The 57,671-nt window shown below is 67.4% G+C and carries 39 protein-coding genes and 9 pseudogenes (1 of these 48 running past the window's edge); 31 read left to right on the top strand and 17 right to left on the bottom strand.

From position 1 onward, the window contains the following. The 4 genes from ACH4SP_RS42330 to ACH4SP_RS42315 all read right to left on the bottom strand — a co-directional run. Nucleotides 1-1,043 carry the 5' portion of a GNAT family N-acetyltransferase gene (locus tag ACH4SP_RS42330; RefSeq protein WP_398423803.1) on the bottom strand. Its footprint begins 139 nt before the window's first position, so the window shows 1,043 of its 1,182 coding nt (coding positions 1-1,043); its start codon is at nucleotides 1,041-1,043; the stop codon falls past the left edge of the window. Then, the gene (locus ACH4SP_RS42325) at nucleotides 1,040-2,152 is read right to left on the bottom strand and encodes a hypothetical protein (protein ID WP_398423801.1); all 1,113 of its coding nucleotides are present in this window, start codon (nucleotides 2,150-2,152) and stop codon (nucleotides 1,040-1,042) included. The genes ACH4SP_RS42330 and ACH4SP_RS42325 overlap by 4 nt, the downstream gene beginning before the upstream one ends. Further along, nucleotides 2,153-3,535: a DUF6002 family protein gene (locus tag ACH4SP_RS42320; protein ID WP_398423799.1), complete on the bottom strand. Its 1,383-nt coding sequence runs from the start codon at nucleotides 3,533-3,535 to the stop codon at nucleotides 2,153-2,155. It abuts the gene before it with no gap. Nucleotides 3,536-3,665: 130 nt separating this feature from the next. Next, nucleotides 3,666-4,577 carry a 2-oxoglutarate and iron-dependent oxygenase domain-containing protein gene (locus tag ACH4SP_RS42315; protein WP_398423797.1) on the bottom strand — a complete coding sequence of 304 codons (912 nt, stop codon included), beginning with the start codon at nucleotides 4,575-4,577 and terminating at the stop codon, nucleotides 3,666-3,668. Nucleotides 4,578-5,151: 574 nt separating this feature from the next. Between ACH4SP_RS42315 and ACH4SP_RS42310 the strand changes: the two genes are divergently transcribed. The 10 genes and pseudogenes from ACH4SP_RS42310 (at nucleotide 5,152) to ACH4SP_RS42265 (ending at nucleotide 20,313) form a co-directional block, all read left to right on the top strand. Continuing rightward, nucleotides 5,152-6,342, top strand: coding sequence for a glycine amidinotransferase (locus ACH4SP_RS42310; RefSeq protein ID WP_398423795.1), 1,191 nt, complete (start codon nucleotides 5,152-5,154; stop codon nucleotides 6,340-6,342). 26 nt (nucleotides 6,343-6,368) lie between these two features. Then, entirely contained in the window at nucleotides 6,369-7,427 is a 1,059-nt protein-coding gene (dpgA, locus tag ACH4SP_RS42305; protein ID WP_398423833.1) for a 3,5-dihydroxyphenylacetyl-CoA synthase DpgA, read from the top strand. 23 nt (nucleotides 7,428-7,450) lie between these two features. Then, nucleotides 7,451-8,167, top strand: coding sequence for an enoyl-CoA-hydratase DpgB (gene dpgB, locus ACH4SP_RS42300; RefSeq protein WP_398423793.1), 717 nt, complete (start codon nucleotides 7,451-7,453; stop codon nucleotides 8,165-8,167). Beyond that, a complete protein-coding gene (locus tag ACH4SP_RS42295; protein WP_398423791.1) occupies nucleotides 8,164-9,504 on the top strand; it encodes an enoyl-CoA hydratase/isomerase family protein in 1,341 nt (446 codons plus the stop codon). Before dpgB ends, ACH4SP_RS42295 begins: the two co-directional genes overlap by 4 nt. 345 nt (nucleotides 9,505-9,849) lie before the next feature. Beyond that, on the top strand, nucleotides 9,850-10,821 hold the full coding sequence (locus ACH4SP_RS42290) for a PLP-dependent aminotransferase family protein (RefSeq protein WP_398423789.1): 972 nt from the start codon (nucleotides 9,850-9,852) through the stop codon (nucleotides 10,819-10,821). Next, nucleotides 10,818-12,020, top strand: a complete 1,203-nt coding sequence (locus ACH4SP_RS42285) for a cytochrome P450 (protein ID WP_398423787.1) — start codon at nucleotides 10,818-10,820, stop codon at nucleotides 12,018-12,020. Before ACH4SP_RS42290 ends, ACH4SP_RS42285 begins: the two co-directional genes overlap by 4 nt. Before the next feature lie 26 nt (nucleotides 12,021-12,046). Further along, entirely contained in the window at nucleotides 12,047-14,413 is a 2,367-nt protein-coding gene (locus ACH4SP_RS42280) for a lantibiotic dehydratase (protein ID WP_398423785.1), read from the top strand. Nucleotides 14,414-15,755: 1,342 nt separating this feature from the next. Next, a pseudogene (locus tag ACH4SP_RS42275) lies at nucleotides 15,756-17,037 on the top strand (IS701 family transposase). 139 nt (nucleotides 17,038-17,176) lie between these two features. Continuing rightward, nucleotides 17,177-17,461, top strand: a complete 285-nt coding sequence (locus ACH4SP_RS42270) for a hypothetical protein (RefSeq protein ID WP_398423783.1) — start codon at nucleotides 17,177-17,179, stop codon at nucleotides 17,459-17,461. 866 nt (nucleotides 17,462-18,327) lie between these two features. Then, on the top strand, nucleotides 18,328-20,313 hold the full coding sequence (locus tag ACH4SP_RS42265) for a potassium transporter TrkA (protein WP_398423781.1): 1,986 nt from the start codon (nucleotides 18,328-18,330) through the stop codon (nucleotides 20,311-20,313). Nucleotides 20,314-20,498: 185 nt separating this feature from the next. On the opposite strand, the pseudogene mobF reads toward ACH4SP_RS42265, so the two are convergent. Then, a pseudogene (mobF, locus tag ACH4SP_RS42260) lies at nucleotides 20,499-21,125 on the bottom strand (MobF family relaxase); the annotation flags it as partial. 64 nt (nucleotides 21,126-21,189) lie between these two features. Here mobF and ACH4SP_RS42255 point away from each other — a divergent pair. After that, a complete protein-coding gene (locus ACH4SP_RS42255) occupies nucleotides 21,190-21,675 on the top strand; it encodes a hypothetical protein (RefSeq protein ID WP_398423779.1) in 486 nt (161 codons plus the stop codon). A gap of 270 nt (nucleotides 21,676-21,945) precedes the next feature. Here ACH4SP_RS42255 and ACH4SP_RS42250 read toward each other — a convergent pair whose 3' ends face one another. The 3 genes from ACH4SP_RS42250 to ACH4SP_RS42240 all read right to left on the bottom strand — a co-directional run bounded on the left by ACH4SP_RS42250 (nucleotide 21,946) and on the right by ACH4SP_RS42240 (nucleotide 26,135). Next, nucleotides 21,946-23,073: a hypothetical protein gene (locus ACH4SP_RS42250; protein WP_398423777.1), complete on the bottom strand. Its 1,128-nt coding sequence runs from the start codon at nucleotides 23,071-23,073 to the stop codon at nucleotides 21,946-21,948. Nucleotides 23,074-24,066: 993 nt separating this feature from the next. After that, the gene (locus ACH4SP_RS42245) at nucleotides 24,067-25,335 is read right to left on the bottom strand and encodes a hypothetical protein (protein ID WP_398423775.1); all 1,269 of its coding nucleotides are present in this window, start codon (nucleotides 25,333-25,335) and stop codon (nucleotides 24,067-24,069) included. Nucleotides 25,336-25,559: 224 nt separating this feature from the next. Beyond that, complete coding sequence (locus tag ACH4SP_RS42240; RefSeq protein WP_398423773.1) at nucleotides 25,560-26,135, bottom strand: recombinase family protein; 576 nt, start codon at nucleotides 26,133-26,135, stop codon at nucleotides 25,560-25,562. A gap of 162 nt (nucleotides 26,136-26,297) precedes the next feature. Between ACH4SP_RS42240 and ACH4SP_RS42235 the strand changes: the two genes are divergently transcribed. The 3 genes from ACH4SP_RS42235 (at nucleotide 26,298) to ACH4SP_RS42225 (ending at nucleotide 28,400) form a co-directional block, all read left to right on the top strand. Next, nucleotides 26,298-26,621: a hypothetical protein gene (locus tag ACH4SP_RS42235; protein ID WP_398423771.1), complete on the top strand. Its 324-nt coding sequence runs from the start codon at nucleotides 26,298-26,300 to the stop codon at nucleotides 26,619-26,621. A gap of 243 nt (nucleotides 26,622-26,864) precedes the next feature. Continuing rightward, nucleotides 26,865-28,094, top strand: a complete 1,230-nt coding sequence (locus ACH4SP_RS42230; protein ID WP_398423769.1) for a helix-turn-helix domain-containing protein — start codon at nucleotides 26,865-26,867, stop codon at nucleotides 28,092-28,094. 108 nt (nucleotides 28,095-28,202) lie between these two features. Then, on the top strand, nucleotides 28,203-28,400 hold the full coding sequence (locus ACH4SP_RS42225) for a hypothetical protein (RefSeq protein ID WP_398423767.1): 198 nt from the start codon (nucleotides 28,203-28,205) through the stop codon (nucleotides 28,398-28,400). A gap of 20 nt (nucleotides 28,401-28,420) precedes the next feature. Here the strand turns inward: ACH4SP_RS42225 and ACH4SP_RS42220 are convergent, their stop codons facing one another. Both ACH4SP_RS42220 and ACH4SP_RS42215 read right to left on the bottom strand, forming a co-directional pair. Continuing rightward, nucleotides 28,421-29,458, bottom strand: a complete 1,038-nt coding sequence (locus ACH4SP_RS42220; RefSeq protein ID WP_398423765.1) for an XRE family transcriptional regulator — start codon at nucleotides 29,456-29,458, stop codon at nucleotides 28,421-28,423. Between the two features lie 132 nt (nucleotides 29,459-29,590). Next, a complete protein-coding gene (locus tag ACH4SP_RS42215; protein WP_398423764.1) occupies nucleotides 29,591-30,013 on the bottom strand; it encodes an NUDIX domain-containing protein in 423 nt (140 codons plus the stop codon). 80 nt (nucleotides 30,014-30,093) lie between these two features. Between ACH4SP_RS42215 and ACH4SP_RS42210 the strand changes: the two genes are divergently transcribed. The 3 genes from ACH4SP_RS42210 (at nucleotide 30,094) to ACH4SP_RS42200 (ending at nucleotide 32,258) form a co-directional block, all read left to right on the top strand. Beyond that, on the top strand, nucleotides 30,094-30,816 hold the full coding sequence (locus ACH4SP_RS42210; protein WP_398423831.1) for an NUDIX domain-containing protein: 723 nt from the start codon (nucleotides 30,094-30,096) through the stop codon (nucleotides 30,814-30,816). Then, nucleotides 30,719-31,111: a hypothetical protein gene (locus ACH4SP_RS42205; protein ID WP_398423762.1), complete on the top strand. Its 393-nt coding sequence runs from the start codon at nucleotides 30,719-30,721 to the stop codon at nucleotides 31,109-31,111. Before ACH4SP_RS42210 ends, ACH4SP_RS42205 begins: the two co-directional genes overlap by 98 nt. 196 nt (nucleotides 31,112-31,307) lie before the next feature. Continuing rightward, entirely contained in the window at nucleotides 31,308-32,258 is a 951-nt protein-coding gene (locus ACH4SP_RS42200; protein ID WP_398423760.1) for an IS481 family transposase, read from the top strand. Nucleotides 32,259-32,279: 21 nt separating this feature from the next. On the opposite strand, the pseudogene ACH4SP_RS42195 reads toward ACH4SP_RS42200, so the two are convergent. Beyond that, a pseudogene (locus ACH4SP_RS42195) lies at nucleotides 32,280-33,211 on the bottom strand (IS5 family transposase). A gap of 140 nt (nucleotides 33,212-33,351) precedes the next feature. Between ACH4SP_RS42195 and ACH4SP_RS42190 the strand changes: the two are divergent. Together ACH4SP_RS42190 and ACH4SP_RS42185 are read left to right on the top strand one after the other, a co-directional pair. Beyond that, nucleotides 33,352-33,729 (top strand): hypothetical protein, encoded by a 378-nt coding sequence (locus ACH4SP_RS42190; protein ID WP_030216423.1) that lies wholly within the window; start codon nucleotides 33,352-33,354, stop codon nucleotides 33,727-33,729. Then, a pseudogene (locus ACH4SP_RS42185) lies at nucleotides 33,698-33,982 on the top strand (hypothetical protein); the annotation flags it as partial. The gene ACH4SP_RS42190 and the pseudogene ACH4SP_RS42185, both read left to right, overlap by 32 nt. 127 nt (nucleotides 33,983-34,109) lie before the next feature. Here the strand turns inward: ACH4SP_RS42185 and ACH4SP_RS42180 are convergent. Both ACH4SP_RS42180 and ACH4SP_RS42175 read right to left on the bottom strand, forming a co-directional pair. Beyond that, complete coding sequence (locus ACH4SP_RS42180) at nucleotides 34,110-35,951, bottom strand: IS1182 family transposase (protein WP_398423759.1); 1,842 nt, start codon at nucleotides 35,949-35,951, stop codon at nucleotides 34,110-34,112. A gap of 657 nt (nucleotides 35,952-36,608) precedes the next feature. Next, entirely contained in the window at nucleotides 36,609-38,324 is a 1,716-nt protein-coding gene (locus tag ACH4SP_RS42175) for a hypothetical protein (RefSeq protein ID WP_398423757.1), read from the bottom strand. 153 nt (nucleotides 38,325-38,477) lie between these two features. Here ACH4SP_RS42175 and ACH4SP_RS42170 point away from each other — a divergent pair. Then, nucleotides 38,478-38,869: pseudogene (locus ACH4SP_RS42170) on the top strand (IS5/IS1182 family transposase); the annotation flags it as partial. A gap of 202 nt (nucleotides 38,870-39,071) precedes the next feature. On the opposite strand, the gene ACH4SP_RS42165 reads toward ACH4SP_RS42170, so the two are convergent. Both ACH4SP_RS42165 and ACH4SP_RS42160 read right to left on the bottom strand, forming a co-directional pair. After that, nucleotides 39,072-40,013: a pentapeptide repeat-containing protein gene (locus tag ACH4SP_RS42165; RefSeq protein ID WP_398423755.1), complete on the bottom strand. Its 942-nt coding sequence runs from the start codon at nucleotides 40,011-40,013 to the stop codon at nucleotides 39,072-39,074. A gap of 289 nt (nucleotides 40,014-40,302) precedes the next feature. Further along, nucleotides 40,303-40,671 carry a winged helix-turn-helix domain-containing protein gene (locus tag ACH4SP_RS42160; RefSeq protein WP_398423753.1) on the bottom strand — a complete coding sequence of 123 codons (369 nt, stop codon included), beginning with the start codon at nucleotides 40,669-40,671 and terminating at the stop codon, nucleotides 40,303-40,305. 267 nt (nucleotides 40,672-40,938) lie between these two features. Between ACH4SP_RS42160 and ACH4SP_RS42155 the strand changes: the two genes are divergently transcribed. Further along, the gene (locus ACH4SP_RS42155; RefSeq protein WP_398423751.1) at nucleotides 40,939-41,535 is read left to right on the top strand and encodes an RICIN domain-containing protein; all 597 of its coding nucleotides are present in this window, start codon (nucleotides 40,939-40,941) and stop codon (nucleotides 41,533-41,535) included. Between the two features lie 894 nt (nucleotides 41,536-42,429). On the opposite strand, the pseudogene ACH4SP_RS42150 reads toward ACH4SP_RS42155, so the two are convergent. Further along, nucleotides 42,430-42,588: pseudogene (locus tag ACH4SP_RS42150) on the bottom strand (transposase); the annotation flags it as partial. A gap of 360 nt (nucleotides 42,589-42,948) precedes the next feature. Between ACH4SP_RS42150 and ACH4SP_RS42145 the strand changes: the two are divergent. Beyond that, on the top strand, nucleotides 42,949-43,554 hold the full coding sequence (locus ACH4SP_RS42145) for a hypothetical protein (RefSeq protein WP_398423749.1): 606 nt from the start codon (nucleotides 42,949-42,951) through the stop codon (nucleotides 43,552-43,554). Between the two features lie 924 nt (nucleotides 43,555-44,478). Beyond that, on the top strand, nucleotides 44,479-47,265 hold the full coding sequence (locus ACH4SP_RS42140; protein ID WP_398423747.1) for a hypothetical protein: 2,787 nt from the start codon (nucleotides 44,479-44,481) through the stop codon (nucleotides 47,263-47,265). Nucleotides 47,266-47,403: 138 nt separating this feature from the next. On the opposite strand, the pseudogene ACH4SP_RS42135 reads toward ACH4SP_RS42140, so the two are convergent. Continuing rightward, nucleotides 47,404-47,661 (bottom strand): annotated as a pseudogene (locus ACH4SP_RS42135) (helix-turn-helix domain-containing protein); the annotation flags it as partial. A 95-nt stretch (nucleotides 47,662-47,756) separates the two neighbouring features. On the opposite strand from ACH4SP_RS42135, the gene ACH4SP_RS42130 reads away from it, so the two are divergent. From ACH4SP_RS42130 to ACH4SP_RS42095, 8 genes and pseudogenes are all read left to right on the top strand, one after another. Further along, the gene (locus ACH4SP_RS42130; RefSeq protein WP_398423746.1) at nucleotides 47,757-48,908 is read left to right on the top strand and encodes an SMI1/KNR4 family protein; all 1,152 of its coding nucleotides are present in this window, start codon (nucleotides 47,757-47,759) and stop codon (nucleotides 48,906-48,908) included. Between the two features lie 517 nt (nucleotides 48,909-49,425). Further along, the gene (locus tag ACH4SP_RS42125; protein WP_398423744.1) at nucleotides 49,426-50,550 is read left to right on the top strand and encodes a hypothetical protein; all 1,125 of its coding nucleotides are present in this window, start codon (nucleotides 49,426-49,428) and stop codon (nucleotides 50,548-50,550) included. Nucleotides 50,551-50,700: 150 nt separating this feature from the next. Next, nucleotides 50,701-52,257: a transposase gene (locus tag ACH4SP_RS42120; RefSeq protein WP_398423742.1), complete on the top strand. Its 1,557-nt coding sequence runs from the start codon at nucleotides 50,701-50,703 to the stop codon at nucleotides 52,255-52,257. A gap of 212 nt (nucleotides 52,258-52,469) precedes the next feature. Beyond that, nucleotides 52,470-52,694, top strand: coding sequence for a cold-shock protein (locus ACH4SP_RS42115; protein ID WP_398423741.1), 225 nt, complete (start codon nucleotides 52,470-52,472; stop codon nucleotides 52,692-52,694). Between the two features lie 102 nt (nucleotides 52,695-52,796). Next, nucleotides 52,797-53,427, top strand: a pseudogene (locus ACH4SP_RS42110) (transposase); the annotation flags it as partial. Between the two features lie 460 nt (nucleotides 53,428-53,887). Further along, nucleotides 53,888-54,976: a hypothetical protein gene (locus tag ACH4SP_RS42105; RefSeq protein ID WP_398423739.1), complete on the top strand. Its 1,089-nt coding sequence runs from the start codon at nucleotides 53,888-53,890 to the stop codon at nucleotides 54,974-54,976. Nucleotides 54,977-56,096: 1,120 nt separating this feature from the next. Then, entirely contained in the window at nucleotides 56,097-56,462 is a 366-nt protein-coding gene (locus tag ACH4SP_RS42100) for a hypothetical protein (RefSeq protein WP_398423737.1), read from the top strand. Nucleotides 56,463-57,002: 540 nt separating this feature from the next. Then, nucleotides 57,003-57,671 (top strand): annotated as a pseudogene (locus ACH4SP_RS42095) (IS5 family transposase); the annotation flags it as partial.

The following is a 57,671-nucleotide window of genomic DNA, read 5'->3' as shown; positions in this document are numbered from 1 at the left end:
CGGCCGGACCGTCGGCTGTCGTTGAAATAGACCGCTGTGAGCCGGTTCTGCGCGTCGAGAGCGATCACCGGGTTCTCGACGAGGAAGCGACGTACGGGCTCGGTATCGTTGACCACGGTGAAATGCAGACGCTTGTGGCGGAAGTGGTTGGCGGGCAGCACCACTTCGGGGTGGAGCTTGCGTTTGAACTGGAAAGTCCCCTTGCTGATGAAGGGTTCGCATCCGCCGAGGTCAACCCGTGCCATTCCATTTCGCGCGGCCCATTGTAGGACGTAGAGAAACAGAGCGGTATAGGTGCCCCCGTGATAGTGGGCGAGGTCGCCGTCCGCCACTCCGACCAGGCGCAGAACCAGAGTTCTTCCGGCGGGCTGCACGCGGCACAGAGCTCCCACCACGCGCTCGCCCGACTGCCGCAGGAAGAACAGCGCCCCCTTGCGGTAGATTTCCGCGTGTGCGGTGGCGCGGCCTTCGGAGCGGGCACTGTCGCCATGCCGGGCCCGCATGGTGGGCATGTGCATTCGGTCGTAGAAGTACGCGAAATCGGCGTCCGAATCGGCCACTTCGAGAGTCCATCGACTGCTGCGCTGCTGACGGGCGAACTGCTGGCGGTCCTTGCGTGAGACGCGTTGCAGCACATCTGTCCCGTCGCCCAGAGCCACCACCAGTGACACACGGAAGGGGAGGGTGAGCGAGCGGGCCTGCGGAAGCTGCCGAGCGCGGCGAGTGTCGTAACCGGTGACGACCAGATCGGTGTCCGACCCGGCCATCTCCGCAGACAGCCGGTCCCAGCGATGGCGGGACGAGATCCGTACGGTCTCCGCGGCGGCCCCGCGCCGTTGCTCGAGAAACGGAAGTGTCAGATGGATGCCTTCCGGCAGACCGGCATACGCCAGGCTCGGCGCGCCGTCGCCTCCACGTGACTTCACCCACACCGCACGACGTGAGGTCACGGCGTCGACGGAGCGGTGGGCGCTGCGGATCAGGGCGCCTTCGCCATTGCGCCACAGGTAACCACCGGTGGTCCAGAGCCGGTCCACCCTCATGCGCGGCCCCTGCCGAGTCCGGAGGCGACTGGCACGGTCGGCTCGCCGGCGGGCAAGGACCGCAGCCGCGTACGCAACGCGGTCAGGCGGGTTCGTGCAGAGTCCAGGTCCTGGACAGGGAATCCGTCCACCCATTCGTCAGCACCCGCCAGACGCAGGGCGTTCCGCACACGGTCGGTGAAGCGGACCATTCCGTCGATGACCTCGATGCCGTCTCGTGCTCCCGCGCGGCGGTTCCATGCCGTGGCGGCACTGCGGCTCAGGCCTGCAGGCAGGGCGAGCTCCAGGCGTCCCTCACGCACCCGCACCGGATAGCCGCCGGGCAGGCCCCACGGTCCTGGGACGCTGGTGTCCAGGTCCATGCCGTGCAGCAGCGCCGTGATCACGCGGGCGGCGGTCTGCCCGGTCACCAGGTTCAGCCGCTCGCGAGGTGTCTGCCGCATCCGGGCCAGATACCTGGCCGGGTCCGCCACCTCTGTGTCGTCCAGCCAGACGCGTGCCTCATCCTCGCCGGTGCCGGGCGGGGCGAGGTGAACATGGTGCGCCAGGACCCGTAGCCGTGCGGTGTCGTCCACTTCCAGGGCATGCGCGAGCGAGGCAGCTACGAGGCCCGCGTTGCCGACCCCGCACAGCACCCGCAGGCCCAAGGCGTCCAGCACCGGGTTGACCGCGTCGGGGAAACAGGCATTGACCACCTGGGCACTCGACCCGGTGGCGGCCACCGCGCGCACGGCGCGCACGGCAAGGTCCGCCTGGAAGGGCAGCGTGAGGCCGAAACCGGCAGCGGTGACCAGGTCCGTCCATGCGCTGGGGGTGCGCTCGCGCTCCCAGGGGGAATGCGACGAGGCACATACCAGCACCAGATCCGGTGCGGCCTGGGCAACCAGCTGCTGTGGATCCTGAAGCTGCTGTCCGGCCGGGGCGGCATCGAAGGTGACCGGGACCGCCGCGCTGTGCGCCCGTACGCCGGCGACATGAGCCAGCTCGGCGGCGGCCCGTGCGCTGCGGCCCGCCACGGTGACCTGCAGGTCACCGCCGGGGGCGTGCGCCAAGGCACAGCACACCGCGGTGGCCAGGGAACCTGTACCCAGCACAAGGAGACGCGGCATTCAGTGCACTCCGAGGGCAGCGGCGATATCGGCGTCGTTGTAAACCCAATGGAATTCGTCGTCCCGCAAGGTCTCGTAGTCTCCGTGGGCATACGTGCCCGAGGCGTGGACCACAAGAGTGCGGTCCGGCCCGATGAGTCCGCGCCGCACGCCCTCCCGGACCCCCGTCATGGCCATCACCAGCGACCACTCCGCGAGCCGCTGCGGATCGTCGGGGAGTGGGATTCCGGCTTCGGCCAGCTGGCTGGCAATCGTCGGGTAATGGTCCAGGCACTCGCGCCGGGACACCACGATGCCGCCGCCCCCGAACTTGCCGATGATCTCGTTCATACGCTCCGAGGTGGGGGGCCGGTGCGTATAGAAGGTGGGGTCGAGAATCTCGTTGGGGCTATGCGTCACGTAGGGAAAGCATGGCTCCTGATCCTGGCGGTACAGCTCCGCCTGCGCGTCCCACGCATAGGCGGGTGCATTGCGGTGGTCGAAGCTGCCGAACCGTTGGCTGAGCACCATGTCGGGGATGTGCAGGTGCTGCACCAGAAAGGACTCCGGGCGCTGACCGCCGGCCGCCTCGCCGGTGCTCTCGAGGATCTCCCGGCCGAGGTGGTAGCCGAGCAGGCCGAAGGCGCTGGATACGGCATGTGCGTGCAGGCGTGTCTCGCCCGGTGCGATCGGATCCACATCGTGCTCGAAGAAGGCCCGGGTGGTGTCGGCCACCATGTAGTTGGCCAGGTCCAGCGAGAACCACAGGCGGCCGCCGGTGCGCCGCGCCCAATTGGCGGCGTGTGCGTGCACGAAGGCACGAGTCAGCGGCTTGACGTCTTCGGCCTGCTGGCCCGTGTGTACGAGGACGGGGTTGAGCGCGCGCAGTTCGGGGTCGGTGGCCAGCCGGCTGCGCCGCAGTTTTTCCCGGCACACAGCCGGACAGACCGTCACCACCCGCAGCTGGTGGGGTTCGGCCAGGCCGAGTTCCAGGGCGCGCAGCACGGCATCGCGCAGTGCGGTGCCTTTGTTGGCGGAGGTGGGGGTGATGAGTACGACCGGCATCCCAGTGCGGCGGATGTGTGCCACAGCACGGGCGACGATCAGCAGCGAGGCCAGTGTCTTCGTCGTCCTCGTGTGCGGGTTGCCGGTGAGGTCCATCAGCCGCATCCGGCGCCCTGCCAGATCCGGGAGGGTGCGCAAGGAAACGGCTGCGGGTGAGAAGAACGCGCGGACGGTGTCGTCGAGGTCAGGAAACTCGAAGTCGGGCTGGAACCCCTCCGGATCCGGATGGCCCGCCTTCTCCTGGCCGCAGGCACGCACGATGCCGGACAGCCGGTGATAGTGGTCGAGGACCGGGTTTCGGGACATCGACCCGGTGCTGGGATGCGTCGTGGACGTCATATTCCGGGCACCTGCCCGAAGCGCGCTTCGAGAGCGTTCACTGTGGCCCTGCACTCTCTGTCGTCGAGGTGCCCTTGGCGCTCGTCCGTGGGCGGAATGGGTGCGCTGCACACACACCAGAAGGTCTTGATCACCTGCCGAGGATCGACCTCAGCACCGCCACATAGTCGGAACCGGTGTCCAGCGGCGCGTATTTGGGGGGACTGGCCGGGCCGGTGAGTGCCTCCAGGGGCGCGACCACGACGCCGTAGTCGGGGCGGTGCTTGTACTGGATCGACATCCGGTCACGGTCTACCGCGCTCACCCGGTGCGGGGCAGCCCTGTGGAGGCCGTTCGACCAGCGTTGTACGTAGTCGGCAAGGAACACGAACAACGCTCCGTCCACGCTCGGCACCTGCCGCCACTTGCCGTCGGTGTCCCGTACGTCCAGTCCCGGTTCATCCTGGTCAAGGATGGTCAGCAGCGATAGGTCGATATGCGGCGACATCGCGTAATTCACCTTCGAGGAAACCTTGGACAGGTGACTCGCGCCGTAGTAGTTGAGGCCGAGACGGTGCAGCGGTGTGCCGAGGTATCCGGTGAAGAAGTCCGCTGCCAGACCCAGGTCCAGTGCACACGCGGCGAGGATTCCGTCACCCAGCATGGTCAGATACTCGAAGAGCTCCATGGACTTCGGGAAGTGCTCGTGATAGAAGCCCACCGATTCCAGCAGTGCGAGATCAGGTGTTGTGTTCCCGACCCGGTACTGCTCGCATGCCTCGGTGCCGCTGTGAGTGCGGCTCCGCTCTCTTCCCAGGCCGCGATAACCCAGAAACTGGGACTTCTCGGTGGCGTCGTATTTGCTCTTCTGTTCCGGCGGCAACTGGTAGAACCGCTGCGTTTCTGCGTAGACGTCTTTGATGAGTTCATCGGGAATGCCATGGTTGTGGACGAACAAATAGCCTTCGCGCCGACAGATGCCGCCGATGTCGTTGGCGACCGTTTCCAGGTCCTTTGACGTCCATCCGGCCGCGGGCCCCGGCAGCTGTATCTGGGGTATCACTCTGCGTCCTCCTGAGTCGTCCCTGACTGAAGGTGTTGAGTCGCGCGCAGACCACCTGGATCAGGACCCGTGCGGGCCCCATCGCTGAGCGGAGGAGAAAGGCCGACCATGACGCACCGACGCGGTACATACATGTCATCGCCGCAGAGCACTCGACTGTCGGATGCGTCTGCGCGGACGGTCAGTTCGACGTCCGAGCGGTAGCAACGTCCCGGATGGATAGTCATCCTGCGAGCCGCAAGGAGCGCCGCACAACCCCTCGGGGATGAGTTACGGACAGCATCCGGAGGGGCTGAAGTGGAATAGTGAGGAGATGCTGATCCGGCCAGTTGATGGCCGCACCTTCCGCGTTTCTCGATTGTCGCCGCGGGACCGATCTGTGTCCGGAAGCGCACCCATTGTGCCGCAATGGGATGGCCGAAACCCATCAGGTCGCCGTCGACGCGTCCTTCTCTCGGTTCGGCATGTGTCCAACACTGATGGCGCCGACGGGAGCGGCATGTGAATCCTGCACATGAACGGCTGCCTCAGGGCGGTGTCCGCCAGAGCGCTACCTCCGCACGGCCGCGGCGGCGTGGCCCAGGACGAGATCGATGGAGCTCTCATGATGTTGCTCAATAGCTTCGACGATTGGTCACCGCTCAAGGAGGTGGTGGTGGGCTCGGCCACTTCCTACGCGTCACATCAACGGGAGCTGTCGTTCGACCTCTTCTTTCATGACAACATCGCCGGCGACAACTCGACCCGCTCTGAGTGGTATTACCCCCGGCTCACGGCCCGAGGCCGGGACAGGCCGCCGTCCAGGGGAACGGTCCCCATCAAGCAGAAGTATGTGGAGGAGCTGGCCGAGGACCTGGCCGGCATCGTGGACGCACTCACCACGCTCGGGGTGACGGTGCACCGTCCGATGGACCTGGATGCGAACACCGTCGAGGTCCGCACTCCCGCCTGGAGTGCGTCGGTCGTGCCCCCGCTCAACGTACGGGACAACACGCTCATCGTCGGCGACGAGATCATCGAGACGTCGCCCATGATCCGCTCCCGCTACTTCGAAACGCAGTTCCTCAAGCCCGTCTTTCAGCGCTACTTCGAACAAGGAGCGCGCTGGACGGTGATGCCGCGTCCCCTGATGACGGACGCCTCCTTCGACCTGTCGTACGCACGCGTTAGCACTGTGGGCGGCCCGACGGAGCCCATCAGCGACCCGCAGCCCTCCTGCTACGACGTCGGCACCGAGATGATGATCGACGCTGCACAGGTGCTCAGGCTCGGCCGGGACCTGGTGGTCAACGTCACCACCGCCAACCATGCCCTTGGCTGCGACTGGCTGGAACGCCATCTGCAAGGGCGATTCCGCATACACCGGGTGGAGCGGCTCAGCGACAGCCACATAGACAGCATGGTGCTCGCGCTGCGGCCCGGCACACTCCTCGTCCGCTCGGCCACCGTCCGCGACAAGCTGCCCGAGCCACTGCGTTCATGGGATCTGATCGTCCCGCCGGCCCCGGATGCCAACCACTTCCCGACGTACGACGGCAGCGACCTCGTCCTGGCCAGCCCTTTCATCGACTTGAACGTGCTGTCCGTATCCCCGGAGATCGTGCTGGTCAACGATGCCTGCCCGGAGCTGATGCGCACCCTGGAGAAGCACGCCTTTACGGTGGTGCCTGTCCGGCACCGGCACCGCCGCCTGTTCGGCGGCGGATTCCACTGCTTCACTCTCGATACGGTCCGCGAGGGATCAGCCGAGGACTATCTGTCGTGACCCCGCAGGGCCAGGGGCACGAGGAGATGAGCCGCCACGCCCGGCTCATCGGAGTCGGAACCGCGGTGCCATCCGTCTCCTACAGCCAAGCGGAGCTACTGGAACGACTCGAAGTCTCCGATCCGGCGATCCGGTCCATCTTCCTCAACAACGCCATTGAGCGGCGCGGCCTGACACTGCCGGCATCCTTGCCCGACCGTCCTGACACGGCCGAGACCCAGGGCGAACTACTGGCCAAACACACGGAAGAGGGCCTCCGGCTGGGCCGGGAAGCGGTGCTGTCCTGCCTGGCCGACGCCGGTCACGAGGTCACGGACGTACGCCTGCTGTGCTGTGTCACCTCGACCGGATTCCTCACCCCAGGGTTTTCCGCCCTGCTGCTGAAGGACATGAACCTCAGCACCACCTGCGCCCGCCTCGACATCGTCGGCATGGGCTGCAACGCCGGGCTGAATGCGATGACAGCAGTGGCCGCATGGTCTCAAAGCCACCCTGGAGAGCTCGCGGTCATGGTGTGCATCGAGGTGTGCTCCGCTGCCTACGTCTTCGACGGCACCTTACGCACCTCCGTGGTCAACAGCCTGTTCGGCGACGGCGCTGCTGCGGCGGCGGTGATGAGCGGCGGGCCCGGCTCCGCTCAGGCCGGGCCGGAGCTGCTTCGCTTCAGCAGCCGGACCATTCCCGAGGCCGTCGACGCCATGCGCTACGACTGGGACGACGAACAGCACAGGTTCAGCTTCGGCCTCGATCCCGAGGTGCCCTACGTGGTCGGTGCCCACGCGGAAGCCGCCCTCGGACAGCTGCTGGAGAGCACCGATGTGCCCCGGTCCGGTGTGGCCCACTGGGTGGTGCACGCCGGCGGCAAGAAGGTAGTGGACGCTGTGCGCGTCAACCTGGGACTCAGCCGCCACGATGTCCGGCACACCACCGGAGTGCTGCGTGACCACGGCAACCTGTCCAGCGGGTCATTTCTTTTCTCGTACCGACGGCTGGTGGACGAGGGAAAGGTGACGCCAGGAGATATCGGCATCCTGATGACCATGGGTCCGGGATCAACCATCGAAATGGCACTTGCACGGTGGTGAGGTGCCGTAAGGAGGTTGCCGCGGTGCGACCGAGCAGCGAACATGAGCACACCTCTGACGAGCTTTGTCTCCGGGTGGATATGGACGGCACGTGCCCCCTGCCCGAGCTGACGGCGCGGCTGAACGCGGCCTGCGATCAGGTGGAGGACCCGGGGGAGCACACCGTGCTGCGGCTGAGTCTGCTGCCGACGCCGGCCCGCCGTCGGCCGTGGCCGACACATGTTGGCGTGCGCGAAGTCAATCGCTGGGAGCGCGCTGTCCGCCGCCTCGAGCGGCTGCCAGCGATGATCGTCTGCACGGCGGAGGGGGTCTGCGGAGGTCCGGCGCTCGACCTGCTCCTAGCCAGCGACTTCCGGATCGGCGGCCCCGGTCTGCAGTTGTTGCTGCCGGTGAACGACGGACACTTCTGGCCCGGCATGGCCGTTTACCGACTCGCTCAGCAACTGGGCACCACCCGTGCTCGACAGATCGTTATGTGGGGAGACGACCTCGGTGCCCAACGCGCCCACGAGCTGGGCCTCCTCGACCAGCTCAGCGAAGACCTGGCCGGAGCCGCCCATACCGCCGTCGTACTGATGGGGCGTATCTCCGACCGGGAACTGGCCGTGCGCCGGCAACTCCTGTTGGAAGCACCGACGGCTGAATTCCAGGACGCACTCGGCGCGCACCTGGCTGCCTGCGACCGGGAACTGCGCCGACTCGCCAAGGTCGGCGACGGCGACGAGGACCAGCAGCCATGACCTCCGTATCGCCCGCCCTCCCCGCCGGCTCCCTGCCGGCCATGCCCGTCCTGACTGGCCGGATCGACGCGGACCGAGCAACGCTGCAGCGCTACAGCCGCAGCACCGACCGGCTCCTGAGCGCACTGCCGCCCCGCGCTGCTCGCAATCCGGAACACACAAAGAGGGCGACAGCTCTCCACGAGGCACGCCGCACTGCCCGCCACACATTCCTGACCCGCTATTCCACACAGGTCTACGACGCGCTCACCAACGGCCGCGCACTGCGGCCTCGGCTGCCGGATCTGGTGCAGCGGGCACAGACCCACTTCCCAGGAGTGCTGCCATCCCCCGCCCAGCTGGCCGAGGATCGCGGCCGCATCCAGGCACACAAGGAAGGACACGAGATCGATCTCGGCGTCTTCTTCGGCGCCTTGTTGCACTCCCCGGCGGCCGGCACCCACCTGATCGACACCATGCTGCAGCCGGCGCCGGGCTCCCTCGGCCATCTGGACTGGCTCCGCCGCCACGACCTGCTGGAACTGGACACCGTAAGGGTGGAGCGCCTCGGCCGCGCCATGCATATCACCTTCCAGAACCGTCACTGCCTCAACGCCGAGGACAACAAGCTGATTGCTGACATGGAGACCGCGGTCGACCTGACCCTCCTCGACGAGCGGGTCAGCGTGGGAGTCATGCGTGGCGGCGTAGTCGACCATCCTCGCTACGAAGGGCGCCGCGTGTTCAGCGCCGGAATCAACCTCAAGGCCCTGCGCAATGGCGAGATCTCCTATCTGGACTTCCTGCTCGGCCGCGAGCTCGGGTACGTCAACAAGCTGATGCACGGGCTCATGCCCACGGAATCCGGATGGCGCGCACCGTCCGCGGTGCACAAGCCCTGGGTCGCCGCAGTCGACTCCTTCGCCATCGGCGGCGGCATGCAGCTGCTGCTGGCGGCCGACCGGGTGCTCGCGGAAGAAGGGGCGCTCTTCAGCCTGCCCGCGGCGAACGAAGGCATCGTCCCCGGCCTCGGCAACCTGCGTCTCCCCCGGCTCACCGGCGGCCGGATCGCACGGCAGATCCTGCTGTCAGGACGTGCACTGAGGGCCGGCGAGCCCGACGCCGAGCTGCTGTGTGACAAAGTGGTGCACGCTGATCGGCTCACGGACGCCGTGGACCAGGCGGTGGCGGAACTGTCCAGCCCAGCGGTGGCGGCCAACCGGGCCATGCTGTCCTTGGCCGAGGAGCCGCGGGAAGCGCTTCGTTCCTACCTCGCCGAGTTCGCGGTGGTGCAGGCGGAGCGCATCTACAGCGCGGACGTGCTGGACCGTATCGAGCGCCGCTGGGCCCGGCCGTGAGCGGACCTGCACCGCACACCACGGCTGAACTCACCCGAGCACGACTGCACGCTTCACTCAGTGACCCGGTACTGAGCTCCGTGGAGTTCCTCAACGAAGTGATGCGCCGGCATCCGGACGCGATCTCCTTCGCACCCGGCGCACCCCACCCCGACACGTACGCGGGCCTCGACATCGAGCGCTACCTGAGCCGCTTCGTCCGGCACGCGGTCACGGAGCTGGGCCATCCGCCGTCGACCGACCGCCGCCTGCTGTATGAGTACGGGCCCAGCAGCGGTCTGATCAACGGCCTGATCGCCGAGCTGCTCCGACGCGACCACGCGGTCCGATGCCCCGGAGCGGGCCGTGGTCGTCACCGTAGGGGCACAGGAGGCGATGCTTCTGGTGCTGCGTGCTCTGATCCGCTCCACCGACGACCTCCTGGCCGTGGCGGACCCCTGCTACGTGGGCATCACGGGGGCCGCCCGGCTGCTCGACGTGGAAACCGTGCCCGTGCCCGAGGGACACGACGGGCTGCGGCTACAGCAGCTGCGGGCGGCCTGCCGGGCGGCCCGGCACGCCGGCCGGCGTATTCGCCTCTGCTACGTGGCCCCGGACTTCTCCAATCCCGGCGGCAACCGCATGCCCAGGCACCAGCGCGAACGGCTACTGGAACTGGCCGAGGCGGAGGACTTCCTCATACTCGAGGACAACGTCTACGGATTCACCGCCGCCCCTGGCGACGAGCTGCCACCGCTCAAGGCGCTCGACCGCAATCGCCGGGTCATCCACCTCGGCACCTTCGCGAAGGTGTGCTTTCCCGGCGCCCGCATTGGCTATGTCGTGGCCGACCAGACCGTGCGCACCGCGGATGGCGGCAGCACCCTGCTTGCCGGTCAGCTCGCCCGGCTGAAGTCCATGGTCACCGTGAACACACCGCCGCTGTCGCAGGCCGTGATCGGCGGAATGCTGCTGGAGCACGGCGGTTCCCTCGCAAACCGCTGCCGTGCGCTCTCCGCGACCTATCGGCGGAATCTCGCACTCCTGCTGGACGGTCTGGACCGCTTGGCGAAAGCGGGACTGCCTCCCGGGGTGGAGTGGAGCCGTCCCGCGGGCGGCCTTTTCGTACGCATGCGGCTGAGCATCCCGGTCGACGATGCCCTGCTCGCCCGCTCAGCCGACTCCTACGGCGTGCTGTGGACGCCGATGGCTCACTTCCACCTGGGACCCGGCGGCAACGACATGCTCCGACTGTCGTGCAGTTATCTCACCCCAGAGCAGATCAGAACGGGTGTGCTGCGGCTCGGAGAATTTCTGCACGGGGAGATACGCAGATGACGACAGCGGACCATCCCACCACCCTGCCCACCAAGAGGGCCAACCCGTTCGATCCGCCGCTGGAACTGGCCGGGCTGCGCGCGCACTCACCCATCTGCCGACTGCGCTATCCGGACGGTCACCTCGGCTGGCTGATCACCGGCTACGACCTGGCCAGGAAGGTCCTGGCAGACCCGCGGTTCAGCGCGCGCTCCGAGCTGAAGCGGGTTCCAGTGGCCCGCCGGAGCCTGGACCCGTTCTACGGCGCCGAGGCGCTGCCCGGCTGGCTGGTCGATATGGATCCGCCGCAACACACCCGCATCCGCCGGCGGCTGGCGAGGGCGTTCACCGTGCACCGCATGAGGTCGTTGCGGCCACGGATCGAAGAAGTCGTGGCCGAGCACGTGACCGCGATGGCCGCGGCCGGAGACCCCTGTGACTTCGTGGAGTCGTTTGCGCTGCCGATCCCGTCCCTGGTGATCAGCGAGCTGCTGGGAGTCCCGTATTCCCAGCGGGGGGACTTCCAGCGCAACAGTGCCACCATGTTCAGCCTGACGGCGACGGCGGAGCAGGCGGCACGTGCTGTAGCCGATCTGGAAGCCATACTCGCCGAACTGGCCGCGCACAAAGCACGCCAGCCGGGGGAGGATCTACTCAGCGTGCTGGCCGTGGACGGCGAACTGTCCATCCCGGAAATTGCCGGAGTCGGGACGCTGTTGCTGTCGGCGGGCCACGAGACGACCGCGGGTTCGCTGAGCCTCGGGGTCTTCGCGCTGCTCAGTCACCCGGACCAGCGCTCACGACTGGTGGCGGACCCGACGCTGGCCGACACGGCGGTCGAGGAATTGCTCCGCTACCTGACGATCTTCCATTTCGGCGTGCCGCGTTCTCCGCTGGAGGACGTAACACTGGCGGGGGAGACCGTGCGAGCGGGCGAATCCGTCACCGTTTCCCTGCCGGCGGCCAACCGGGACCCGGAGCGGTTCCCGGACCCCGACCGTCTCGACGTCGGGCGCAACTCGGCGGGGCATCTCGCCTTCGGACACGGAATGCACCAGTGCATCGGCCAGAACCTCGCCCGGCTCGAAATGCGCGTTGCGTTTCCCGCCCTCTTCCATCGTTTCCCCCGGCTGCGCCTCGCCGTGCCATCGGAACAGATCCTGCTCGGCGAGGACACCGGGTTCTACTGCGCACACCGGCTCCCTGTGGCGTGGTCTTGAGGTAGGCACCGGATTTGGAGGAGAGCATGACCGAGGCTACGTCATCGCTGTGGCGGTCCCTTCCAGTCGTCGTCGTTCGTTCGGCCGGATATCCGGCGTCCTGGCTGACCGAACTGAGCTCCGGGGCAACTGTGGCGGCACTGCACGAGGCCGGCGACGACGCCCTTATCCACGCCGTGTACGACGCCGAGCTGGCCAAGGGCACCGAGGCGGTCATCGACCGTTTCCATGCCGAACCTGGGCTACGGGACGCGGTGCAGTTCGCCAACCCGGGCCTGTGGCGGATTCTGGCGCCATGGCTGGAGCGGCGCGTGCGGACCGCGGAAGGCTGGAACACGAGCGACCGACAGCGCACGGATACGCTGGCGAGAATGCTCCAGCGCTACTGCGCCAAGAATGAGACCACCAGCCACGTAGGGCCGATCACGACCGCGCAGTTGCGTACCGACCGGGTCGGAATCACCATCGGCAGCGGCACACCACGGCGACATGTACGCCTGTCGCACTGGGCGGCAGAGCGGATACAGGCATCGCTCCTGAGCGGCGCTGGCACAGCGGCGCAACACCTGTGGCGGCCGCGCGTGACTGCGGGTTGCGCCGTGGCAGAGCGTGACGTGCACGTCGTGCAGTACGACTTCACGAAGCGGCACACCCGCTTTCCCGACGCGGTCATCGCAGTGACCCGGCGCCGGTTGTCCGAGGCCGAGGAACGGGTGCTGGGGTGGTGCGACGGCAGTAGATCCGTGGCAGACATCCGCCGTGCGTATGAGCGGGCTTGCGGCACGCTGCTGGCTGAATCCGACCTCGTGGGAATCCTGCGGACCTTGGAGGAATTCGGGGCAGTCGCACTCGGGCCTGAGCTTCCCTACGGAGTGCACGACTCCATCCCTCTGCTGCGCAATTGCGCGGTGGCGGTGGGCAATCGGAAGGCCGAGCGGCATGTGGTGGCCATGGCATCGTCGCTCGACGCCTTGGCGGCGGCCGACGACGAGGCCAGCCGGGCCGCAGCCGCGGCAGCTGTCGAGACGGTTTTCACCGCCGCGACCGGTGAGCTGCCGCATCGCGCGGCGGGCGTCACCTACGGCGACCGCACGGTCTTCAATGAGGACTGCGACAGCGAATACGGTGCCATGGTCCTGGGGCAGCCCGTCAGCGAACTGATCGAGCGTGAACTCGCCTTCGTATACGACATCTTCATGGCGCAGCCGAGGGCCCGGCTGCATGCCATGCAGAGAAGGATGCGGGACTGGTTCTGCGGTGCCTTCGGCATCGGGGCGAGCGTCACGGTATCCGACTTCGTGAGCGCCTGCTTGCGCGACGATCTCGAGCTGTCCGCGGGTTACGACGCGATCGATGCGGAGATGGCCGCACAGGCGGAGAAGCTGCAACAGCTCTTGGCGCCAGCCGAGGGCACATGCTCCGTACACCATTGCACCCAGGACGCAATCGTGGAGGCCTCCGCGCTGGCCGACAGTTCCCTGCCCGCCGTGTGCAATCCGGACCTGATGATCGCGGCCGATGGGCCTGAGGCGCTGGAGCGAGGGGAATTTCTGGCGGTCGTCGGTGACCTGCATGCGGCCGAGGAAGGACTATCGCACAGCCTGTTCGCACCCTGGGTGGATGCGGCCATGGGTGCAGACGGCGGACTGGGAGAACGCGTGGCAGCGGCATACCGGCCGCTCCTCCGCCCCGACGAGGATCTTGCCGATGTGACACACCGGCACCGCACCAAGCATTACGCACGTGTGCGGATGCCCTGCCTGGATATCGAAGCAGGCGACCGGTCACCGGCGCCCGCGCCGGAAAGAGTGCGGCTGCACGAGCTGATGGTCAGCGACACGCCCCACGGCCTGCGGCTGCACCGTCCCGACAGCAACCGTGGCCTCCGGCTGACATCGCCGCCGCTGTACTGGCAGGGGGTACGGAACCGGAATCCATTCGCCATCTTCTCGTTCCCACAGCGGGTCGACGGCCTGCCCGTTCCCCTGGGCGAACGGCAGTATCTGCCGCGCCTGGTGCACGGCAGGGTGGTACTCCAGCGGGCGATGTGGGGCGTGCCCGCCTCGGCGTGCCACGGTGGCAAGGACTGGTACGAGGGGTTCCGGGCCGTGCAGCACCTGCGGACGGCGCGCGGTATGCCCCGGCACGTATTCGTGAAGTTTCCCCAGGAAGTGAAGCCCCTGTACTGCGATCTCGACAGTCCGCTGCTGGTGCGCCAGGTCTCTCATCTGGCGAAGGCAGCCGGCGACGGCAGGCTGGTGTTCTCGGAGATGCTCCCCGAACCAGGCAGCCTGTGGCTCACCAGCAGCCGCGGAAGGGTCACCTCGGAGCTGCGCTACGCCGTATTCAGCGGAATCGGTCAGGGCACTGCGAAACGGCTGGCTCAGCGGTGAGGGTGCCGACCTCGGTGTCGATCGTGGCCCCGGCGCCGAGGGGGATGGTCGGGGGTGCAGGCCGTGTCCGGCGGACAGGCCGCCGAGTACGGGGGCCTTTGCCCAAGGCCGGGAAGTTAGCGAACTCGCAGTTCGCACAAGGGTCCTTCAAGCATTCCTGACGTAGGAACAACGGAGCTGGGTGCGGCTCCTCTGAAGGTCGCCATTCCCCAGACGCTACGGCTGCCGGGCAGTTGGCCCCCGCCGACCACGGCACAGATCAGGGACATCATCCGGCCGGACACGACCAGGCCCAGCATGGCTCCCGCGAGTACCCCCGTGACCGCCACCACGAAGGTGATCAACAAGTGCAGGCGCACAGGCAACCAGCGACGCCCTGGCGGAGGACTTCGCCCCCGGAAGGGACCCTGTGCTACCCGCTTCGGCGGTATGGGCGTTGGCCGACTTCGTCAGCGGCCACCGGCCGCCCCTCCCCCGCCTTCTCCCGACGCCCCCGGCCGGAGGACGCCGATCTCGTACCCGCAGGCGACCGCGTAGGGCAGCGTCCGCGCCCGCAGCCCGACCCGTACCCCGTACCCCGTACCCCGTACAGCAGACGGCCCGCCGTCTCCGGGCATACCCGCGCGGTGGCGATCTCCAGATGGTACAGACCGCGCGCGAGGAGCCGCAGCGCGGCCAGCTCGTGCACAGTCAGGGTCGGCTGCCAGCTCACGGGTAGGAGCGGCCGGTCGATGTGGTGGTGCTCAGTCTCCACGCCGAACCCGGCGGCGCGCAGGCGATCGGCCACCTCTTCCGCGACCGCCACCGACCTGTGGCGTCCGCCCCGCACACCACGTGCATGGCTAGGGCGGCCGTCAGCGGCTCCACCGAGGCGAGCCGAATCGGGGGTGGAATTCGACGAGGCGCTGCGGATCCGGGCCGGGGAGCTGACCTGCTGGCACGACGACCTTCTCCGGCTGATGGCCGATCCGAGGAGGAAAGGCGCCGGGAGAACCCCTTCAGCCCTCTCCACGACGAGTACGGCAGGGCCTGTGGAGTGCTGTTACGGGTGGTACTCAGAACCGCGCCTGCGTCGTCACGGTGTGAGCGGGTTTCCCGCGCCCCTTCCACCCTCCCCACCCACTTGGCTGCGGTGGGAGCCGCCCCCTCAGCAGGGTGGCCGGGGGTGCAGGGGGCTGGCCCCCTGCGTATGGCGTGGGCAGCCACGGATCCGGGTGACGTTGCGGAATCGGTTGCACAGCCGTCGGCGAGTGAGGTTGTGGGTGGCGTGCGGGCGTTTTGATGCATTAATAGGACTCCGTTAGGTCTTCCTGTTCTCGCTGATCGGGAGCACGTTGGGAGTGTGGACAGGCAGCAAGTTGAGGATATTCGTGCCGAGTTGGTGGACTTCGTAGCGGCGGTGTTCGCGTCGGTCCCGAGGCGGGACCAGCGCGCGAAGGGGGACCGCTATCTGCGCGGGCTCATGCTGGATGGGCGCCGCAAGTCCATCCAGGCGATGGCCGACCGGCTCGCGGAGGGCAACGAGCAGAACCTGCAGCAGTTCGTGAATCAGTCCACCTGGAACCCCTCTACCGGTGCAACGGCGGCTCGCCGAGCGGATGACGGCGCTGATTGGCCCCGAGGCATGGGTGGTCGACGACGTGTCCTTTCCCAAGGACGGCCGGATGCCGGCCGGTGTCGCCCCGCAGTACTGCGGCGCCCTGGGCAAGCGGGCCAACTGTCAGGTCGCGGTGAGCGTCCACGCGGTCACCGCCGTGGCGTCCTGCCCCCTGCAACGGCGCCTGTTCCTGCCCAAGGAATGGGCCGACGACACCGGCCGCCGCACGGTGTGCAAAGTGCCGGCCGACATCGTGCACCGCGAGAAATGGCGGCTCGCCCTGGACATCCTGGACGAGCTCACCGTCTGGGGCGTCTCGCCCCGCGTCGTACTCGCCGACGCGGCCTACGGGACCAACGCCACGTTCCGAACAGATCTCGCCGACCGTGACCTGGACCATGTGCTGTCCATCGGCTCCGGTGTCACGGCCCATCCCCTCGACGCGGTGCCCGAGACACCCGCCCGCAAGGGTGCCAACGGCTGCTGGCCTCAGCCCCGCTACCGTCAGACCCCGCCGACCGTGGCCGCTCATGCGGCCGGTCCGGGGCGCCGCGCCTTCACCGCGGTCACCTGGCAACAAGGCTCTCGCGGTCCGATGCGCTCGCACTTCGCGGCCCTGCGCGTCCGCCCGGCCGGCAACTCCATCGTCCGACCGCTCAGGGCCCGGGCCTCGGCCGAACAGAGCCGGCGGGACGGCCTCCTGCCCGACCTGTGGCTGCTGGCCGAGCGGCCCACGGAATCGGAAGCACCTACCGAGTACTGGTTCTCGAACCTTCCCGCCGATACCGGGCTGGAGAACTTGATGCACTGGGCCAAGCTCCGCCGGCGTGTCGAGCACGACTACCGAGAACTCAAACATGACCTGGGCCTGGACCACTTCGAGGGACGCTCCTGGCCCGGACGGCACCACCACGTCACCCTCGTCACCGCAGCCCACACCTTCCTCACCGAACAACGGCTCTCCCCAAAAGCACCCGAGCCGGACTCACGCTCTACCAAGTCCTCCACACCCTCCAGGACATGCTGAGGTGCTGGACCGACATCTGCACCACCTGCCACCGCCCGCTGCCATCCGCCCGCCGAACCAGACGAAGAGGGCGACAACAGACCTAACGGAGTCCTATGAGACGAGTGTTCCCAATCCACATTCCACTGATTGGCCGCTGATGTTCACACCCCGCGAGTGTGCTTTCGCCGCCACCGAGGATCTCGGCGGTGCGGCCAACTACCGCAGGGTCTGCCGCGCCGCTGCTCTCACCCCGGTGCCCGACGGATACGGACTGCTCCTGGCCGTCGACGACGAGGGCGAGAAGCACACCCTGGCCACCGCAGACGTGGAGTACGTACGGGCAATCGCCGAGGCCTCTTCCACACCGGAAGCGTTGGCCAGGCTGGAGTTGCCCACCAAGGAGTTCGTTGCTCGCCCGGGCTGGCCCGACGACTGGATCTGAGCGCTGCTCGCCCGGGGGTTCGCCGGGTTGGGGTGCCGCTGCGGTGGCGCCCGGCGGGTGCCTCCATGCAGCGGGCGCGCCGCCGGGCATGCGGCAGCTCACCTATCCCTGCGGCGGCCTAGCTTCTTGCATGGCCCTTCCCAGAGCAGCGGTGAACGTCCAGGACCCATGCTCGGCCACCAGCGGTGCCCGCAGCTCGTGCGCGCGTGCCGTCGCCGCGTGAGTGGCCGTCCAGCGTTCGGCCATGGTGTCCGAGTCGCTGTCCGTCCACGCTCCCACCGCGGCAAGTGTCTCTTCCGCCTGCAGCTGTGCAGCCACCATCTCTGCAGGGATCACTAGGTCATCGCTCATAGATTCGGCTCATATGGCGTCGGCCGGGCAGTGCTCCGCGTGCCGCTCCCCCGGCCCCGCCTGGGCTGGTTGCTGTAGATCCCCATTCGGAGTGTCCCGTTCCGTTGAAGCAGCCTGCATGTTTTCGTCTCGTCTCATTCGTGGGCCACGGCATCCCGTCTCACGATCTTGGCCTTCCGGCCCAGGTCCACATTCGACCTTGACGCCCCGCTGAAGGGAAGTTGCGGCAACACCTGGGGCCGTGAAGACTCGGCATCGAGTGCGCAGTGCGGCGAGTTCGGCTGCGGCCGGGTGGGCACAGCGCCCGACCCGGCCTTCTCGCCCCCGTTGAAGACCACCATGATCAGGGGCGGTGGCAGCGGGGAGTCCTTCGGCTCATCCCCTGCTGTGTGCACCTCTGCGCCCCCTCGGTCCCCTGCACCCCCTGTGTCCTCGCGATTTAAGTGATCGTGTCGACGGTAGGGATGACAGTGCTTAGGGGAGGGCCACCGGCAGCGGAGGGAAGGTCTGCGGGAGTGCGCGCGAGGCTGCGGGAGCGGTTGCGGTACTGGTTCGACGGGACGATGGACCGGGGGACGCAAGCCTTGATCGGCTGGCTGGTGCTGGCCTCCGTCATGTTGATCGTCCTGGTGACGGCTCTCGTGGTTGCGTTCACCGACGCGGATACAGAGAAGAACGGCGGCTGGCTGGGCGTGGCCTGGATGAGCCTGCTGCGTACGCTCGATCCCGGCACGATGGGCGGGGATACCGGAGGTCGGCTGTTCCTCGGTCTCATGCTGGCCGCGACCGTCGGCGGGATCTTCATCGTCAGCGCGCTCATCAGTGTGCTGACCGCCGGCCTGGAGGCCCGGATCCACGAACTGCGACGGGGCAAGTCCCGGCTGATCGAGCGCGGGCACACCGTCGTGCTCGGCTGGTCGGAACAAGTCTTCACGGTGATCGCGGAGCTGGTCGAGGCCAACCAGAGCGAGCGGCGTTCGTGTGTCGTGATCCTCACCGAGCGCGACAAGGTCGAGATGGAGGACGAGATCCGCAGAAGGATCCCGGACACCGGACGCACACGGGTGATCTGCCGCTGCGGCAGCCCACTCCAGCGGGCGGATCTGGAACTGGTGAGCCTGGACACAGCCAAGTCCATCATGGTGCTGCCGCCCGTCGCGGACGACGGGGACACCGACGTCATCAAAGCTCTGCTGCTCCTGAACAACCGGTCGTGGAACGGCCCGCGCCCGAACATCGTTGCCGCCGTGCGCAGGTCGCCCAATCTGGCGGCTGCCCGCCTCGCCGCCGGCGAAGACGCCCTGGTGATCGACGTCGACGACATCGCCGTGCGCCTCATCGTGCAGTCGCACCGGCAGACCGGCCTGTCCACCGTCTTCAACGAAATGCTCAGCTTCGTCGGCAACGAGTTGTATCCCTACCCCGTAACCAGGCTGGCCGGTACCACGTACGGGGAGGCGCTCAACCGATTCGACCTCGGCATCCCGGTCGGACTGCGCAGGAAGAACGGTGAGTCCCTGGTCAACCCGCCGATGAACACGGTCATCGCCCGCGATGACGAGGTACTCGTCCTGGCCGAGGACGACCTACTCATCCGGCTGGCAGACGCCCGGCCCACGATCGTCGGCTCGGCGATCACCTCCGCCCCCGGCCGGCCCCCGACACCCGACCGCACGCTCATGATCGGCTGGAACTCCCGCTCGGCAAAGATCATCACGCTGCTGGACTGCCTGGTCGAGCCCGGATCGCATATCGACATCGCGGCCACTCAACGCCCCGAGAACGACCTCCAGGAACACTTGGAGAACCTCACCGTGGGCTACAAACCCTGCGAACCCACCCTCCGGCCATCGCTGGAGTCCTTGGGACTGGACAGCTACCGCAACATCATCGTCCTGACCGAAGGAGACGACATCGACCCCGAATCGGCCGATTCCCACACCCTGGTGACGCTGCTTCACCTCCGCGACATCGCCATCCCGTACGGCAGCCCATACTCGATCGTCACCGAGATGAACAACGACGCCAACCGCGAGATCGCCCAGGTCACCAAGGCGGACGACTTCATCGTCAGCACCAAGATAATCAGCCTTCTGCTGACCCAACTCATCGAGGACCGCCACCTCTACGCCGTATTCACCGATCTCTTCGATCCGGCGGGATCGGAGATCTACCTCAAGCCGGCCACCAATTACCTCTTCCCGGAAACCCCGGCGAACTTCGCAACAGTCATCGAGGCGGCCCGGCAACAGGGAGAGACCGCCATCGGCTACCGCATCGCGCGGCGCCGCGACGAACCTCCGACCTACGGCATCTTCCTCAATCCCGCCAAGACCGCGCCGCTGTCCCTGAGCGAGGACGACGCCATCGTGGTACTCGCCGAGAACGGCCGCCCGGCCGTCAACATGCCCGCGGCCCGAGCCGGACACGGCACCGGCGGCGCGGAGGCGGTACCGCCGTTCAGTTCCGGTCGCGGGCCGTCTGCACCGGGTCCTTCTTGAACACCCAGGGCATCTTGGGCTCCATCGCGGCGGACAGCACCACCCAGCTTGATCCCACACCTGGAACAGGGATTCGACCCCGCTCCTAAGCTTGTGGACCAGGGGTATGTCTCACCGCGCTGTCCCTTGGGCCGGACAGGGGCCACCGTCAATGAGAAAGGGACAGCGGAAACACGAACCTACACCCACGTCCCCTTGCCGCCCGGCCGCCGGGCGCGGATCGACACCACCGCATGATCGTGAAGCAGTGGCCTCGACTCGGCAGCTCTGGACTCGTGGTGCCGGAACACCGCGACGATCAGCCCGCCGTCGCGGATCGGTTCGCGGCATTTTCCGCCGCTCCCCCACCGGATCTGCGCGACCGCCTTGCCTACCCACGCCAGCGTCTTGGCCACGGGGATGTCCTGGCACAGCTCCAGCACCCGTCGGTGTCCGTCATCCATCAGCGCCCACGCGATGTGTGCCGTCGGCGGCGGCCGGAACGTGAGGTCCATGCCAAACCAGGGCGTCCGCTCCTTGGCCTTCTCGGTCTTCGGTGACCGGTTGTGCTCGATGGGCCTGCCCAGCACGGTCGCCCGCCGGGCCTTCACCGGATCGTCGCCCGCCTGGAGGCGCTCGCGCTCGATCCGGTCGGCGTCAGGGTGCCGGCCCTCCCCCAGGAGAAGTTCCGCCTGCCGCTCGGTCACTACATCCCCGGTCTTGAGGCCGACCGCAGCCAGGCCCTCGCCCTTCCAGACGCCAGGCGGGACACCGGCCTCGTCCTGGGCGTCGCGCAGCGCTTTGCCCGCGGGGCGGTGGCCGTCGCCGACCATCACGCCGCGGAAGTAGTCGTTTCCTTGATGATTGCGCGTGTTCAAGCGTCAGAGGAGGCGTCAGTTGAGCGCGTGGCACGTGGTGCGAGTTCCAGATCCTGGGCGGTTGGGAGCCTCGTCAGCGGAGGGGGTCCTGGGCGTACAGGGCCTGCCGGAGGCGGTGGCCCGGATTGGGCTGCGGCCAGGGGATCCGGTGTTCGTCAGACCTGACGGCATGGTCGATGTGGACCTGCTGGACTTCGTTCGGTCCAAGGAATTCCGCAATCTGGAACGGAAACCGAAGCGGAATTACGCCACGGACACACGGCAGTTCTACGAACGAATCCGCAAGGAAACCAAGGGAATTCCGGAATCCGAGATCCGTCTCCGGAAAACCGTCACCCAACTCAAGAAGACCATCGCAAACCAGAGAGCTGAGATTGAAGAACTCCGCCAACTGATCAGGAACCTCACCCTCGCCAGCGCCGTTCTGATCCAGACGAACACCCCTCAGGAACCCTCCGCCCCGACCTCTGGCAACGTCGTTCAGCTGCGACCGCCCACCACCTGACCAGTGGCAAGGAGGGGCCGCGCAGGTCGCGAACGACCTGCGCGGCCCCTCCTTGTTCGGGTGTGAGTAGCTGAGGTACAGGAAATGCGGGTGAGAACGATCTTGCTGGGATTCCCCTTACCTCGTAGCCGCGAAAGATTCGCCGGAAACGGACATGCCGTGATCTTGGGCGCCTGACCGTCGGGGCGTTCTTTCCCAGCAGCGAAGGGGATACGGTCCGTCGCCTGCTGTGGCGGACCGTGTGTCCCAAGGGACGGGGCAGGTGGTGGGTCAGCTGTTGCCGCGGTGGACGCACAGAAGGTGGCCTGCGGTGCCGTGCTTGTCGCGGTAGCTGATCAGGCCGGGGCCTTCTCCGCTCCAGTGAGTGCCGGGGAACTGGCGGTCGGGGCTCCAGCTGGTGCCGTCGAAGGTGGTCCACCACATGCTGTCGTCGTCGTGGGCGTCGTGCACGCAGTAGAGGTGGTCCCGGAAGACCGCGAGTGCGGGCGCGTCCCGGGAGTCGGCTCCGATGGGCTGGTCCTCGCTCCATTTCTCGCCGTCGAAGACCGTGTGCCACAGCTTCCGGTCGTCGGTATTGCCCCGGTGTACGCAGTGCAGCTGGTCCTGGAACACGGACAGGCCCGGCTCGACGCGGGTCATGTGGTTGGGGAAGCGGTTGTCCGCGCTCCAGCTGTCGCCGTCGAAGACGGCCCAGTACAGGTTGGTGTCCTCGCCCGAGCCCTGGTGTACGCAGTACAGCCTGTCCTGGAAGACGGCCAGGGACGGGCCCGAGGCCGAGAAGTGCCGGGGGAAGTACTGGGCCGCGCTCCAGGTCGAGCCGTCATAGGTGATCCAGTACAGGCAGTCGTTGTCCGACCCCCGGTAGGCGCAGTACAGCTTGTCCCGGAAGACAGCCAGGGCCGGCCCGGAGCGGGTGGTGTTCCCCTCGATCACGGTTGCGTCGCCCCAGCCGTTGTCGGGGTCGTAGACGGTCCAGTACACCTTCTCGTCACCGGCACCCCCGCGGTATACGCAGTGCAGGTGTCCGCCGGAGTCGGCCAGGGCAGGGACGATGACGCTCTCGCCGTGTGGCAGCGGCTGGTCCGCACTCCAGCCGTTGTCGGGGTCGTAGACGGTCCAGTACAGCTTGTAGTCCGGCGGGGTCTCCGGGATCGGGATCAGCCACAGCGGGCAGATCCACGGCGAGACCAGCTTCACCGCCCCGCCATTGGCGACCGCCTTGATGACGGCTGCCTGGATTTCCAGGGCCCCCGCGATGATCTCCCCGACCTCGGGGATCTCCCCGACGATCTTCTGAACCAGTTCGTCGATGTCGTCCAGTAACTCCACCGCCTCGTTGTTGAGATGAAGCTCGAACCCCCACCATTCTCTGCTCGCGGTCACCGTCGGTTCTGCCACCGCACACCCCTCCCCTGCCCCCTGGCGGCCCTGCCGTGCTGCCCCATCCCAGCCCCCGGGGCAGGTCCTGACAAGAGACCCGATCCGGACAACCCCGCCCGCCACCACACCGGGTGTAAGTAGCTGCGGTACAGCATGTGCTGCTGGAATTGCTCTACCTCGCTGGTACTTCGAGCTGGCGGGGCACGGTGCCAGTGCGCAGCTCGCGCAGGTCGGGGATGTGGTTGTAGAGGGTGGCTGTGGCGGTCTGAGCGGGCTCTGGTCCACTTCGTATGGAGTCGGCCGAAGCCGCAGTGGCCGAACGGCGGGCGACTCCGAACCTCGCAGGTCAGGCGCCTTCGTCAGAAGCTCGGGGCAGCCCGCCAGGCTGGCACCACACGAAGTGGACCAGAACCTCTGAGCGGGAGTCATTTCGAGGCGGATGCGGGAGTCGCTGAGCATGATCAATCGCGACGACTTGTGATGTCACTTACGCGTGCTGGGGTGCGGACTGCTCATCGAGTTCTGTCGTGATCTCGTGCTGAGACCGAAATTCCGTAACGAGATCATGGGCATGAAGGCAAGTGGGGCAGGTGCCTTGACCGGGAGGCTGGTCGGATTCCGGTGCGGTACCTGTCATTGCGCGTCGAGCTGCCGCTCCGGCTTCTGCCCGCTGGTCGAGACTCGCGCGTATCCGATCTTGATCTCGGCGCGGACGAGTGGTTCGGCGACGAGGAGGTCCGGTTCGAGGGCCGTCGTGGCCCCGGATCATGCCAGAAAACGGTGGTTAGGGATTGTTGAATAACCCGGGTTTTTCAAGGGGTTATTCAACGCCCTACGGAGTTCGGGCGGCCCTGTGGGGCGATCTTCAGGTAACGAAGGTTCTTTGAAGATCCGGCAGGTGCTCAGGCAGCACGAAGGGGCGTTTCCCGCCGCTGGCAAGTTGAGTGGCGTCCGCCGATGTCTGCTCAGCCGTGGCCGCCGGTCTTGTGCGGACCGGCGGCCACGGGGTGGTCAGTCGAGGGTGATGGTGCCTTCGGTTTCGGTGGCCTGGTAGGCGGACTTGCCGGAGTAGCTCACCTTGTAGGGGCCGATGAGCCGACTGGTGTCGATGGCCTGGGTGTCGGGGTTGATCGGCAGCCAGAGGTCAACGGTGTGGTTGACCCGCCCGTCGGTGCCGGTGGTGGCGATGCCCAGGTCGAGGCCGCCAGCGGAGGTGAAGCGCACCGGTTCGCCGCTGATGGGGGCGCCGTCGGCCGTGGTCAGGCGGGTGGTCAGGCCGGGGATGCGGAGGGGGACCAACGGGCGGGTGCTGCTGCCGTCTTCGAGCTGGGTGGAGTGGGCGCCGATGGGCGCGGCCGTGATGACGGCGACCGCCCTGCCGGGCAGTTTCCCGTTCAAGCTCGGCACGTACTTCGCATCCTGGCCCAGCTCCAGCCCGGCGATGACGATGCTGTCGGTGGCCGAGCAGACCGTCGCGCCGTCGGGCGACAGCGCGATCGGCAGGAAAGATTCGCTGCCCCCTGATTCGAAGGGGATGTCCATGGCAACGTTGAAATAGCCCGCGATCTCCCGGCTTTCGGCGTTCCACACCTTCCCGACATGTGCCTGCCGGTCGGACGCCACGATCAGCGGCCCGCCGGTCTGGGCAAGGATCCGGGGCACTGTGGAGAGCAGTTCCCAGTCTTCGACCGTGGCCAGGGTGGAGGCGTCCAGCTCCCGCAGACGGGAGGAGTCACCAGGGGAAGGGACGTACAGGCGGCCGCCGTCAGCGGAGAGCGCGATCGTATCGACCGACCCCAGGCTCTCGCTGGACACGTGGTCACCGGTGGCGAGGTCGTACTTGACCACCCAGTTTCCCCAGGCCCCGTACAGGTACTTGCTGTCGGCGGAGACCAGCAACTGCTGGTAGCGGTAGCCGGTGCCCGCTGTCAGGGTGCGGACCACGGTGCGGGTGTCCGTGTCGATCTCGGACACGGTGCCCCTGCTGGCGACATAGAGACGGCTGCCGTCGGGCGCGACCGCCAGGGCTTCCCCTTCGTTGTCGGTCGCGTCGATGGAGGCGGCGACCGCCAGGGCGGTCAGGTCGATGACCCGGATCTCCGCCCGGTCGTCCACCAGCGCGTACAGCAGCGTCCCGCCCGGCGCGGCCGCGATGTCGATAACCCTGGCCCCCAGCGGCACGGTCACGTGCACCTGGCCGGTGGCCGGATCGACGGCCGACACCCCGTTCCCGTTCGCCCCGTCTCCCGTGTGGGCCACGTAGAAGAAGTACTCGCTCACAGCAGACCTGCCCCTCCCAGACGCCGCACCCGGACCTTCCGTCCAGGGCATCGGGCTGTCCTTGACGTTAAGTCCCCTGATCAGCGCGGGAAAGGAGAAGTTCCAGCCGTACCAGCCCCGTCCGTTTCAGTCGTCGTCCTCAAAATCCTCGGCGGCGGCCGGGTCCCGGAAGGGGTCCCATGCAGTTCTCGCCGAAAAGGCAACGCTAGGGGCTGAGTCCCAGGTCAGGCCGTGGACTCTGGAGCGGCTGTGGCTGTCTGCTCGTCGTGTTCGCGCAGCATCCGCATGACGGTCGCGGGCGAGGGGTGCCGGCCCTTCTTCTTGCCGGTGGTGATGACGAGCCGTTTGGCGATGTCACGCAGGCTCATCGTTTGCTCCCGCAGATGGAGGGCCATGGAGAGCATGTTGCCGTCGCTGACGCCCGCGCCGCCGATGGTCTTGCCGCGTTTGCGGGCGGACTCGTGGCCTTCGAGGGTGCGGTCGGGGATGTACTCGCGCTCCATGCCGGACATGGCCGCCAGTACGGTGAACACGATGCCCGAGGGGCCGTGCGAACCCTGGAGTTCCCCGGTGAGGAACTCCAGGCCGACGTCGCTGGCTTTCAGCTCTTCGGCAAGCAGGGCGAGCTCGATGCCACGGCCGAGTCGTTTGTGTTCGTGGACGACGAGGGTGACGCGCACGCCAGAGGAGCGGATCTCTCCGGCGAGCTGGACGGCTGCCTCCAGCTCGGGGCGCCGGGCGGCGCGGGTGGAGACCTTCTCCTTGAAGATCCGGGTCACCTCGGCATCGCCACTACGCACTGTTAACGCTGAATGGGCACTTTCCAAGAGGTGTAACAAGGCCCCCGTCGCGCTCGAAGCCGATGCACGGGGGCCTCCGCCATGCTTGCGGCCTCGGCCGCCAGGGCATGACGGTAGGGCCGGAGTAGGACCGCTCCGAGGCCGCTCAGTAGGGTTCCGGTCATGGACTCCGCCCTGGCCATCGCCTTCCTCAACGCGTTCGCCCTGACCGCGTTCGCCGCCGGGCGCCTCACCGTCCGGGCCCTCCGCCGAGGCCCTCGGTGGATCTATTTCGGGCTCCCGCCGATCATCACGCTGCTCTCCGGCTATGCCGCGGCGGCACTGTTCTGGCCGTCCTACTACGCGGGCCTGTTCGTCCTGCCCTGGTGGGGTGCCGCGTTCCTCGGCAACATCACCGCCTGGGCCTGCCCCGGTCCCCGACGCGGCGTACGCCCCTACCTCGAATCCGCCCGCCGACGGTGCGCCTCCCGGGCGGCGCGGGCCTGAAGCGCAGTACCGCTTCGGACTGTGGGAGCGGACCCTCCACTACGTACCTGCCGAGGACATCCCGCACGGGCGCAGGAGCGCCGTACGGGGCAAGCTCGTCTGCCGGGTTTATGGGCTGGGAGCGCAAGCCGCCATCCGAAGTGCTGGCAGCGTGACAGTCATCCACTGATCCGGTTCGGTGACCTGGCCCGCCACCCAGGAGTACTTTCCTTGCAAAACGTGTGGACGCAAGGGAGTTGAGGCGTGGACCTTCCCGACGACCTGCCGATGAACGAGCGCATCCGTCTCCTGCGGGAGTCGCGTGGCATGTCCCGTGCGGTTCTGGCCGGTTTGTGCGGGAGAGGGCCGGACTGGCTGAAGAAGATCGAATCAGGTGAACGTGACCTCGACTCGTTCACACTGCTGATGCGGATTGCAGGGGCACTCGACGTGGGCGATCTGACAGCAATCACCGGCCCTGCTCCCCTTGTGCAGCCGGTCCGTACGGGCCGGCTGAGTCACCCGGCCGTACCGGCCATCTGGTCGGCGGTGATGGAACGGGCCATGGTGCCCAAACAGTCCGGGCCGGTCGATGTCGCCGCTCTGCGTGGGCGGGTCGAGCAGTCGTGGCGGTTGTGGCACACCTCGGGCCACAACCGGACCGAGGTGGGGGCGCTGTTGCCCGACCTGATCCGGGACGCGGAGCAGGCGGTGCGCTCCACCGACGGGGCGACCAGGCGTGAAGCGAACGTAGTGCGTTCGGACGTCTACCGGCTGGTGGGTCAGGCGACCGCGTACGTGGCGTCCCCCGAGCTGGCCTGGCTGGTCGCCGACCGGGCCGTGGACGCGGCCCGGGACGCGGACGACCCGGCCGCGATCGGATGTGCGGCATGGAACCTGGGCAACATCATGCGCGAGACCGCCTACCCGGGGGAGGCGCTGCGGATCGTGGTGGACGCGGCCTCCCAGCTCCGCCCGCACCTCGACGACGGACCCGAGGACTGGAGGGGCATCTACGGAGCCCTTCATCTCCACGCAGCGGTCACCAGCGCCCGCGAGGGCAAGGCCGGGGAAGCCTGGCGCTACTGGGACACCGGCAACGAGGTCGCCAAGTCTCTGCCGCAGAACTACGTCCATGCCTCCACGGTCTTCGGGCGGGCGAACGTCGACTTCCACGCGGTGTCGGTGGCGACGGACCTCCGGTCCTCGTCGAAGGCGCTGAACCTTGCCGACGACCTGGACCCCGATGTCATGCCGTCCGTGGAGCGGCGGTCACGGCTGTGGGTGGAGATCACGCGCGGTCATCTCCAGCGCGGAGACACCACCGCCGCGTTGCACGTGCTGACCAAGGCGCACCGGATCTCGCCCGAGACGGTGCAGTTCACACCGTCGGCACGGTCGGCTGCTGCTGAGCTGTGGCGCAAGGCGCCACGGGCGCTGCGCGGTGAAGCCGGGCATCTGGCTGAAGCGATCGACGTGACCCCTCCCGGGTAGACACGGCGAGGGGACAGCGCGGGCAGGGGGGACAGATTGTCCCCCCTCCTTCGTCTCAACAGCCCTACCGTTTGGCCCCGTTGATCGGAGCCGAGGAGGGCTGCAACGGTGGCAATACAAGGCTGGCATGCGTCCCCGCGTCGAGACGCGGAGGTGCTGTGCGACGGCAGGACCGGCGAGGTTCGTATCCCGCTGCGCCTCATGCACGTGGACACCCCGCAGGGTGACGTGGACTTCGTTCTCAGCGGCTCGGAGGCGGCCGTTCTTCTGGAACGGCTGACCTTGTCGGTGGGCGGCGCGCGGTGAGCGCGCCGGGCGCGGACGGCTTACGCCGCCATCTCGCGCCGCATCCCGTCAAGGGCCGCCCCCGCCGTGTCCCGCACATCGGGCAGGCGGCCGGCAGTTGCGCGGATGATGCGCTGCAGCTGGTGCGGAAGACGCTGGCGGACCGCTTCTCCGAGCGCCATGGCCAGGGCGTCCGCTGCCCCCGTGCGGTCACCGCCGAGAAGCCGCACGCGAGCACTCGTGATGCGGGCGATCACCGCCCACTGCGCACCTGTCCCCATCGCGTCCGGGGTGTGGTCGACGAGTCGTATGGCCGCGTCCGCACGTCCCGTCGCGACGAGGCCGCGCAGCCGGATCTCGTGGAGTGCGAACGGGTTGAACAGCGACGTGTGTTCCGTGTGCTCCAGGAGCTGTTCCGTCTCACGCACTGCCGAGTCGAACAGGGTGCCGTCGTGGAGAGCTCCGGCGGCTCGGGCAAGCAGAGGAAGTACCGCAGCTCGGGCGGTGTCGTCGGGGGCGAGAGCCGCGGCCTGGTGCAGCCGGTGGACGGCGGCCCCGGTCAGGTGTGCCTTGCGGAGCTCGTTGCCGTGCATCCGCAGCACCTGCGAAGTGAACGCCGGGTCGTCGAAGTAGCGGGCGATCGTCAGGCTTCGGCCAGTCCAGCTCGCGGCCGTGGGCAGGCGTTCTTCGGGCAGCACGTTGCCCAGGGCGACGCCGAGGCCGACCCGGGCTTCGGCGAGCAGGTGCAGCACGTCGCGTTCGGCATGCCCGTCCTCGACGCGGGCCTCCAACCGGGCCACCAGCGGCCACAGTTCAGCAACCGCCTCGGAGGCGTGGCCTGCCTGGCGGGCGATCTCGGCAAGCCGCACGGCGGACTGCCCGAACTGGAGCATCGCCCGGTGGTCGGCATCAGCGGGATCGGTGACGCCCAGGACATGCGGAGGGATGCGCAGCCGCTCCGCGACATGGCGGCGGGCACTGGTGTCGTTCAAGGGGCGCTTGCCCAGCTCCATCGCCGACACCATCGTCTTGTCGTAGCCCAGCAGGGCGCCGAGCTCAGACTGATTGATGCCGTGCACCGCTCGGTAGAACCGCAGAATCGGACCCAACTCGCGGGCAGCCAAAAGAGCTTGAGCCTGAGGCGTCGCCCAGTGCCACAAGACATGGCGTGTCGACGGCCGCTGCGCCAACTCACCCCCGGTCATCGCCGGTTACCCCTGGAGCCCGTACCAGGCAGCGATCGACTGCTTGTACCCGTCCGGCATGCGCAGTTCGGGAACCTCGTCCGCGGTGAACAGCCCCACCTGCTTGTGCTCGTGACTGACAACCGGGGTGGTGTCCGGGGTGAGGACGGTGCACCCGTAGGTGACGATCACGACACGCCGCTCGGGCTTCGTCTCGGGGAGCGGCTGATAGATCCACACGTCCAGCAGTGGCCCGGCCTTGACCGCCCACCCGGACTCCTCGCTGATCTCCCGCACCACCGCCTCCTCCGGGGAATCGTCGGCGGGCTCCAGACGGCCTCCCGGCAGCTCCCACTCCTCGCGTTCGTTCTTCAGCAGCAGCACCCGGCCCCGCCCGTCCAGGGCGACGCCCTTAACGGAAACGGGCCAGGTCGGAGGCGTGTAGGCCATCGCATTCCCTCACGGTTACGGCGGTTCACGGGTCTTCGGAACGTAGCACGCCGACAACAACTCGCGTCCGGTATAGGTGAATTGACCGGGTCGACAATCTGTCGCTTTACCCCCGGGCCGCGCACCCCCACGTTGGTGTTCCACCCGAGACGGGCGACGTGCTCCTGGTCCAGCCCTCCTACAAGAAGGGCTTTCAGCTCGTCGGCGGTGGCGCGATGCCGGACGAGGAGCCGCAGCACGCCGCCTACCGCGAAGCCGTCGAAGAGACCGGGATACCGCACCTGACGGTCGGAGACCTCCTGCTCGTCGACTACATCCCCACCAACCCCAAGACCGGCGCCGCGGAAGGCCTGAACCTGGTGTTCGACGGGGGGCGTCATCCCCGACGACGCCACGATCAAGCTCCCCGCCGCGCTCCCCGGCCAGGATCCCGAGCTGGTCGGCGCGCAGTTCTGCCCGCCGGACTCCCTGGACGATGTCTGCGCCCCCTACAACAATGCGAAGACTTTGGGCCATCGGGCAGGCGAGGCCTGATGATTCGACCAAAGCGGATGTTGCCCCCTGATGGTTCGAGCTCGGGGCGATCTTCACGCTCGCCAGTTTTTCGCCATTCTGGATGCGACGCCCTGTCTTTGCGTGCTGCCCCGTTCTTTTCCGCTCCGCTCGCCTCTATGGTGCTGGAAACGTTCGAGCGAAGGGGGATTCATGTTCAAGGTTCGGCGAATTTCCGCGATCACGGTCGTCGTTGCGGCGACCCTCGCCACGGTCGTTGCACCAGTGCATGCTTCGGAGCAGCCGACTAAGGCACCGGCAGTCAAGACCTGCTACGGCGATGCGAAATACTTCACAACGTATTCGGGTACTCCCCCGTTCTACCCTGCCAGGGGGACTTACCTCAGGGTTCGTGGTATCGCCTGTAATGACATCAACGTCAAACTAAACGTTGCGGCTGACGCAAGGGTCTGCACGAGGGCGAAGTGCTACGGCTGGGTCAGTGCCCCAAAGGGTTCCTGGAAAGTAATCTTCAAGAATTCGGTAAAGAACTACGAGTTCTACATGCAGTTCAGTCGATCGACTTCCGGGCTGCATGCGGACTGAGGCGGCTCAGCCGATCGTTTACCGCACGACGGCACGCACGCGATAGAGCTCCCTCCGGGAGGTGGGAGCTTCGTCGTGCAGGGCTCACGGCCTAGGTGTATTGATCACGAGCGTTGTTGACACTGGCCGGGCTTGATCATGGCGAAGACCTCCGGTGTGGTGGAGCTGTCTAGGAACGCACCACGCGGAGGTCTTCGTGTCCCACCGTAATGCCCGGCTGACCGTCTTCGGGAGGCGACTGCTGGTCGAGCGCGTCTGCCCGGGCCGCCCGGTCGCGCACGTGGCGGCCGAGATGGGGATCTCGCGGGCAACGGCCCACAAGTGGCTGCGGCGCTGGCGGACCGAGGGCGAGGCGGGCCTGGCCGATCGCTCCAGCAGGCCCCGCACGACACCGCACCGAACCCCCGCGGACATGGAGGCACGCGTCTGCCGGCTGCGGACCGACCGCAAGCTGGGGCCGGCCCGGATCGGCCCGGTCCTGGGGCTGCCGGCCTCGACCGTCCACCGCGTTCTGACCCGTCACCGGCTCAACCGCCTGTCCTGGACGGACCGTCCGACCGGCGCCGTGATCCGCCGCTACGAACGTGAACACCCCGGCGAGCTGATCCACGTGGATGTGAAGAAGCTCGGCCGGATTCCCGACGGCGGCGGCCACAGGACCCTGGGCCGCCAGGCCGGCCGGGCCACCCGCAGCCGGGTGGGCTTCGACTACGTCCATTCCGCCGTCGACGACCACTCCCGGCTCGCCTGCAGCGAGATCCACCCGGACGAGAAGGCCGCGACCTGCGCGGACTTCCTCACCCGCGCAGCCGCATTCTTCCGCGGCCAGGGCATCTCCCGGATCGACCGCGTCCTGGCGGACAACGCCTGGGCCTACCGCAAGGCCCTCGCCTGGAAGACCGCCCTGGCAGACCTCGGCGCGACCGGCAAACTCACCCGCGCCTACCGGCCACAGACCAACGGCAAGGCCGAACGCTTCAACCGCACCCTGCTCGAAGAATGGGCCTACCAACGGCCCTGCACCTCAAACAACGAACGGGCAGCGGCCCTGACAGACTTCCTCCACACCTACAACCACCACCGCTGCCACACCGCACTCGAAGGCAAGCCACCCATCAGCCGTGTGAACAACCCTGCGGGTCAATAGACCTAGGGACTGTTTCTCGGATCATGTTCTGAGCCAGATGACGAGGGCTGCGAGCGTGACGGTTCCGAGGTAGATGTAAGCGCGCTTCTCGTAGCGGGTAGCGACGGCCCGGAAGCCCTTGAGGCGGTTGATGGTGCGTTCGACGGTGTTGCGCTTCTTGTAGCGCTCGCTGTCGAAGCCGGTGGGTCGGCCGCCTCGGGAACCTCGGTTCCTGCGGTGTCTTTGCTGGTCGAGACGTTCGGGGATCGTGTGCGGGATGCCGCGTCGTCGCAGGTAACGGCGGTTCCTGCGGGACGTGTAGGCCTTGTCCGCCAGGACGCGGTCGGGCCGGGTGCGAGGCCGGCCGACTCCGGTCCGCGGCACCGACACCTGCTCCAGGACCCGTTCGAGCTGGGGTCCGTCGCCGTAGTGTCCGGGTGTCAGGACGAGGCCGAGGGGCCGGCATCGCCCGTCGGCCACGAGGTGGATCTTGGTGGTGAACCCGCCGCGGGAACGTCCCAGGCATTCGCCGATCTGACCACCTCCTCCAGACGGGCGGCCAGTTTCCGCAGTGCCGGATCGACCTGGTTCGTCCCCCGCCCGGCCCCCTTTTGAGGAACGGCGGACGGGGACACCTTCCTTGCCCCGGCGGCGTGCTGGTGGGCTCGTACTGCTGTCGAGTCCACCGACACGTCCCAGTCGATCCCGCCCGCCGCGTCCGCGGCTGCCTGGATGCGGGACAGCAGCATCTGCCACGTCCCATCCGCCGACCAGCGACGATGCCGCTTGTAGACCGTCTCCCACGGCCCGAACCGCTCGAGCAGATCCCGCCACTGCACGCCGGTCCGCACCCGGTAGAGAACCCCGTTGATCACCCGGCGATGGTCGCTCCACCGACCACCACGCGTACCCCCGGGAGGCAAGAACGACTCCAGCCGATCCCACTCCGCATTCGTCAGATCCCCACGACCCATGAAGCCAGCCTGGCCCCAACATCCCACCCACGTCAGGAGATCCGAGAAACAGTGCCTAGTGCTGTGACCGGGATGGTCCACCGTGATCGGAAGGCGGCTCGCGGGACGAGCGCACGCGCAACGGCTGGTATTACTGGGGCATGCAGGAAGAGACAGCACGCTCCGCGATCGACACGTTCATCTCCGCGTTCAACGCCTCGGACGACAGCTATGTGACTGCCCTGCTCTCCCAGGCCCTGACCTCAGACGTGGTCTTCTGGGGACCGTTGGGCCGCAGCGAAGGAATCGCGGCGGTCGAGCGGTTCGTGCTGGACATCCGGCGCCACCCGGCGGGGACCGGCACGATGGTGCGCTGCTCAGCGGTGGACATGCCTGACGAGTGGGCCCGGTACCAGTGGGTCTTCACCACGCCGGACGGAGGCCCCCGCCTGGCGGGAACGGACGTCGTCCATCTGCGGCGGAGCCTCATCGACCAGGTCATCGTCTTTGCGGGGGAGATCGAGCCGTCCGCCTCCTGAGTCGTCCTTCTGTCGCTGTCCTTCTCGTGAACTTGTCCCTTTCGGCACTCCGGGGCTGAGGTTCGCGGTCGGTCAGGCTGCGGCGTTGAGGGGGCCCCGCTGCACGGGAGGTGGCTGCTTCCTTTACCAGAAAGTCTGTGACCTGGACGGTGAAGTCCTCACCGCCGCGGAGATCGGCCGCGGCTACGAAATGTCCAAGGACACTATCGTCGAGATCACCGACGAGGAGCTCGGGGCGATGCCGCTGCCGACCGCGAAGGCGATCGAGGTCGTCGCGTTCGTGCCCGCGGAGTCGATCGACCCGGTGGCTCTGTTCACGAGTTCCGGCTCTGGCCCACTTCGTGGGCTCTGTCGCTGTTTTGGGATGCTGTTGGTGATCTTCAGTGGGGCGTGTTCCGGCAGAGCCGCTGGAATTGACTGGTGCGACGGGGCGGGCGGGGTGGGGTGGTGCCCGGTGGAAAGTGTCCGCCGAGTCGGACGATGTTGGTTCCGGCGGCGATGAGGACGTGCTGGACGTGGGTTTTCGCAAGGTCGTGGTAGCGGCAGTGCCGCAGGCCGTGGGCATGGACAGTTTCTGAGACGGTGGCTTCGCAGCCAGCGCGGATCGCGGAGTGCTGCTGCCACTGAGGAGTCTCCTGCTCGTGCCGAACCCGGGTCTGGATCTCCTGCAGTTGCTGCGGCAGCAGGATGATGTGGCGGCCCCGTCCGTCGGCGTTGCCGGTGCACTCCAAACGGTCGGGGCAGGCCCGGCAGGCGGGCTTGGGAAACAGGACGGACAGCCGCTCGTGCCCGTCACCGAGCGTCGGTTTCCACGGAGGGCTGGTGACGCCGCGGGGGCAGGTGAGGGTTTGCGCCTCCCAGTCGGGAACGAAGTCCGCCTTGGTGAAGCCGGGATGCGCACGGGCCCGAGGGTCGGGGCGGACCGGGCCGGTCAGCACGAAGCCGTGCACGCGGGCGGCCTGGTCGATCGTCTCAGGGGTGACGTATCCGGCGTCGACGAAGTGTTCCAGACCGGTGAAGCCCTGCCGGGCCAGCCCCTGGTGAATCGCGTCGAGCGCGTCGATGTCCTGCTCGGGCGCCGGTTGGGTGACAACTTGCACGATCACGCGCGGGCCGTCGTCACAGATCTCGGTCTGGTGATCGCGGTAGCCGATCCAGTGCTTCTTCCCGGCCGCGGTGAGCTTCTGGCGGTAGCGGGCCTCGGGGTCATACGGCGAGAGGATCTCCAGGCTGGCCCACGGAACACTGGCCGTGTCAGGGTCCGGACGGCCCTCCGCGCCGGGCTGCAGTGCGGCCCTGCGGGCCATGTTGCGCCGGCTCAGACGGTCTTTGTGGGACTTCGGATCTCGCCAGCGCAGCCGGCCCGAGCTGTCGTGCCAGTACTGCTGGACCCAGACCTGTCGCAGCAGTTCCACCTGCGGCAGCGCACGCAGCCTCGGCGGCGCATCGTCGGCGAAGACGGCCGTCAGCAGACCCAGCCCGTCCGCGCCGACCTGCGGCACGTACTCCTGCAGGGCCGCTTTCCCCTTGGGAAGCCGGTGGTAGAAGGCCGGACGCCCGTACCGGTCCGCCCAGTCCGCAGTGATCAATGTTGTCAGCCATTGTCCGTCGGCCAGGGCGAGTTGCTCCAGGGCGGCCCGCAGGGTTTCGGTGACCAGCTCCGTCCGGTTCAGCGTCCGGACCGCGGCCAGCACATGGGTGGAGTCCGTCCGTACTGCCCCCCGCCGCTTGACCAGGCCCGCGGCAGCGAGACGGTCCACCATCACGGCCAGCAGCCGGTCCGCCCGGTCGTCCTGGGCCATCCGGGCGCGGAACTCGCTGAGCACCGAGAAGTCGAAGCCCGCATCGTCCAGTTCGAGCCCGAGACAGTACTTCCAGTCCAGGCGGCAGCGGACCGCCTCGGCGGCCTGCCGGTCGGTCAGGTTCTCCGCGAACTGCAACACCGACACCATCGCCAGGCAGGCCGGCGACAGACCCCGCCTCCCGTCGGCCGGATACCAGTCGGCGAAGTCCTCGTCCGTGAACAGCTCGTCCAGCCGGTCCCGCACCCACATCGCCACCGTGCCCCCCGGGTTGCTCGCCCGCGCCACCCGCACCGTCAGCGACGGAACCACCCGCCCCGCGCCTGAGCCCATCGCCATCACGGCCACCCCCGACCGCTCGGTCCACCCCGCACCGGAACCAGCAGACCACGACACCTCGATCAACAGGGAAGAACTCAAGAGGTCTTCACCAGGACGAGCGAAGATCACCAACAGCATCGATCTTGGGGAGCGCTCGCGGAGGGTTACCTCGGTGTTCGACTGCAAGGAGGAGCTGTGATGGGTCTCCAGGATGCGAGGTGAAAGCCCACGTGGTGGTCTGTTCGTATGCTCCCGGCAAGCGTGGCTGCCGGACGGTGAGGTGACGGAGGGAGACGGCCGTGAAGCACCGCCGGGCGTCGGCTGTGAAGCAGGGCAAGAAGACCTGCGGAACGTGCGGTCGGCTGATGGTGGACCGCTGGCGCCTGGGGAGGCTGCGGAGGAAGTGCACGCCGAAGCGGTGCCGTACGCAGGACCGCGGGGTGGGCGTCGGGGAGGCATCGGCAGAAGCGGCTACGGAGGGGACCATGGAGGCGCTCTTCCATGGTGCCGTCGGCACGATCGGCACCGGCGCGAAGGCCGTCGTTCGAGTCCTGTTTGACTAACGGGCCTGTCCCATATGCTCCCTTCCGGCCCATGGCGGAAGGGAGCATATGGGACAGGGCGAACGGGAATACTGACAGGGGCGAGCTCACCCCGGATATGCCGTGGCTTCGCAGGCGCGCCAGTTTTCCGGGCGGAGTCGGCCGTGGTCCGGGATGTGGGTTTGTTCGCGAGTAGGGATGTCGATGTTCTCGATCACATGAGGTGAGTGGTCCACTGAATGTTGGTCGGCTCCGGCGGGAAGAACGGCGGATCGATGCGGATTGGCCCGGTCTCGGCACCCGTGGGTACGTACCGTGACAGGCCCGTGAAGCTGTAGAGGGATTCGGGCCCCGAGCCCGCCGCCAGCGGTGCGATGATCGTCGGCCTCTCCGTGCAGTTGCCGTAGTGCATCGTGACGGTTGTGCCGGTACCGCCTGGCTGTTCCCACCGTGTGCCGCACTGGTCGGCGAGCGCTCGTGGGGAGCCATCGGCGTTCGAACGGGACCCTGGGGAGGGGCCGATTCGGGCTCCGCCGCGCTCGAAGCCGTCGTGTGCGGAGACCGGACCTGGCTGATCACTCGCCTCGCGAGCATCAGCGCCGTTCTCACTCCTCCCGCGTTCCGGAGTGGGGTCCCAGCAGTGTGTCACCGACTGCATGTTGGTCGGCACCGGAGGGAAGTAGGACCGGTCGATCACCCACGAGGTCACGCTTCCCGGAGGCACGATTCTGCAGATCCGGGCGAATGTGTACTTCGTCTCCGCTGCTGGCTCACCGACGGCGAACGGCGCCACGACCTGGGTGGTGTTCGAGCAGTTCGCAAACTGCATGAAGACGGGTGTGTACGCGCCTCCGGGCTGCTGCCAGTGTGCTCCGCACGCCGGGGCTGCAGCCGCAGCTCCTGTGCCCGTCGCACGGCTCTTCTCCGTGCCTGCCGTCCCCGGACGACAGTCGGTGTGCGGGTTGTCGCGGGTCAACGCACAGGCCAGCAACCGGCCCTGCCCCGATGCCGCATACCGGTTCTCCAGCCCCTGCATCAGATCCACCCACTGCAGTCGGGTGTCGGTGACGGCAAGCTGTACAGCTTGGTTGAAATTCTGGCCGATCTTCCCTCGATGGCTGGTTGGGGCTGTGGTCTGTCCGGTGTTCGGGTCGATGTCCCCCGTGTCCTTGTTCAGGCCGCGATCCTCGCCGTTGAATGTGGCGCCATGGCGGACCCGTCCCCTGCAGCGCTCCGGCGCACTGAGGTACCAGCATCCGGTGGTCAGATCACGCGGGATCTGACTGGTTGTAGGGCCGGGCCCGAGGAAGTTGAAGAACAGCGCCGGTTTGGGCAGGTTGAGTCCGGGCGGATTGGCCGTGCCGGGCGCCTCGCTGGGCTCTGCGATGTCGGCCCAGTTGGAGTGGGAGTAGAAGTCCTGCACCGTATGCAGTGCCCATCCCCAGTCATCGATCACTTTGCGTTTGGCCCGGCCGAACTCCTCCCCGGTCTTCAGCTGGTTGTTGGAATCCAGCATGTGCTGCGCGCCGTCGACGGCGCGACCGAAGGCCTCGCGTGCGTGCGCGACGCAGGCCAGCAGGGCGGCAGAGGCTTGGTCGCGGGTCTGCGGATAGGCGTTGCCTGCGTTGTGTGACGGATCGAGATAGTCGGCGTTGTCGCAGTGCGCTGCTGCCGGGCTGCCACTGACCGGGTTGTCGGGCTTGCCAACTCCACCCCAGAAATCTGGGTTGTTCCAGGGTCCTCCGTTGCCGGCGAGCATGTCGAGCGACCGGGGATCGAAGCAATGGCTCCGGTCGGTTCCACTCTGCGGGCATCGGAGCGCAGCCCGCGTGACCTTGGAGTGTTCACGCCCGGGCACCGTCCCGAACGCGGTGGCCTCCGGCGCCGACGCCACCGCGACGACAGCGAAGCCGACCAGCAGGCTCAGCACAGCTCCGAGACAGATCAGACGATTCCTATGACGAGAACGAGGTCTTCTGGGAGGCATCGGGCAATCCCCTTCTGAAGGTGGCCGCCACTGCACACTCGGTGATGTCATCGCGCATCATGGCCGCCACCACCGGGCCGGGCAACACCTGCATTCGGCCTCCTTCTCGGGGTCCTGGTCACCGCCGCGTGTGTGCAGGACACCATCGCCGGCCAGACCCTGATCGAGAAGATCGCCGCCGAGCACCCAGGAGTCTGCAAGACCTGGGTCGACGGCGGCTACCGCCAGCGCCTCGTCGAACACGCAGCCACCCTCGGCATCGACATGCACATCGTCCGCCGCGACCCCGCCACCAAGGGCTTATCCGTTCTGCACAGCCGGTGGACCGTCGAGAGAACGCCGCGGGGACGGCTCATGAACCACCGCCGCCTAGCCCGGGACCACGAAGCCCACCCCCACCGCTCCGAAGCCGTGATCCACCTCGCGATGATCAACCTCATGCCTCGCAGGCTCACCGCCGAATCACCCCCACATGGCGCGGAGCATAAATCGGATTCAACCCGGTAATCAGGGATGAACCATCTGGAGGAAACGCCCTCTTGCGAGGATTCGTCATTCCTGTTAACCGACGTCACCGACTAGATCAAGGGCTGGAGCGAGAATCCCCGGCTGTTTCGTGTGGCACAAGACCGCCGACGGGATCCTCGACAGCCTCGCCCGCTGCTGCCGACACATCACTAACTCAGGACACTAGGAGCCGATGGGCTTCTTGCTCTTGGCGATTTTCTCCCGAATCTTGGGGTTCTTCGCGAGTTCCGCAGGCAGCACAGTGCGTGTATCAACCTGTGCGCCAAGCAGTTGCTCCACGGTGATTCTTGCGGATCTCTTCGACCGCCACTCCGAGGGCTTGCCGTTGACCAGCCGTCCGGGTTGGTCTCGCAGGTAGGCACCTCGCAGATCCGTTCCGGCGAGGTTGGCTCCGGTGAAGTCAGCGCCTCGCAGGTCTGCGTTGCGCAGGTCCGCACGTTGCAGGGACGCGTTGACCAGTGAAGCGTCCACGACACTCGCCTCGCGAAGTTGTGCCTGGTCGAGCTGGCCGTCATTGAGGGTGGCTTGGTACAACTGGGCTGCGCTCAGGTCCGCCCTGGTCAAATCCGCCTTGTCCAATTCTGTTCCGACCAGGTGGGCCTTGCGGAGGTCGGCACCGGACAGATTCGCGTCGCGCAGGATCGCGCCGCTCAGGTTTGCCTCGGCCAATTGCGGACTGCCGGTAGTGCCGTCAGAGGCTATGGGGCCGCGCAGGCCGATATGCGGTATGTACGCCTCACGCAGGTCCACCTCCGCCTTGTCATCGTGCAGAGGGAGGCGCCGGGTCAGGACTTCGAACGCCGAGTGCACATCGGCTTCGGGCCGTCCCTCGTAGCCGACACTCTCCTTGCCGGAGGACCGTGCGTGGGTTCGAACGTAGGCGGAGAGCACGTCCACAACGGCAGGCTGGTAGTTGGGCGAGTCCCGCATGAGCCGCTGCATTGCGTAGATACCCCCCAATCGCACGTCGGGTGACTGGTCGCCGAGGTTGGTGACGGCTGCGGTGTAGCGTTCCGCAAGCTGCCCTTCCTGCGTGGTACCTGTGTCAGCCTTGCCCTGCTGCACGGTGAAGAAGACGGCCGCGATGGCAGCCAGCGCCGTCACCGTGCTGCCTACTGCGGTGCCCAGGACCTCGATCCGCCGAACCCAAGAGCGTTCCTCCTCTGTCTCTGTCCGCGCGCCGTGACGGCCCGCCACGCTGGCCCTGCGTTCAGTTATGCGTCGAATCTGCTGTGCGCGTCCCCGCCCTCGTAAGGCACCCATCGTCATGAGAAAGATTGGACCCGCCAGACCGGCGCTCTGCCGGGCCTTTACCGAACGGACACCAATGAGATGAGTCCGTCCAGCCGGCGGGCGAGGAAGCGGGCCCGCCACTTGGAGACCGTCTCGCAGGTCACCCCGACCTGAAGCGGGCGATCCCTGAGTCGTCCCGCTCGACCGCCCGGCGCTCAGGCCGTTGCAAACTCCAGCCCAGTCGTGCGGTGAGCAGACGCCAGACCGCCGCCCGCGACAGCAACACCCCGGTCACCCGCTCAACTACCAGACCGACTCGCTCCAGCGTCCACAGATCAGCCTCGAAGTCGTACTCCTGGGCGTCTCGCTCCAACGCGGCCCCCGCTTGCCCTACTTGGGCGTCGCTCAGCTTCGGCCGGCGTGAAGCCGTCCGGGCCAAGGGCGGCACTCCCGACAGCGAGAAGCAGCTCCGCCGCCGGATCCGCAAACTCAGGGGGAACTCAGGGCCCAGGTCGCCACGGAACTGCATCAGCTCCGCAGCGACGTCGATGCGTTGGTCGGCATCGACGCCTGGAAGGGCAAGGGCTGCTGCGCAGCCCCCGCCGCCACAACGGCGCCGAAGTCGTCATCGCCGCCATCATGATCTGGCTCCGCTGATCGACAGGACACGCCCTGGCCGGGTTCCGGCGTGGCTTGTTCAGGGGTAACGCGCGCTCGACCCTCTGTGCTGAGGTGGCCCCCGTACAGGAATCGGCTCGTGCGACACGGACCGACCACCGAGCAACAGGGAGAGAACATGCCCCGCACCAGACGTTGGGCCGCAGTGACCGCCGCCGTCGCTCTCGCCACCGCCATGGCCGGCACCGCCACAGCGAGCGAGCGCCCCCAGCCCGCCCCCAAGCCCGTGCACTGGACCGCCCCCACTCCGGGTCTCACCGCTCCAGCACCGCAGAGGGTGCTGGACGTACCCGTGCGCATCACCAATGACTTCGTGAACCGCCCCACCACCCAGTGCCTGGACGTCGACGCAAACGGCGGCGGCAACGGCACAGTCGTTCAGGTCTGGCAGTGCAACGGAACGAGCCAGCAGCGCTGGTACCTCTGGAACAACGGCGCGCTGGAGAGCTACCGCTTCCCCGGCAAGTGCCTGGACGCCGACCTCAACGGGGGCGGCCGCAACGGCACCAAGGTGCAGATCTGGGACTGCAACAACACCTCACAACAGAGCTGGTCCCACCCGGCGGGCGACCGCGCGATCTACAACGCCCGCTTCTACGGCGGCGGCAACATCGTCATGGATCGGGACGCGAACGTCTGGGGCAACGGCGCCCGCGTCCAGCTTTGGCAGAAGAACTTCCAGTCGCAGCAGTGGTGGAACGTCTGGGCGGACTGACCACGGGCACCGACACGTGATGCAGCGTCAGTACAGGCCGAGCAAGGGCCGGGAGACACTCGTGGGAGACCGCTGTCAGCAGCCTCTGCAGCAACCGAAGAAGTCCTGACAGGAGGCCGCTTGTCGTCTCCCGCCTGTCCGTCCGGGAGAAACACCAGACTCACCGGTGGGCTCTCACGGCGCAGGCTCGGCCGGCGCGGGCAAGCCAGCGGAAGGCAGCGACAGGCAGCGGCAATCCTCGTCGAGCAGTCCGGCGAGCACGCCACGGGATACGGGGGCGGGCGAGGTCGATTCTGGTCCACTTCGTGTGGAGCCGGCCGAAGCTGCGGGCCTGGAAGGCAGGCGACTCAGTACCACGCAGGTCAGGCGCCTTCGCCAGCAGCACACGACAGCGCGCCATGCTGCCGCCACACGAAGTGGACCAGAGCCCGTCTCTCATCGACACAGCCACCCCATCGGCCCGCGTGCCGCTCAGCTGAGTGGCTCGCCGGATACTGGTGGGTCGTCGCACGTCGCCTCAACGATGGGTTGGTGGAACCAGCTCCCGCCAAGCTTCAGCGTGGGGCGTCCTTCAAGGGAGGCGGGAATGCTTTCCCGTGCTGAGACGGAAGCCAGCATTGTGCGAAGTGAGATGCAGAGTGCTAACACCCAGGCATCTGTGATGATTGCTGTCGTAGCTATTACGGCAAGCGCGTTTGCGGGGCAGCCTGAAGGACTTTTCCGGCACTCGTGGATCACAACCACCCTGGCCACTACAGAAGTCGTGGTGGCATCAGGCACGGTCTGGCTGCTTCTGGATGTCGTTCTTCCTCGCCTGGACGCCTCTGGAAGAGGAAGTTTCCAGACGGGCAGATTACAACCGTGACCAGTTGCATGACGCGCTCACAGCCGACTTCCAGATCGCCGGCCGTTGTCGATGTCGTCCTGCCGCAACCACTTCGACAACGTGACGGGATGGATACCGAGATCGATCGCCATCTGCTTGGCCTGCTTGCCGGCGCGGACCAGCGCGATCGCACGCGCCCGGAACTCCGGAGGATAGGGACGAGGCATGACTTCCAGCCTTCCGTGAAGGACTGTCAGTTAGCCACCAGAACTGGAACCCAGGACAGGGGGCAGGTCAAACCTGTCACCCAAACCTGCAGCAGCCCCTCGCGGCAAGTTGTTCGCGAAGCGTGGCAAGGCTCTCCAGACTAGGACCCGTGAACCTTCTTTCGACCAAGACGCTCGGTGTGATCACCGAGGTCGCCAACGACTGCTCCGCCTCGGAGCTGAAGAACATGCTCATGGGCCAGTGGTCTGTCGGACGGAGACCCTCCGCGGCTCGACAACAAATACGAGATCGTGAGGAAACCTCTCCTGGCCGCCCGCACGGCCATCCAGGACGCGGGTGACACAGAAGCGCACCGGGAGATGCTTGAGTTCGTACGGCTCGTGAGCGAGTGGCTCCACCGCTATCGCCGGGCCAAAGAACTCGATGCCCTCCGCGAAGCGCTGCGGAGCGATGGCTACGAGTTGCAGACCGACGTCAACGGCCAAGGCCGTTCGGCCTGCCGCCTCCTCCCGAGTGAGCCGGAAGCTGCCCCGCTCGCTCCTCAAATCACGGCATTGGAGGCGGAACTGGCCGCTCGCGGCTATGCAGACGCGCTTGGCCACTACCGGCTGACGGTGAAGCACTTCGCTGAGCAGGACCACGCGTCCTCGAACGGTCAGCTCCGAGCAGCGCTCGAAAGCCTGATCGTCAACCTGGCCGTCGACCACACCGGCTACGTCGACAACAACCAGGCTAACCAGGGCACAAACGCGATCAATACGCTCTACGTGAAGAGTGGGAAGCCTCCTGCCGTCCTCGGCAAGCCACTGCCGGAGCGCGACGGCGGCGCCATGCTTCATGGCATCTGGCACATCTCTCACACGAACGGCTCGCACCCGGGACTGTCGGATGCTCAGGAGGCACGTATTCGTATGCAGCTCATCACTGGGCTCGCCCAGTTCCTCCTGCGGCACTTCCCTGTCTAGAGTGCCGATCTGGTGCTGTCCGCGACAGTTGTCGCGGACAGCACCCCTCCGTCGAGCTGCAAGGATCACCGCTTGCGATCCGGACGCCCCGAGAGAAGCGACATGGGTGAAGTGGGCGGTCCAACCGGTACGGGAGCGGTCCGCCTTGTGCCGGGCCTGGTGGTCGCTCTGGCAGGGGTAGTCGGATGTTCAGTGTGCGGTGACGAGCAGCACGAAGACAGCTGCGAATATGGGGGCCCTCCGGTCTGATGACGGATTCGGGCGGATGAGGGGCGGTCGGTCGCTTGGCCGTGGACGGCCGCCCCTGCTGTCAGCTTTCGGAGCTGATGGGGCCGGTGCCGAGGGCCTGGCGCTGGCCGGCCTCGTACAGGCGCTGCGCGGTGGACCGCTTGGTGGCGTCGCCGAGGAGGATCTCCGCGACCTGGGCCCAGGAGAGACCGGAGTCCTTGAGCTTGACGGCGAAGGCGCGGGAGCGGCGTTCCAGGAGCTGCTGGACGCGGTACGCGGGGGCGGCGTTCTCGCGGATGCGGTCCAGGTCCGCGTCGGGGGCAGGCCGATCACGGTCAGGGCGCCGTCGAGGCGGCCGGACTCGATGACTTCCGAGAGGTGGCCGGCCGGGTCGTCGGCCCGGTGCTTCCAGGTGATCTCGGCTTTGCCGGTCTCGGTCTTCGTGACGTCGACGCTCATGGGGGTTTCCTTCCCTCACGCTGTACGCAACGCGTACAGCGTGAGGGAAGGGCAAACCACAAGATTCTTCTGGTCAACTCCCTTGGCACTGGCACATGTTGACTGAGCCGTGGGAAGGGACTCCTTCCCACGGCTCACGCAGTCCCGCAGCTTTCGGCCCCACCTCGTTCGCTTTCAGCCGCAGGGGTTCACGGGCTGTTCCGGCGCGCTAGCATCCGCACGCTTCGACTGTGGGGGATGGTGCGGATGAAGGTGCTGTACGCCTGGGCAGAGGCTGCTTTCCAGCGGGTCATGGATTTTGCCGAGCCCAATCCCGAGGACGTGTACCTGCGCTGTGTCCTGCGGTCAGCGGACGGGCAGGAGGTGACACGACTGCTGGAGAAACGTGAGGGCGTCACCCGCAGCGCGGTTATCCAGACGATGCACCAGTCCGCCTACCGGGCTTTCGTCCGCGCCCGGTGCGAGGGAGGCTCGGAGGAGCGGCGCTATGACAGAGCCCTGCGAGCCCGGTACGAGCTGGGCCTGAGCCAGGCCGCACACATGCGGGAGGCCGGAGGGGGCTGGTGGGGGGTCTGTCTCGCGGCCATCCTGCTGCCCTACCTGGCCCTGAACCACGGGGGCCTGATCGGTCTCGCCGTGCTGGCGGTGAGCAGCACAGTCCTGCTGACGGCCCTTTCTGTGTGCGGAATCCGGGCCTGGACCCGCGTCTGGCATAGCCTGCGGGTGGGAGGGTGCCTTTTCCGGCGGGCGGTCCAGCGCGGCGAACTCGGCCTCCTGGCAGGCTACTGGGGCCAGGAGCAGCAACTCGTAGGCACCGACCCGGTGGTAGCGAGCGCGGTACGCCACCTTCTGGGCGAGGACGCCGATTCGCTGTTCATCCCCGACGCGGTGGAGGGGCTGCGGGCTCCGCGGGCGCCCGACTATTTCGTGGAGAGTGCGGCGGTCCGCCACCTGGTGGGGAAGCTGAGGAACATGCAGGACGGCACGATCGCGGTCTGCGGGCCGCGCGGGGTGGGCAAGAGCACGCTGCTGGAACACTGCGTGAAGCGGGCCGACTTCGGAGTGCTGGTCCAGGCCCCGGCGACATACACCCCGCAGGACTTCCTGGTCACCCTCTCGGTACGCCTGTGCGAGCGCTACATGGTCTCGCAGGGACATCCGGCACCCGCACTCAGCCGCCTGTCGTCGCTCGGCCGGTGGCTGCGGAAGGTGCGCACTCGGCTCGCCCGCTTCGCCCGGTGGACGGTGTTCGCGGTGCCCGCGCTGGCCCTGCTGACGCTGGGGCTGTCCGCCCCGGTGCGCACCCTGTACACGCAGTACGGCACCCGCATGTGGCACGCGCTGCAAGACCAAAGCACCGGCTGGTATGCCCAGCTGGAGAGCGTCTGGGACGGCCGGTCGGTCGTGTTCGCGGTGGTGTCCGTCCTCATCGGGACGGCGTGGTGGATGGCGCGGAAGTCCTCCCCGCTGCCCGCGATTTCAGGGTTTGCCTTCCGCCAGTTCGTCTCCTTGAGCGGGACTCTCCTGATGGTCTCCTGCGCCATCAGCTTCCTGGGCGACCCGGGCGTCATGCGCCGACTGATCGAGCCCCACCCGCCACTGTCGCTCTTCTTCAGCAGCGGGTTGTACGTGCCGGTCTTCCTGTGGCTGCTCCTGCGCAAGCTGCGGGAGGCCGGGACCGTCACGGTCGGCAAGCGGCACTTTCCTGTCGGGACGCTCGCGACGATGTTCGCCACCCCGTGCGGGCTGTGGGCCCTGTTCCGGCTGGTGGAGCTTCCGCAGATGTACGGGGTGCTCGCTGACGAGCAGAACCCGCTGCGGCTCGCCGGGATCGTGGTGGGGTCGCTGTTGTCGAAGGTCGAGGGCTGGAGGCGCAAGGACAAGGAGGGACCGCTGGTGACCCGGTGCCGTGATTACCTCTACCGGCTGCAGACCCTGCAGTCGTCCACCAAAGGCCTGACGTCGGGCGGCGCCCTGGCCGGCCTGACGCTGGGGAGCACCCACGCGTCCACCCTTTCCACGCTTCCCCCAAGTTTCCCTGAACTGGTGGACGGCTTCCGTGAACTCCTGGGCGCGATTGCCGACGAGAAGGCACAGAAGCGCCAGCGCGTTGTCATTGCGATTGACGAGGTGGACCGGCTGGGATCGGAGACGCAGGCACTGGCCTTCCTCAGCGAAGTGAAAGCCGTCCTGGGAGTGCCGCACGTCCACTTCCTCATCTCGGTCGCCGAGGACGTCGGCGCGACCTTCGTACGCCGCGGCCTGCCCCACCAGGGCGTCACGGACAGCTCTTTCGACGACATCGTCCACGTCCAGCCCGGCACCTTCGCGGAAACCGCCAAGGTCCTGACCGCCCGCTCCACCAACCTGACCGAGCCGTACGCGATGCTCGCGCACGCCCTGTCCGGCGGTGTGCTGCGCGACGTACTCCGCTACGGCCTGCAGATCATGGAGCAGCAGGAGAAGGCGCAGTCCTTCGAACTCACCCAGATCTCACGCCACCTGGTCCGCGAAGAGCTCGCCGAAACGCTCTCCGGTTTTAGGACCCTCCTCGGTGGCCACCAGTGGTCCAGCGGCAACAGCCAGGTCCTCACCGCCCTGCACGCCCTGACCAGCGGCCTGCGCGACCCGTGTGCATGCACCGAGACGCTGCTCGACGGAGCGCTCGCCGACCTCGCCCATCTGGCGCCCACGGCGTCGGAGATACCCGACGAGGCCCGCCAGGTCGTCGACGAGGCCTCCGCCTACACCTACTTCGCGCTCACCCTGCTCGACATCTTCGGCGAGGAGAACTTCGAGGCCCGCCGACGGGACGCAGCCGACAACGGCCTCGACGGGTACCCGCAGCGCCTCGCCGAAGCCCGCCAGGAACTCGGTATCTCCCCGCACAGCGCCCGCCCCCTGATCGACGCGGTCCGCAACGCGTGGTCGCTCCCCCTGGAACCGGGCACCAGCCCGCGGCGCTTCCGCCACTGCACAGCCCACCCCCAGCCACAGGGAGACCCGCGCCCAGACCACTTGTGACCCCCGAGAACAACTCCTTCCCGAACAGGCGAAGCGGTGCGACGCCTGCCTCCAGTCCCCTTCCCGCGTCCACAGGCCCGGTGTGCCACCGTCGGTTTCATGACTCAGGGCACCACCGGGTCACCGGCCAAGACACGCACGGCGACGACCTCCCGCCCACCTAGGGCCCAGACAGGACAGACCGATCTTGTTGAACCGGTGGATCACGTCCCGGACCGTGTCCTCGTCGGCCTGCACCAACTTCGCGATGACCGGCACCCGGCTCCCGCCCGCCGAGGCCAAGAGCATCATCGCTCGCCGGTATCGCACCGAACTGGTGCTCCCCCGGCGCACGATCTGCTGCAGCCTCTGCTCCTCTTGGTCAGTCAACCCGCGCACACGGACAAGTACAGCCACCGCACCCCCAGCACTCGGACGGCCCCGTCAAGACATCCAACCGCGGCAACCACCACCCCGGCGAACCAATCCGGCCAGAGCACTAGGGTCAGCCCATGCGAAATGACCTGGTCCAGGAATCATGGGACCGCATCGACGCTTGGCTGCGCGAGCGCGCGCCTCGTACCTTCGCCACGCTTGGGCCGCCCGCGGGACATGAGGAGATCGCGGCAGCGGAGGAGGCTCTGGGCGTCACCTTTCCTCCCGACCTGGTCGCGTCGCTGCGCCGGCACAACGGGGCTCTGGACGGGGCGGAAGCTTTCCAGTTCAGCACGCACGACCGGCTGCTCGGAGTAGGCGAGATCGTCGAGGACACCCAGTGGATGCGCGACATCGCCGAGGACCTGGACGAGGAGGAGGCCGAGTCCTACTGGATCGACGGCTACCTGAAGTTCGGTTCCTACGGGGTGACGGCTGACGGTCTCACGATCGACTGCCGCCGTGGGCAGGACTCCTACGGTGCCATCGGACGGTTCTTCGACGAGACCGGGACCGACTTCGGACGGGCCGACTCACTGGGTGGGTATCTGGAAGAGCTGGCCGACCTGCTGGAGAGCGGCCAGGACGGGGGTGCCGTCACGTTCAACGGACGGCTGTTCTGGGAGTGGGCCATGCCTCCCGGCCCGGACTGGGGCAGTGCCGACGACCCCCTTCCCGGGCCGGATGAGCAGTTGCCGGAGCTGGACCTGTCCTGCAGCCCCACCGATGCCCTCCATGTCGGAGCCCTGGACGGGCTTGAGGAACTCGGGGCGCTCCTCGCGGTCCTGCCGCGTGAGCAGGTGGCCGAGGCCGCACGGAAGCAACTGCGCAGAGTGGCCGTCGACACGGGCCTGAACAAGTACCCGGAGATCAAGTCGGCCCTGGACGCGCTGGAACGGGGCGAAGCCCCGCCACATCCGGAACGAACCGGCCCGCTCGCCCTGCGACTGCGCACGGTGATTGTTCAGGCGGACACTCACCGGGACTCTCCTCGCCGGTGGGCCGCGGAGAAAATGGTGCACGGAATCTGGGGCTCGCCCTACAGGTCCGTGTGCGAGAGCGCGAGCATCCGCGGCCGCCTCACTGTCGACTGGCGTACGGATCTGCACGCGGACCTGGGCAACCCGCCACTGCCACCGATACCTGACGATCGCTTCTGGGGGACCCTGCGCAACCCCGCCATCGACTCCAGCTGGCACGCAGCTCAATACGCCCAAGACCAGGGCTGACCCCAGGAAGTTCCGGTTCCACATGAGCGCTTCATCTGGCGGGACCCGCCAGACGAAGGGTTCTGGCGGCGCTTCCGTGACGACTACGCCAGAGACACGGCAAGTGTCCAGGTGCTCGGATGCGGCGACGCTGTCCGTCGCATGGCAACGGTGTGTGGCAAGGCGCCGTCGGTACTTGGCCATTCGACCACGAGGATCTCCTCGTCTGTCACTTGATCCTCGGCGTTCTTCATCTCTGCGGATTGCACGCTGACCGGCTCATGAAGCCCGCTGCCAGGAATGGGGTGCCACGGGCTGACATGTCTGAAACAGGTCAGTGGAACGCTTTCTTCGTTTCTGTGGCGATGACAGGTCGGTCAAACGGTGCCAGAGTGTGCGCGCACGGTACGTCGTGGGACTCCGGCCGGACCCGTCCCCGCACCCTGGTGCCCGCCTTGGCGCCAGGGACTTGAGAGCACGTCTCACTTCAGCATGCCCCCGTCCGCTGGAGCGGGTCGTGGGCCGGAGAGGGAACGCGATGGGTTCATGGCACTGGAGCGACCAGGAAAGGCCCACCACCACAGTCGGTGTCCGGGCCACGATGGGCGCCGTCACGATGAAGGACGACCCACAGGCCGTGCAGCGGCCGTATGTCTTCGTGCGCGGCTACGACTCGCGGCTGCACGTCAACTGGTGGGACGGCAAGGCGTGGCACTGGAGCGACCAGGGAACGCCGGCCGGGCGCACGATCATCGAGAAGGTCGGCGCCGTCACCATGCAGGACGACGCCAACGCACAGCAGCGCCCCTACGTCTTCGTCATCACCGACGACTCGAAACTACACGTGAACTGGTGGGACGGCAGCAAGTGGCACTGGAGCGACCAGGGCGCGCCCGCCGGACGTCTGATCCGTGAGGGCGTCGGCGTCATCTCCGCCCGGGACAACCCGAGCGCGGCGCAGCGCCCGTACGCCTTCGTCATCACCGACGACTTCCGCCTGTGGGTCAACTGGTGGGACGGCTCCAAGTGGAACTGGAGCGACCAGGGCGCCCCGCCGAACCGCACCATCTCCCGCCCCATCGGCGTCACCACCATGAAGGACAACCCCAACGCCTTCACCCGCCCCTACGCCTTCGTCATCACCGACGACTCCAAGGTCTGGGTCAACTGGTGGGACGGCTCCAAGTGGAACTGGAGCGACCAAGGCGCGCCGTCCGGGCAGCCGGTCAAGAAGGGCGCGGGCGTCATCAGCGCCCAGAACGACCCGAACGCGTCGGAGCGACCGTACGTCTTCGTCCAGGGCTACGACTCGAAGCTGTACGTGAACTGGTGGGACGGCACCAAGTGGAACTGGAGCGACCAGGGCGCGCCCAGCGGACGGCTCATCCTCGACTCCGTCGGCGTGGTCACGATGAAGAACGACCCGAACGCCTTCACCCGCCCGTACGCCTTCGTCATCGCCGACGACTCGAAGCTGTACGTCAACTGGTGGGACGGCAAGGCCTGGCACTGGGCCGCCCAGGACACCCCACCCGGACGCGTCATCGAACGCCCCGGCGAGGCGATCACCATGCAGGACAATCCGAACGCCGCACAGCGGCCGTATGCCTTCGTCATCACCGATGACTCCGACCTCTGGGTCAACTGGTGGTCACTGGCCTGAGCAGCGCCATGGGTAGGCCGCAGGGAAGGGCCCGGCGGCCTACCCATGAACTTGACTCTGTCGGGGATCTTGGAGTTTCCCGGCGCGGCAGCATGATCAACGGGCATGCTCGGGCAGTTCCGCCGACCGATGCAGCTGTCGAGGTGCCCGGTGTCCCTTCGCCCCCGTTCCGGTGAGCAGGTCCCACCTCTGACTGCGCAGATCGCACGGTCGAGCAACCCGGACGGTACGACGGCGATATGGGTACGCGACCGTCTCGATGGCCTGTGGTGCGACGAAGACTTCGCCGACTGGTACCCGCGGGACGGACGTCCGGGTCTCTCGCCAGCTCAACTGGCCACCGTCTGTGTGCTGCAGTTCCTGCTCGGCCTGCCGGACCGGCAGGCCGAGCAGGCGGTTCGCTGCCGCATTGACTTCAAGTACGCGATGGCCATGGAACTGGACGATCCCGCCTTCCATCACAGCGTGCTGGCCGACTTCCGCGACCGTCTTGCCGAAGGCAACCGTGCTGACCGCCTCCTCGACCTCGCACTGGCCCGCCTCAAAGAGGCCGGCCTGGTCCGCGAGCGCACCACCCGGCGCACCGACTCCACCCACGTCCTGGCCGCGGTGCGGGACCTGACCCGACTGGAACTGATCACCGAAGCGGTCCGCGCTGCACTGGAAGAAGTCGCCGCCACCTCTCCTCATCCGCTGGACGAGCTGGTCGATGAGGACTGGGGGCGCCGCCAGGGCCGACCGGTCCGCCTGGGCAAGAACCCCACCAAGCCCAAGACCAGGATCCTCGCCACCGGAAACGACGCCGTCCAGCTCCTGGAACACCTCTACCGGCACGGAACAGACCGTACCTCCGGCCCTCGTATCCAGGCCCTGCGCCAGATCATGGTGCAGAACTACCACCGTGACACGGCAGGACACCTGCGCTGGCGCACCGCCGAGACGGAAGGCGGGCCCGGGCTGCCGCCCTCGTTCCGGGCGGTCGTCTCTCCCTACGACACCTCAGCCCGCTGCGCACGGCACGGACACATCATCAGCTGGAAGGGGTTCGCCGCTCACCTGACCGAGACCTGTGCTCCCGGCGGCCCCAACGTGATCACGGACGTGGCCACCACCGCGGCGACCACGCACGACAGCCAGGTCCTGCCCGGTATCCACACCTGCCTGGCCCGCCGCGAACTCCTGCCCGCCGAGCACCTGGTCGACGGCGGCTGCACCTCGCTGCCCCACCTGGAACAAGCCACCCGTGAACACCAGGTCACCGTCTCCGGGCCCCTCCGGAGCAACCCCACCCGGCAGCACCGCCAGAACGAGGGCTTCGCCCGGGACGACTTCCACATCGACTACGACCGCCAGCAGGTCACCTGTCCCCAGGGACAGGTCAGCGCGGGCTGGCACGGCCCCTATCCGACCTCCTCACCCACGGCGGCCCCGCTGATCGTGGCCAGGTCCACCAAGAACCAGTGCCGCCCCTGCCCGGCCCGCACGCAGTGCACCACCGCCGACAGCGCCCGCACCGTGGTCTTTCCCCCACGAGAACTCCGCGACCTGCAACTCCGCGTCCGCACCGAGCAACAGACACCCGAGCGGAAGGCACGCTACGCGGTCCGCTCCGGAGTGGAGGGCACGGTCAACGAGTTCGCCCACGGACACGGCATGCGGCGCTGCCGCTACGCGGACAGGGAAGAGCCCACATCCAGCACGTCCTGACGGCCATCGCCGTCAACATCGAGCGTCTCAGCGGACTGTCACCGGCCGAGGGAACTCCTAGGCCTCGCCGACCGACTGCCTTCCAGAGCTACCTCGACCAGCGCAAGCTACCCCGACCGAAGTCCTGTCGAACCCTGGGCAGCTGACCTCGACGACTCCAAGATTCCCGACCTCCTGTGCTCGCTGGCCTCAGAACTCGTAGGGTTCCGGTCATGGTGACTGCGACTGTTCGCTGGTGGAGCGATGAAGAGGGTTGGGGTGTGCTCGACTCGCCCGAGACTCCCGGCGGCTGCTTCGGCCATTACTCCAACATTCAGATGGCTGGCTTCCGTGCATTGTCGCCCGGGCAGCAGGTGAACCTCACGTGGGAAGCCCCCGGCTTCAAACAAGACGGTTACGACTACCGTGCGGTGCGCATCGTGCCTTTGCCTGCCTGAGCGCCCGCCACGGCCACCTTGAGGATGGTCAGCACTTCAAGATCCCCGACAGCGTCAAGCTCACCCTCAGCGCGGACCGGATGCGGGCTGCGCTGAACATGCGGCTATGTGCTGTCCATCGGCTCCGGTGTCACGGCCCATCCCTTCGACGCGGTGCCCGAGGCACCCGCCCGCAAGGGTGCCAACGGCTGCTGGCCTCAGCCCCGCTACCGTCAGACCCCGCCGACCGTGGCCGCTCATGCGGCCGGTCTGGGGCGCCGCCTTCACCGCGGTCACCTGGCGCCAAGGCTCTCGCGGTCCGATGCGCTCGCACTTCGCGGCCCTGCGCGTCCGCCCGGCCGGCAACTCCATCGTCCGACCGCTCAGGGCCCGGGCCTCGGCCGAACAGAGCTGGCGGGACGGTCTCCTGCCCGACCTGTGGCTGCTGGCCGAGCGGCCCACGGAATCGGAAGCACCTACCGAGTACTGGTTCTCGAACCTTCCCGCCGATACCGGGCTGGAGAACTTGATTCACTGGGCCAAGCTCCGCCGGCGTGTCGAGCACGACTACCGAGAACTCAAACATGACCTGGGCCTGGACCACTTCGAGGGACGCTCCTGGCCCGGACGGCACCACCACGTCACCCTCGTCACCGCAGCCCACACGTTCCTCACCGAACAACGGCTCTCCCCAGAAGCACCCGAGCCGGACTCACGCTCTACCAAGTCCTCCACACCCTCCAGGACTTGCTGAGGTGCTGGACCGGCATCTGCACCACCTGCCACCGCCCGCTGCCATCCGCCCGCCGAACCAGACGAAGAGGGCGACAACAGACCTAACGGAGTCCTACTAGGTGCATCGCTGACTAGCACCGATGCAAGCCGTCTCACACCGCGGCCCCGCGAATTCTTCTCACTTCCGTGTCCCTCCCCGCACTGTTCAGCGGCAGTTGAGAGAGCCCGCGAAGCGCATCTGGCAGATAGCAGGTCGCCGATCAGCGGTACTGGGCGGCGATGTTGAACATCCAGCTGATCCTGAACTGCAACCAGCGAGCCCGCCTCGCCGCACCACACTGGCTCTCACCATCCCTGACCAGGCCGGAAATGATCGTTTGGTTCCGGACAGTCTTCCGCTTGTCTCAATTTTCCTCACCAACCACAGGAGCCACTCCCTACATTGGGTGACGGTACAAGCACTAGATGTAGGGAGTTACATGCGTAAGCAGTGGCGCGTCCTCGGCGCGCTCGCCATCCCGGCCGCCCTCACTCTGACGTTGACCTCTCCGGCCGCGCACGCGGACGGGAAGGCGGAGGCGGAGACGACCGCGGTCACCTTCGACACCTCCGGGGGGCACGAATGGACGGTCCCTGAGGGAGTCACCAGCATCACCCTGGACCTTTGGGGCGGGGGCGGCGGCGCCTCGGGCGGCACCGGCGGTGCGGGCGGCGGGGGCGGCGGGGGCGCCTCGGGCCAGTCGGCGACCGGCATCGGCCAGGGCGGCACGGGCGGCGGCGGAGCCGCCGGCAACGGCGGCGGGGGCGGCTCCTCCGGCTGGCACTCGGTGTGCACGGTGGCTGTCGAGCCCGGTCAGACCCTCCAACTGCAGGTCGGTGGCGGCGGATCCGGCGCCACGGGCACGGCAGGGTCCACCGGTGTCGGCAAGCGAGGCGAGTACGGCACCTTCAAGGCGAGCGGGGGCACCAACGCGCCTGCCGCCACGCGGAGTGAGGCGCCCCGTGCGGAGAGCATGGGAGACCCCACCAGCGTCGCGTTCGATAGCTCTCCCTTACCGCTCGCCAGTGCCGACGGCTCCGGCGCCATGATCAAGAAGGGTCCGGTGGGGGCTCCGGGCGGCGGCGGTGGCGGCTGGGGTGCCGCGAGCTTCGTCTCCGGTGTCCAGGGCTCCGGCGGCACTGCCAACGGCTCCGGCGGCACGGGCGCCTCCACCAGCCTGGGCGGATACAACTCCTGCTCCGGGCAGCTGGCGGACATCGACGGCAAGCAAGTCTGGCCGAAGGCCGAGCCGGGCCAGGGCGGCAAGGTCGGCGCGAACGGCCGCCGGGGCAACAGCGACGGCGACTCCAACGGCGGGATCGGCGGCGCCGGAGGCAAGGGCGGCAGCACCGACCCCCGCGGCTACGGCGACGGCGGCACCGGCGGAGCGGGCGGCAACGGCGGCGACGGCGGCCAGGGCGGCGAGAGTGCAGGCGCGAACGGCGGAGACGGCGGCGCGGGCCATGACGGTGCGCACGGCGGCAACGGCCACTCCGGTGCGGCCATCATCACCTACCGCACCTCCTGACCGGCAGGCCGTGTGACGGTGCCCTCCCCGCCGCCTGCGGGGAGGGCACCGTCGTCTCCGACGGCCGGTGCCTGAGTGTCCTGTCGCAGTGCATCTGGAAGATGCCGAGCCGCTGGCCTAGGCGTGATGGTCGGGTAGCCGGAGCCCGTCACCGGGCCCCGGCCCCCTCAGAACCGTGCGTGCGCCTCACAACGCACACGGCTCAAGCCCTGCATCTGCGCCTCCGGTGTCTAACTTCTTGGTTCCGGTGTCCTTGCGTCGGAGCCTCCAAAGGCTCACCTGACCCACGTGGGCGCCCTTTCGGGCCGGGCCACCAGAGCCCGTATCCGGCGAGTCATACGGGAGTGGGTGAAGGCCCCAACTTCCCGCTTTCCTCTGGCCTTTCGGCCCGCCGGCATTCGCTTCTTGGGTCATCCTGTTCCCGCCAGGGAATTCAGCTCTCCTTACGGTCGGCCTACCAGGCCGTTGGCCTGGACCCCGACGGGGTTTCCCGTTCCGCACCAGGAAGATGCGGCTGGGGAGGGCGCCCTCTCCACCCCGGAACCAGCGGTATCCGCCCCCCTGGAATGAGATCCCCAGGGGTCGCTTCGTACCTTCCAGCACGCGGGTCCTACGGCTGCCGCATACACGCCATCGCGCAGCCTCAACCTCACGGGGCATGATCAAGGGTTCACTTGCGTTCGCCCGTCCAGCCTTCCCCTCACCTGTGGTTCCTCGATGGCCGAGACACCCTTGGGCTTGAACGCTCAGCTCCACACCCCGCCGTTGCCAGCGACGCATGCGAGCGCGGGGACGAGCCTGGATACTGGCTCGAAGTCCAGCCATCTATCTCTCCTTCATCTGGCTGTCCCTACTTCTCTGGTGCGACCTCGTGTCGCACTCTCATGAGGTTGGTGCCACGGCTGCGAGCTGGTTTCCGTGCCCTGCTCGACTGGGGTCGGGCGGGAGAGGAGATCGTTGGTCGCCGCCAAGCGATGAAGGCGGCCGGGATCACAGGTTGGGAGCCTGCGGGACTGAGATTCCCTGTGTCATCACTTTGGGTGACGTGAGATTTGCCCGTGAGCGCCAGGGGGACAAAATGGCTGAGTCCGCCGCATCGACGACAGTTGAGGTATTTCGCATGCGTCACACAGCCATCACCGCAGTTGCGGCGGTGTTCGCCACGACCTTGCCCTTCTCCACGGTCACGGAACAGACCGCACAGGCCACGCCGCCGGGGCGGGTCTGCTTCTGGACCCAGCCCGGAATGATGGGCCAGTCATGGTGCTACGGCCCGCCGGGTTACGCAGAGGCTGAGAACGGTACCCAGCGCAACGCCCACTCCTTCGAGTCCCGGTACAACGGCACTGTGTACGCGATCAGTTACGGGTCGGGCAGCAGCTGCGTGTACCGGGAGATCCGCACGGACGACTACGACGAGGACTGGGCGTGGGCCGGCAAGGTGGACGGCGTGAGCCACGAGACGATGGGGTGCGAGCCGGGCTGAGCCACGCACCGCCGTGATCGGTCTACGGAGTCGTTGCTGGGACACGGACCGTTGACTACGGGGGCACTCGACTCAAGAGGAGAGCCCCCGTCAGGCCACTGCGGCCAGGAGCGAGGCGCTTGAAGTGCGATTGGCGCGGGCCCTGGAAGGTCTGTTTCAGCCGGTTGAACTGCGTGGTGCTGTCACCGTCTCAGCGATCCACCGTGGCTGGACTGCTGCTGCTTCGTCCCCACCCGCCAGTGCACCTGCGCGCGTTGTCGCTCATCAGCCGGACCGCTGGCCCTGGTCGAAGTGGTCGTGATCGTAGAGCCTCACGGTGTGTCTCCATCTTCTTCATCTTCGCGCCGCCGAGGCCGTTCACTTCCCCGGCGAGCTCCTCGCGGATCTTGGTAGCAGGATGTTCGTCTTACTGCGCGTCGTTCATGCCTCCCCCTCTGGGAGGGCGGTATGTGACGTGATGCCGTGTTTGCTGTCGCTGGAACGTGTGGCACAGGAGTATCGGGACTGATCGGAGAGTCCTGTCGTGCTGGAGTGTTCTTCGTGAGTGACCGCCAGCCCTACAAGAGCGACTTGTCCGACGAGCGGTGGGCCCTGATCGAGCCCGTCATCGCCTCCTGGAAGGCCCGGCATCCCTCCGTCAGCGGCCACCAGGGCGCCTACGAGATGCGGGAGATCGTCAACGCCCTGCTCTACCAGTCCCGTACCGGCTGCCAGTGGGACTACCTCCCCCACGACCTGCCCCCGGTCGGCGCGGTGAAGTACTACTTCTACCCGTGGCGCGACGACGGCACCGACCAGACCATCCACGACCTGCTGCGCTGGCAGGTCCGCGAGAGCCGGGGGCGCAAGGCCGACCCGAGCCTGGTGGTGCTCGGCACCCAGAGCCTGCACGCGGCCGTCGGGGTGCCCGCCGGCACCACCGGAAGGGACCCGGCAAAAGAGTCCCAGGCCGCAAGCGCGGCCTGGCAGTTGATGTTCTCGGTCTGGTGATCGCGGTGGTGGTGCTGGCCGCGTCCACGCACGACAACGCCGTCGGCATCGCTGTGCTGGACAAGGTCGCCGCCGGCACCGACACGGTGCACAAGGCCCTGGTGGACCAGGGGTTCTAGACCGCCGTCCTCGATCACGGGCAGAAGATGGGCATCGACGTCGAAGTCGTCGAGCGCAACTTGGCAACCAGCGGGTTCGTCCCGCAGCCCAAGAGGTGGG

Source organism: Streptomyces sp. NPDC021093 (assembly GCF_044333135.1).
Taxonomy (GTDB): domain Bacteria; phylum Actinomycetota; class Actinomycetes; order Streptomycetales; family Streptomycetaceae; genus Streptomyces.
This window is presented reverse-complemented; position numbering and strand designations above follow the sequence as displayed.

Excerpts from the sequence above, each read along its gene's own strand:
- ACH4SP_RS42325 (WP_398423801.1), bottom strand. The coding sequence starts at position 2,152 with ATGCCGCGTCTCCTTGTGCTGGGTACAGGTTCCCTGGCCACCGCGGTG.
- ACH4SP_RS42320 (WP_398423799.1), bottom strand. The coding sequence starts at position 3,535 with ATGACGTCCACGACGCATCCCAGCACCGGGTCGATGTCCCGAAACCCG.
- dpgA (WP_398423833.1), top strand. The coding sequence starts at position 6,369 with ATGAGCCGCCACGCCCGGCTCATCGGAGTCGGAACCGCGGTGCCATCC.
- ACH4SP_RS42295 (WP_398423791.1), top strand. The coding sequence starts at position 8,164 with ATGACCTCCGTATCGCCCGCCCTCCCCGCCGGCTCCCTGCCGGCCATG.
- ACH4SP_RS42285 (WP_398423787.1), top strand. The coding sequence starts at position 10,818 with ATGACGACAGCGGACCATCCCACCACCCTGCCCACCAAGAGGGCCAAC.
- ACH4SP_RS42280 (WP_398423785.1), top strand. The coding sequence starts at position 12,047 with ATGACCGAGGCTACGTCATCGCTGTGGCGGTCCCTTCCAGTCGTCGTC.
- ACH4SP_RS42270 (WP_398423783.1), top strand. The coding sequence starts at position 17,177 with ATGTTCACACCCCGCGAGTGTGCTTTCGCCGCCACCGAGGATCTCGGC.
- ACH4SP_RS42235 (WP_398423771.1), top strand. The coding sequence starts at position 26,298 with ATGGACTCCGCCCTGGCCATCGCCTTCCTCAACGCGTTCGCCCTGACC.
- ACH4SP_RS42215 (WP_398423764.1), bottom strand. The coding sequence starts at position 30,013 with ATGGCCTACACGCCTCCGACCTGGCCCGTTTCCGTTAAGGGCGTCGCC.
- ACH4SP_RS42205 (WP_398423762.1), top strand. The coding sequence starts at position 30,719 with ATGTTCAAGGTTCGGCGAATTTCCGCGATCACGGTCGTCGTTGCGGCG.
- ACH4SP_RS42190 (WP_030216423.1), top strand. The coding sequence starts at position 33,352 with ATGCAGGAAGAGACAGCACGCTCCGCGATCGACACGTTCATCTCCGCG.
- ACH4SP_RS42160 (WP_398423753.1), bottom strand. The coding sequence starts at position 40,671 with ATGCAGTTCCGTGGCGACCTGGGCCCTGAGTTCCCCCTGAGTTTGCGG.
- ACH4SP_RS42155 (WP_398423751.1), top strand. The coding sequence starts at position 40,939 with ATGCCCCGCACCAGACGTTGGGCCGCAGTGACCGCCGCCGTCGCTCTC.
- ACH4SP_RS42145 (WP_398423749.1), top strand. The coding sequence starts at position 42,949 with ATGCTTGAGTTCGTACGGCTCGTGAGCGAGTGGCTCCACCGCTATCGC.
- ACH4SP_RS42140 (WP_398423747.1), top strand. The coding sequence starts at position 44,479 with ATGGTGCGGATGAAGGTGCTGTACGCCTGGGCAGAGGCTGCTTTCCAG.
- ACH4SP_RS42130 (WP_398423746.1), top strand. The coding sequence starts at position 47,757 with ATGCGAAATGACCTGGTCCAGGAATCATGGGACCGCATCGACGCTTGG.
- ACH4SP_RS42125 (WP_398423744.1), top strand. The coding sequence starts at position 49,426 with ATGGGTTCATGGCACTGGAGCGACCAGGAAAGGCCCACCACCACAGTC.
- ACH4SP_RS42115 (WP_398423741.1), top strand. The coding sequence starts at position 52,470 with ATGGTGACTGCGACTGTTCGCTGGTGGAGCGATGAAGAGGGTTGGGGT.
- ACH4SP_RS42105 (WP_398423739.1), top strand. The coding sequence starts at position 53,888 with ATGCGTAAGCAGTGGCGCGTCCTCGGCGCGCTCGCCATCCCGGCCGCC.
- ACH4SP_RS42100 (WP_398423737.1), top strand. The coding sequence starts at position 56,097 with ATGCGTCACACAGCCATCACCGCAGTTGCGGCGGTGTTCGCCACGACC.